Annotated in this window: 55 protein-coding genes and 1 pseudogene (2 of these 56 cut by a window edge); 22 read left to right on the plus strand and 34 right to left on the minus strand. The window is 72.7% G+C overall.

All coding sequences use genetic code 11. The features are described 5' to 3' along the window. Positions 1 to 70, minus strand: the 5' end (the start) of a protein-coding gene (locus ACGF4F_RS26915) for a zinc-binding dehydrogenase (RefSeq protein WP_357441640.1). 935 nt of this gene lie to the left of the window's left edge; only the first 70 of its 1,005 coding nucleotides appear in the window; it begins with the start codon at positions 68 to 70; the stop codon falls past the left edge of the window. Between the two features lie 277 nt (positions 71 to 347). Here ACGF4F_RS26915 and ACGF4F_RS26920 point away from each other — a divergent pair, with 277 nt between their 5' ends. Continuing rightward, complete coding sequence (locus ACGF4F_RS26920; protein WP_357441444.1) at positions 348 to 1,061, plus strand: spermidine synthase; 714 nt, start codon at positions 348 to 350, stop codon at positions 1,059 to 1,061. 63 nt (positions 1,062 to 1,124) lie between these two features. Here the strand turns inward: ACGF4F_RS26920 and ACGF4F_RS26925 are convergent, their stop codons facing one another. Beyond that, positions 1,125 to 1,811, minus strand: a complete 687-nt coding sequence (locus ACGF4F_RS26925) for a DJ-1/PfpI family protein (RefSeq protein ID WP_357441445.1) — start codon at positions 1,809 to 1,811, stop codon at positions 1,125 to 1,127. A 30-nt stretch (positions 1,812 to 1,841) separates the two neighbouring features. Then, positions 1,842 to 5,081, minus strand: a complete 3,240-nt coding sequence (locus tag ACGF4F_RS26930; protein ID WP_393081498.1) for a heavy metal translocating P-type ATPase — start codon at positions 5,079 to 5,081, stop codon at positions 1,842 to 1,844. Between the two features lie 217 nt (positions 5,082 to 5,298). Here ACGF4F_RS26930 and ACGF4F_RS26935 point away from each other — a divergent pair, with 217 nt between their 5' ends. The 3 genes from ACGF4F_RS26935 to ACGF4F_RS26945 all read left to right on the plus strand — a co-directional run bounded on the left by ACGF4F_RS26935 (position 5,299) and on the right by ACGF4F_RS26945 (position 9,904). Then, entirely contained in the window at positions 5,299 to 5,496 is a 198-nt protein-coding gene (locus ACGF4F_RS26935; RefSeq protein WP_357441447.1) for a cation transporter, read from the plus strand. Between the two features lie 19 nt (positions 5,497 to 5,515). Further along, positions 5,516 to 6,595, plus strand: coding sequence for a flavin-containing monooxygenase (locus tag ACGF4F_RS26940; protein WP_393081502.1), 1,080 nt, complete (start codon positions 5,516 to 5,518; stop codon positions 6,593 to 6,595). A 291-nt stretch (positions 6,596 to 6,886) separates the two neighbouring features. Continuing rightward, complete coding sequence (locus tag ACGF4F_RS26945) at positions 6,887 to 9,904, plus strand: BTAD domain-containing putative transcriptional regulator (RefSeq protein WP_393081505.1); 3,018 nt, start codon at positions 6,887 to 6,889, stop codon at positions 9,902 to 9,904. Between the two features lie 85 nt (positions 9,905 to 9,989). Here the strand turns inward: ACGF4F_RS26945 and ACGF4F_RS26950 are convergent, their stop codons facing one another. After that, positions 9,990 to 10,247, minus strand: coding sequence for a heavy-metal-associated domain-containing protein (locus ACGF4F_RS26950; RefSeq protein ID WP_357441452.1), 258 nt, complete (start codon positions 10,245 to 10,247; stop codon positions 9,990 to 9,992). Between the two features lie 139 nt (positions 10,248 to 10,386). Here ACGF4F_RS26950 and ACGF4F_RS26955 point away from each other — a divergent pair, with 139 nt between their 5' ends. The 4 genes from ACGF4F_RS26955 to ACGF4F_RS26970 are packed head-to-tail and all read left to right on the plus strand — an operon-like array spanning position 10,387 to position 14,407. After that, entirely contained in the window at positions 10,387 to 10,518 is a 132-nt protein-coding gene (locus tag ACGF4F_RS26955) for a hypothetical protein (protein WP_274534593.1), read from the plus strand. Positions 10,519 to 10,550: 32 nt separating this feature from the next. Continuing rightward, positions 10,551 to 11,336, plus strand: coding sequence for an ABC transporter ATP-binding protein (locus tag ACGF4F_RS26960; RefSeq protein WP_357441454.1), 786 nt, complete (start codon positions 10,551 to 10,553; stop codon positions 11,334 to 11,336). Position 11,337: 1 nt separating this feature from the next. Next, positions 11,338 to 13,866, plus strand: coding sequence for an FtsX-like permease family protein (locus ACGF4F_RS26965; protein ID WP_393081510.1), 2,529 nt, complete (start codon positions 11,338 to 11,340; stop codon positions 13,864 to 13,866). Positions 13,867 to 13,906: 40 nt separating this feature from the next. Next, a complete protein-coding gene (locus tag ACGF4F_RS26970) occupies positions 13,907 to 14,407 on the plus strand; it encodes a GNAT family N-acetyltransferase (RefSeq protein ID WP_357441457.1) in 501 nt (166 codons plus the stop codon). 99 nt (positions 14,408 to 14,506) lie between these two features. Here ACGF4F_RS26970 and ACGF4F_RS26975 read toward each other — a convergent pair whose 3' ends face one another. Beyond that, positions 14,507 to 15,541, minus strand: a complete 1,035-nt coding sequence (locus ACGF4F_RS26975; protein ID WP_357441458.1) for a hypothetical protein — start codon at positions 15,539 to 15,541, stop codon at positions 14,507 to 14,509. Between the two features lie 113 nt (positions 15,542 to 15,654). Here ACGF4F_RS26975 and ACGF4F_RS26980 point away from each other — a divergent pair, with 113 nt between their 5' ends. Then, positions 15,655 to 16,269, plus strand: a complete 615-nt coding sequence (locus ACGF4F_RS26980) for a TetR/AcrR family transcriptional regulator (protein WP_357441460.1) — start codon at positions 15,655 to 15,657, stop codon at positions 16,267 to 16,269. A gap of 86 nt (positions 16,270 to 16,355) precedes the next feature. On the opposite strand, the gene ACGF4F_RS26985 is transcribed toward ACGF4F_RS26980, so the two are convergent. Beyond that, complete coding sequence (locus ACGF4F_RS26985; RefSeq protein WP_357441462.1) at positions 16,356 to 17,492, minus strand: FAD-dependent monooxygenase; 1,137 nt, start codon at positions 17,490 to 17,492, stop codon at positions 16,356 to 16,358. Between the two features lie 65 nt (positions 17,493 to 17,557). Here ACGF4F_RS26985 and ACGF4F_RS26990 point away from each other — a divergent pair, with 65 nt between their 5' ends. Beyond that, positions 17,558 to 18,196, plus strand: a complete 639-nt coding sequence (locus ACGF4F_RS26990; RefSeq protein ID WP_357441464.1) for a TetR family transcriptional regulator — start codon at positions 17,558 to 17,560, stop codon at positions 18,194 to 18,196. Positions 18,197 to 18,200: 4 nt separating this feature from the next. On the opposite strand, the gene ACGF4F_RS26995 is transcribed toward ACGF4F_RS26990, so the two are convergent. After that, on the minus strand, positions 18,201 to 19,061 hold the full coding sequence (locus ACGF4F_RS26995) for an SDR family oxidoreductase (protein WP_357441465.1): 861 nt from the start codon (positions 19,059 to 19,061) through the stop codon (positions 18,201 to 18,203). 123 nt (positions 19,062 to 19,184) lie between these two features. Between ACGF4F_RS26995 and ACGF4F_RS27000 the strand changes: the two genes are divergently transcribed. Then, on the plus strand, positions 19,185 to 19,805 hold the full coding sequence (locus ACGF4F_RS27000; protein ID WP_357441467.1) for a TetR/AcrR family transcriptional regulator: 621 nt from the start codon (positions 19,185 to 19,187) through the stop codon (positions 19,803 to 19,805). Positions 19,806 to 19,862: 57 nt separating this feature from the next. Here the strand turns inward: ACGF4F_RS27000 and ACGF4F_RS27005 are convergent, their stop codons facing one another. Both ACGF4F_RS27005 and ACGF4F_RS27010 read right to left on the minus strand, forming a co-directional pair. Then, positions 19,863 to 20,573 (minus strand): DNA alkylation repair protein, encoded by a 711-nt coding sequence (locus tag ACGF4F_RS27005; protein WP_357441469.1) that lies wholly within the window; start codon positions 20,571 to 20,573, stop codon positions 19,863 to 19,865. A 104-nt stretch (positions 20,574 to 20,677) separates the two neighbouring features. Next, complete coding sequence (locus ACGF4F_RS27010) at positions 20,678 to 22,000, minus strand: radical SAM protein (RefSeq protein ID WP_357441470.1); 1,323 nt, start codon at positions 21,998 to 22,000, stop codon at positions 20,678 to 20,680. A 182-nt stretch (positions 22,001 to 22,182) separates the two neighbouring features. Between ACGF4F_RS27010 and sodN the strand changes: the two genes are divergently transcribed. Then, positions 22,183 to 22,587: a superoxide dismutase, Ni gene (sodN, locus tag ACGF4F_RS27015; RefSeq protein ID WP_148798036.1), complete on the plus strand. Its 405-nt coding sequence runs from the start codon at positions 22,183 to 22,185 to the stop codon at positions 22,585 to 22,587. Between the two features lie 105 nt (positions 22,588 to 22,692). Here sodN and ACGF4F_RS27020 read toward each other — a convergent pair whose 3' ends face one another. Next, on the minus strand, positions 22,693 to 23,115 hold the full coding sequence (locus tag ACGF4F_RS27020) for a DUF6223 family protein (RefSeq protein ID WP_357441472.1): 423 nt from the start codon (positions 23,113 to 23,115) through the stop codon (positions 22,693 to 22,695). 297 nt (positions 23,116 to 23,412) lie between these two features. On the opposite strand from ACGF4F_RS27020, the gene ACGF4F_RS27025 reads away from it, so the two are divergent. After that, positions 23,413 to 24,102, plus strand: coding sequence for a YdcF family protein (locus ACGF4F_RS27025; RefSeq protein ID WP_393081519.1), 690 nt, complete (start codon positions 23,413 to 23,415; stop codon positions 24,100 to 24,102). A 420-nt stretch (positions 24,103 to 24,522) separates the two neighbouring features. Here the strand turns inward: ACGF4F_RS27025 and ACGF4F_RS27030 are convergent, their stop codons facing one another. The 8 genes from ACGF4F_RS27030 to ACGF4F_RS27065 form a co-directional block, all read right to left on the minus strand. After that, positions 24,523 to 24,909, minus strand: a complete 387-nt coding sequence (locus tag ACGF4F_RS27030) for a hypothetical protein (protein ID WP_357441474.1) — start codon at positions 24,907 to 24,909, stop codon at positions 24,523 to 24,525. Positions 24,910 to 25,043: 134 nt separating this feature from the next. Next, positions 25,044 to 26,234: a helix-turn-helix domain-containing protein gene (locus tag ACGF4F_RS27035; RefSeq protein ID WP_393081523.1), complete on the minus strand. Its 1,191-nt coding sequence runs from the start codon at positions 26,232 to 26,234 to the stop codon at positions 25,044 to 25,046. Between the two features lie 120 nt (positions 26,235 to 26,354). After that, complete coding sequence (locus tag ACGF4F_RS27040; RefSeq protein WP_357441478.1) at positions 26,355 to 27,215, minus strand: aminoglycoside 6-adenylyltransferase; 861 nt, start codon at positions 27,213 to 27,215, stop codon at positions 26,355 to 26,357. Positions 27,216 to 27,281: 66 nt separating this feature from the next. Continuing rightward, complete coding sequence (locus tag ACGF4F_RS27045; RefSeq protein ID WP_357441480.1) at positions 27,282 to 29,099, minus strand: acyl-CoA dehydrogenase; 1,818 nt, start codon at positions 29,097 to 29,099, stop codon at positions 27,282 to 27,284. Between the two features lie 196 nt (positions 29,100 to 29,295). Next, entirely contained in the window at positions 29,296 to 31,122 is a 1,827-nt protein-coding gene (locus ACGF4F_RS27050) for a CocE/NonD family hydrolase (protein WP_357441482.1), read from the minus strand. 104 nt (positions 31,123 to 31,226) lie between these two features. Next, positions 31,227 to 32,399, minus strand: coding sequence for an alanine--tRNA ligase-related protein (locus ACGF4F_RS27055; RefSeq protein ID WP_357441484.1), 1,173 nt, complete (start codon positions 32,397 to 32,399; stop codon positions 31,227 to 31,229). A gap of 434 nt (positions 32,400 to 32,833) precedes the next feature. Next, complete coding sequence (locus tag ACGF4F_RS27060) at positions 32,834 to 33,007, minus strand: zinc ribbon domain-containing protein (RefSeq protein ID WP_357441486.1); 174 nt, start codon at positions 33,005 to 33,007, stop codon at positions 32,834 to 32,836. A gap of 18 nt (positions 33,008 to 33,025) precedes the next feature. Continuing rightward, complete coding sequence (locus tag ACGF4F_RS27065) at positions 33,026 to 33,211, minus strand: hypothetical protein (protein WP_393081530.1); 186 nt, start codon at positions 33,209 to 33,211, stop codon at positions 33,026 to 33,028. A 193-nt stretch (positions 33,212 to 33,404) separates the two neighbouring features. Between ACGF4F_RS27065 and ACGF4F_RS27070 the strand changes: the two genes are divergently transcribed. Beyond that, the gene (locus tag ACGF4F_RS27070) at positions 33,405 to 33,935 is read left to right on the plus strand and encodes a hypothetical protein (protein ID WP_357441489.1); all 531 of its coding nucleotides are present in this window, start codon (positions 33,405 to 33,407) and stop codon (positions 33,933 to 33,935) included. Between the two features lie 8 nt (positions 33,936 to 33,943). Here ACGF4F_RS27070 and ACGF4F_RS27075 read toward each other — a convergent pair whose 3' ends face one another. After that, positions 33,944 to 35,545, minus strand: a complete 1,602-nt coding sequence (locus ACGF4F_RS27075; RefSeq protein ID WP_357441490.1) for a glycosyltransferase — start codon at positions 35,543 to 35,545, stop codon at positions 33,944 to 33,946. Further along, positions 35,542 to 36,921, minus strand: a complete 1,380-nt coding sequence (locus ACGF4F_RS27080; protein ID WP_357441491.1) for a glycosyltransferase — start codon at positions 36,919 to 36,921, stop codon at positions 35,542 to 35,544. Before ACGF4F_RS27080 ends, ACGF4F_RS27075 begins: the two co-directional genes overlap by 4 nt. Before the next feature lie 327 nt (positions 36,922 to 37,248). On the opposite strand from ACGF4F_RS27080, the gene ACGF4F_RS27085 reads away from it, so the two are divergent. Both ACGF4F_RS27085 and ACGF4F_RS27090 read left to right on the plus strand, forming a co-directional pair. Continuing rightward, positions 37,249 to 38,313 (plus strand): glycosyltransferase family 2 protein, encoded by a 1,065-nt coding sequence (locus ACGF4F_RS27085; RefSeq protein WP_393081535.1) that lies wholly within the window; start codon positions 37,249 to 37,251, stop codon positions 38,311 to 38,313. 10 nt (positions 38,314 to 38,323) lie between these two features. Beyond that, positions 38,324 to 39,466: a glycosyltransferase gene (locus ACGF4F_RS27090; RefSeq protein ID WP_393081538.1), complete on the plus strand. Its 1,143-nt coding sequence runs from the start codon at positions 38,324 to 38,326 to the stop codon at positions 39,464 to 39,466. 18 nt (positions 39,467 to 39,484) lie between these two features. On the opposite strand, the gene ACGF4F_RS27095 is transcribed toward ACGF4F_RS27090, so the two are convergent. Beyond that, a complete protein-coding gene (locus tag ACGF4F_RS27095; protein WP_393081541.1) occupies positions 39,485 to 40,624 on the minus strand; it encodes a fatty acid desaturase family protein in 1,140 nt (379 codons plus the stop codon). A 15-nt stretch (positions 40,625 to 40,639) separates the two neighbouring features. Then, positions 40,640 to 41,722: a ferredoxin reductase gene (locus tag ACGF4F_RS27100; RefSeq protein ID WP_357441498.1), complete on the minus strand. Its 1,083-nt coding sequence runs from the start codon at positions 41,720 to 41,722 to the stop codon at positions 40,640 to 40,642. Between the two features lie 83 nt (positions 41,723 to 41,805). On the opposite strand from ACGF4F_RS27100, the gene ACGF4F_RS27105 reads away from it, so the two are divergent. The 4 genes from ACGF4F_RS27105 to ACGF4F_RS27120 all read left to right on the plus strand — a co-directional run bounded on the left by ACGF4F_RS27105 (position 41,806) and on the right by ACGF4F_RS27120 (position 44,737). Beyond that, positions 41,806 to 43,023: a helix-turn-helix domain-containing protein gene (locus ACGF4F_RS27105; RefSeq protein WP_357441499.1), complete on the plus strand. Its 1,218-nt coding sequence runs from the start codon at positions 41,806 to 41,808 to the stop codon at positions 43,021 to 43,023. Between the two features lie 50 nt (positions 43,024 to 43,073). Next, positions 43,074 to 43,517 carry an AraC family transcriptional regulator gene (locus ACGF4F_RS27110; RefSeq protein ID WP_357441500.1) on the plus strand — a complete coding sequence of 148 codons (444 nt, stop codon included), beginning with the start codon at positions 43,074 to 43,076 and terminating at the stop codon, positions 43,515 to 43,517. Between the two features lie 24 nt (positions 43,518 to 43,541). Further along, positions 43,542 to 43,973: a VOC family protein gene (locus ACGF4F_RS27115; protein WP_073837642.1), complete on the plus strand. Its 432-nt coding sequence runs from the start codon at positions 43,542 to 43,544 to the stop codon at positions 43,971 to 43,973. A 173-nt stretch (positions 43,974 to 44,146) separates the two neighbouring features. Then, positions 44,147 to 44,737, plus strand: coding sequence for a dihydrofolate reductase family protein (locus tag ACGF4F_RS27120; RefSeq protein ID WP_393081546.1), 591 nt, complete (start codon positions 44,147 to 44,149; stop codon positions 44,735 to 44,737). Positions 44,738 to 44,762: 25 nt separating this feature from the next. Here the strand turns inward: ACGF4F_RS27120 and ACGF4F_RS27125 are convergent, their stop codons facing one another. Next, positions 44,763 to 45,521, minus strand: a complete 759-nt coding sequence (locus tag ACGF4F_RS27125) for a hypothetical protein (RefSeq protein ID WP_357441504.1) — start codon at positions 45,519 to 45,521, stop codon at positions 44,763 to 44,765. A gap of 168 nt (positions 45,522 to 45,689) precedes the next feature. Between ACGF4F_RS27125 and ACGF4F_RS27130 the strand changes: the two genes are divergently transcribed. After that, a complete protein-coding gene (locus ACGF4F_RS27130) occupies positions 45,690 to 46,406 on the plus strand; it encodes a hypothetical protein (RefSeq protein ID WP_357441505.1) in 717 nt (238 codons plus the stop codon). Positions 46,407 to 46,643: 237 nt separating this feature from the next. Beyond that, positions 46,644 to 47,872: pseudogene (locus ACGF4F_RS27135) on the plus strand (IS110 family transposase). 41 nt (positions 47,873 to 47,913) lie between these two features. Here ACGF4F_RS27135 and ACGF4F_RS27140 read toward each other — a convergent pair. The 11 genes from ACGF4F_RS27140 to ACGF4F_RS27190 form a co-directional block, all read right to left on the minus strand. Further along, a complete protein-coding gene (locus ACGF4F_RS27140; RefSeq protein ID WP_357441506.1) occupies positions 47,914 to 48,465 on the minus strand; it encodes a GNAT family protein in 552 nt (183 codons plus the stop codon). Continuing rightward, positions 48,462 to 49,826, minus strand: a complete 1,365-nt coding sequence (locus ACGF4F_RS27145) for a methylaspartate mutase (RefSeq protein WP_393081551.1) — start codon at positions 49,824 to 49,826, stop codon at positions 48,462 to 48,464. Before ACGF4F_RS27145 ends, ACGF4F_RS27140 begins: the two co-directional genes overlap by 4 nt. Next, complete coding sequence (locus ACGF4F_RS27150; protein WP_357441508.1) at positions 49,823 to 50,290, minus strand: cobalamin-dependent protein; 468 nt, start codon at positions 50,288 to 50,290, stop codon at positions 49,823 to 49,825. The genes ACGF4F_RS27145 and ACGF4F_RS27150 overlap by 4 nt, the downstream gene beginning before the upstream one ends. After that, the gene (locus ACGF4F_RS27155) at positions 50,287 to 50,910 is read right to left on the minus strand and encodes a DsbA family protein (protein ID WP_393081554.1); all 624 of its coding nucleotides are present in this window, start codon (positions 50,908 to 50,910) and stop codon (positions 50,287 to 50,289) included. The genes ACGF4F_RS27150 and ACGF4F_RS27155 overlap by 4 nt, the downstream gene beginning before the upstream one ends. 20 nt (positions 50,911 to 50,930) lie before the next feature. Then, positions 50,931 to 51,746, minus strand: a complete 816-nt coding sequence (locus tag ACGF4F_RS27160) for an alpha/beta fold hydrolase (protein WP_393081557.1) — start codon at positions 51,744 to 51,746, stop codon at positions 50,931 to 50,933. Between the two features lie 78 nt (positions 51,747 to 51,824). Then, complete coding sequence (locus tag ACGF4F_RS27165; RefSeq protein ID WP_143194101.1) at positions 51,825 to 52,070, minus strand: acyl carrier protein; 246 nt, start codon at positions 52,068 to 52,070, stop codon at positions 51,825 to 51,827. 48 nt (positions 52,071 to 52,118) lie between these two features. Further along, complete coding sequence (locus ACGF4F_RS27170) at positions 52,119 to 52,601, minus strand: 3-hydroxyacyl-ACP dehydratase FabZ family protein (RefSeq protein WP_393081561.1); 483 nt, start codon at positions 52,599 to 52,601, stop codon at positions 52,119 to 52,121. After that, on the minus strand, positions 52,594 to 53,010 hold the full coding sequence (locus ACGF4F_RS27175; protein WP_393081564.1) for a 3-hydroxyacyl-ACP dehydratase FabZ family protein: 417 nt from the start codon (positions 53,008 to 53,010) through the stop codon (positions 52,594 to 52,596). Before ACGF4F_RS27175 ends, ACGF4F_RS27170 begins: the two co-directional genes overlap by 8 nt. Before the next feature lie 74 nt (positions 53,011 to 53,084). Beyond that, complete coding sequence (gene fabG / locus ACGF4F_RS27180; protein WP_393081567.1) at positions 53,085 to 53,822, minus strand: 3-oxoacyl-[acyl-carrier-protein] reductase; 738 nt, start codon at positions 53,820 to 53,822, stop codon at positions 53,085 to 53,087. 9 nt (positions 53,823 to 53,831) lie between these two features. Beyond that, on the minus strand, positions 53,832 to 54,065 hold the full coding sequence (locus tag ACGF4F_RS27185) for an MbtH family protein (RefSeq protein ID WP_357441519.1): 234 nt from the start codon (positions 54,063 to 54,065) through the stop codon (positions 53,832 to 53,834). Beyond that, positions 54,062 to 55,229, minus strand: the final stretch of a protein-coding gene (locus tag ACGF4F_RS27190) for an amino acid adenylation domain-containing protein (RefSeq protein ID WP_393081570.1). The gene runs 13,760 nt beyond the window's last position; 1,168 of the gene's 14,928 nt are visible here — the last part of the coding sequence; its start codon lies beyond the right edge, outside the window; it ends in the stop codon at positions 54,062 to 54,064. The genes ACGF4F_RS27185 and ACGF4F_RS27190 overlap by 4 nt, the downstream gene beginning before the upstream one ends.

The raw sequence follows: 55,229 nt of genomic DNA on the forward strand, positions 1-55,229 counted from the left end.
CCGGCTCGGGCACCGGGACCCGTTCCATCCGCAGGGCCCGCTCGGTCAGGTGCAGCCGTCCGGCCAGCATGTCCGCCACGCTCGGCTCCTTCCTTAGCCGTCCTCGATCCCGACGGCTCCAGGTCGCTGCGCGGCGACAGACCGGTATCCGGTCCGGAGCGCCGCCTGGCGGCGCGCAGGCCGCGTCCTGGCCGCCAGCCGAGCTGGAGTCGTCGTGGGCGTACCCGGGGTGGCCCGGGCGATGCCACCAGCGGCGGAAAAAGGGGGCCCGAGCCCGGCGGACGGCCGGGCCGGGCCGGACAGGCCGGTAACATCCGCCTCACGGAACCGGCGGAGAGGACCACCCGGTGGGCGCGCGATTCGAAGAACTGGCCTGGCGGGAGACGCCGATCGGTGAGTTGAGCCTGCGCCGGCGCCGCGAGCCCTCGCTCGACGTCGACGTGTACGAGGTGAAGCTCGACGACGAGTACCTGATGTCCAGCCTGTTCCCGGTCGCGGAGATCGAACTCGCCCGGCTCGGGTTGGCCACCCTGGCCGGGGACGCCTTGGACGTGGTGGTGGGCGGCCTCGGGCTCGGCTACACCGCGCGGACCGCGCTGGAGGACCCGCGGGTCCGGTCGCTGCTGGTGGTCGAGGCGATCGAGGACGTGATCGACTGGCATCGGCAGGACCTGCTGCCGTTCGCCGCCGGGCTGGCCGCCGACCCGCGTACCCGGTTCGTCCGGGCGGACTTCTTCGCGGCGGTGGACAGCGGGGCCGGCTTCGACCCGGAGTCGCCGGGCCGGCGGTTCCACGCGGTGCTGCTCGACGTGGACCACTCGCCGCGTCAGGTGCTGCACCCCAGCCACGCCGGCTTCTACACGGTGGACGGGCTGCGCCGGCTCGCCGCGCTGCTGCACCGCGACGGGGTCTTCGCGCTGTGGTCGAACGACCCGCCCGATCCGGCGTTCCAGCGGGTGCTCACCGAGGTGTTTCCGACCTCGGTGGCGCACGTCGTCCGTTTCCCCAACCCGCTGCAGCGCCGGGAGTCCGCGAACACCGTCTACGTGGCCCGGCACTGACCGGCCCAGGTCGTGCGGGCGGCTCCCGGCCGGCACGCCGGGAGCCACCCGCGGTGGGAGATCTCAGCCGAGCACCAGCGCGGGGTTCGCCCGCAGCGCGGCTACCACGGGGGCCGGCGCGGTCCTCGGCGACCCGGCGGCGTACGGGGGCTGCGGGTCGTACTCGATGCCGAGCTGGAGGGACTGGGCGACCCCGTCGCCGGCGATCCGGCCGGCCAGGGTGAGCGCCATGTCGACGCCGGCCGAGACGCCGGCCGCGGTGACGTACTTGCCGTCGACGACCACCCGCTCGGCGGTCGGCTCGGCGCCGAACGCGGGCAGCTGGTCCAGGGCCAGCCAGTGCGAGGTGGCCCGGCGGCCGGTGAGCAGCCCGGCCGCGGCCAGCAGCAGCGAGCCGGTGCACACCGAGGTGGTCCAGGTGGTGGTGGCGTCGACAGTGCGCAGCCAGTCGAGCAGCCGGGCGTCGGTCATCCGGGCGATCTGCCCGGGGCCGCCGGGGACCACCAGCACGTCCGGGCGGGTCACCTCGGCCAGGGTGGCGGTCGCCGCCAGGGCGAGACTGCCCACGTCGGTGGTGACCAGCCCGGCCGGCGACGGCTCCAGGTCGGTGCGCGGCGCCGGCCGTGCTGAGCTGGCGTCGTCGGAGGCGACGAAGACGGTACGGGCGCCGGGTAGCCGGCCGAGCACCTCGTACGGGCCGACGGCGTCCAGGGCGGTGAACCGGTCGAAGAGCAGGATGGCGATCTGCATGGGAGGTTTCCTTTCGGGCGGGACGGACGGTCAGCGGGCGTCGACGGTGAACGGGACGGTGATCACCTGGCCGTCGGCGCGGCGGAACTGGCCCCAGAGCCGGTAACGGCCCGGGCGGGGGAAGTCGACGTGCAGGTCGAGGTCCGGCCCGTAGGTCTGCCCGGGCAGGGCGAACACCGGCCGGCCGTCGGCGTCCTCGGTCTCGGCGTGCTCGTGGGCGAAGCTGTCGCCCGCCGCCGACATGACCACGACGTGCCCGGCGGCGGCGAGGTACGGCCGCAGCCCGGTCAGCGGCCGGCCGGTGGCCGCGTCGGCGAAGCGGTAGGTGAAGCGGCTGCCGCCGACCTTCGCGGTCCCGTCCAGCGTCACCTGCACGCCGTCGACGACCTGCTGCCGCCCGGACACCCTCGCCGGCTCGTGGATGACCTCGGCCGGGTCGCCGACCGCCACGTCGTGCCGCTGCACCACATCGGTCAGCTCGCCCTTGCGGCGGAACTCGGTGTGCACGATGTACCGGCCGGGGGTGGGGAAGGTGAGGGTGACGTCGAACTCACCCGGCCGGCCCGCCGGCTGCGGGTGGACGTGCGCGAAGCTGGCCAGGTCGTCGCGGACGGCGATCAGGTGCATCCACGCCTCGTGGCTGCGCCCCACGTCGCGGATCGGCCGGCCGGTTCCGGCGTCGGTGACCCGGACCCGCACGGTGGTGGGTCGGCCGGGCGCCACGTCGGCGGGCAGCCGGAGGTCGACCCGGAGCCCGGCGTCCGTGGCGGGCACCGGTTCGGTCTCGGCGGTCATCATGGTGCTCATCGCCGGCCGCATCGGCATGCCGGTGCCCTGCGTCCAGGCGAGCACCTCGTTCATGCCACGCGCGGCGGCGTCGGTACGGCTCAGCGCGGTGAAGCCGGCGCCGACGGCGAGCGCGAGCGCGGCCACCCCGGCCAGGTACGCCCACTCGCCGAGCCGGGCACCGAGCCGGGACTGCAGCGCGGCGGCGGTGTCCGGTCGGCGGAAGCGGCGCAGTCGCAGCGCGTTGGTGACCACGCTGACCGAGCTCATCGCCATCGCGGCGGCGGCGAGGGACGGGTCCAGCAGGATCCCCCAGGCCGGGTAGAGCACCCCGGCGGCCACCGGGATGAGCAGCACGTTGTAGCCGAACGCCCAGCCCAGCCCCTGCTTGATCGTGGTGACCGTACGCCGGGACAGGGCGATGGCCGAGACGATGCCGCGCAGGTCCCCGCCGACCAGGGTGATGTCGGAGGCGGCGATGGCCACGTCGGTGCCGGTGCCGATGGCGATGCCCAGGTCGGCGCGGGCCAGCGCCGGCGCGTCGTTGATGCCGTCGCCGACCATCGCCACCACCGCGCCCCGCTCCTGCAGGGCGGCGACCCGGGCGGCCTTCTCCTCGGGCCGGACGTCGGCGATCACCTGCGCGATGCCGACCTCGCGGGCGACCACCTCGGCGGTGACCCGGTTGTCGCCGGTCAGCATCCACACCTCCAGGCCCAGCGCCCGCAGCTGGTCGACCGCGTCGCGGGACTCGGGGCGCAGGGTGTCGGCCACCCCGATGACGCCGGCGAGCCGGCCGTCGAGGGCCACGAGCACCGGGGTGCCGCCGCGCGCCGCCACCGCGGCGGCCGCACCGGACAGCGGGTCGACGTCGACGTCGTGGGCCCGCATCAGGGCCGGGTTGCCGATGAGCACGTGCCGGCTGTCGACCCGCGCCTCGACGCCGTGCCCGGGCACCGCCTCGAAGGAGTCCGCCGCCGGTACGGCGAGGTCGCGGGCAAGGGCGTGCCGGACGATCGCCTCCCCGAGCGGGTGCTCGGAGCCGGTCTCGGCCGCGGCCGCGTACGCCAGCAGCTGGTCGACGTCGACGCCGTCGGCGGCGTGCACGGCGGTGACGTCGGGCCGGCCGCGGGTGAGCGTGCCGGTCTTGTCCAGCACCACCGTGGTGATCCGCCGGGCCTGCTCCAGCGCGTCGCCTCCGGAGATGAGGATGCCCAGTTCGGCGGCCTTGCCGGTGCCGACCATGATCGCGGTCGGGGTGGCCAGGCCGAGGGCGCACGGGCAGGCGATGATGAGCACCGCGATCGCGGTGCCGATGCCGAAGGTCAGCCGCCCGTCGTCGGGTCCGGCGACCGCCCAGACGCCGAAGGTGAGCAGGGCCAGCCCGATCACCGCCGGGACGAACCAGGCGGAGACCGTGTCGACCAGCCGTTGCATCGGCGCCTTGGCGCCCTGGGCCTCCTGGACCAGCCGGACGATCTGGGCGAGAGTGGTGTCCTGGCCCACGGCGGTGGCCCGCAGCACCACCGAGCCGGTCCGGTTGACGGTCGAGCCGATGACCACGTCCCCGACCGTCTTCGACACCGGCATGCTCTCGCCGGTCAGCATGCTCTCGTCCACCGTGGAGGCGCCCTCGGTGACCGTGCCGTCCACGGGCACCTGCTCGCCGGGGCGGACCCGGACCAGGTCGCCGACCACGACCTCGTCCACCGGCACCTCGGTCTCCACGCCGTCGCGCAGCACCCGGGCGGTGCGCGGGCGCAGCCCGAGCAGCGCGCCGATCGCCGCGCCGGTCTGCCGCCGCGCCCGGGCCTCCATCCAGCGGCCGGTCAGCACCAGCGCGATGACCACCACGGAGATCTCGAAGTAGACGTGCAGCGGCAGGCCGAGCCGTTCGGCCGCCGCCGGCCAGAGCGTGACGAAGGCGCTGTAGGCGTACGCGACGGTGGTGCCGAGGGCGACCAGGGTGTGCATGTTGACCCCGCCATGCCGGGCCGCCGCCCAGGCCGCCCGGTAGAACGGCCGGCCCGCCCCGAACTGCACCACGGTCGCGACGACCAGCAGCGCCGGCATCAGCCAGTCCATCGCGTCGATGGACAGCGGCAGGTACATCAGCACCATCATGGTCAGGCCGGTGGCCAGGGTGAGTTGCCAGATCCGCTTGAGGCGGGTGACCTCCCGCTCCTCGGCCCGCTCGGCGTCCTCCTCGGCCGCGTCGGGGAGCCCCAGCGCGCCGCCCGTTGAGCGGGGCTCGTCGGCGGGGACGGTGGCCGTGTAGCCGGCCCGCTGCACCGCCGCGGTCAGCGCCGGCGGGCTCACCCGGGCCGGGTCGTAGGCCACGGTCGCCGTCTCGGTCGCCAGGTTGACCTCGGCCCGCGCCACGCCCTCGACCCGGCTGAGCGCCCGCTCCACCCGCCTGACGCAGGACGCACAGGTCATCCCGCCGATGTCCAGCGTGCCGGAGACGACCGTCGGTGTCGTCATCGCACTGCTCCTCTCGTACCGGGCGCCGCAGGCGCCCTGGCTGGTTGCCGCCCGTCGTGCGGTCGGTGTCGCCACGCTCCCGGCCGCCGCTGTCCGCCCGCTGTCCGCGACCCGTCGGCCGGTCCGGGCGTGCGCGACAGGGCTTGGACAGCGCCCGCCGGCACGGTTCGAGCTGCCGGGCCGCCACAGGGCGGCCCACCGAACGAAGGAGCAACCCGTGCACCAGCTCGTGCTCTCCGTGCCGAAGATCAGCTGCGGCCGCTGCGTCGAGGCCATCCGGGAGGAGGTCGGCCTGGTCGCCGGCGTCCACGCCGTGGCGGTGGACCTGGCCACCCGCACCGTCCGGGTCGACGGCGACGCCGACCGGGCCGCCGTGGTGGCCGCCATCGGCGAAGCCGGCCACCAGGTCGCCTGACCGCAGGAGAGACGGACCGATGGACCTGGACACCGTGATCGTCGGCGGCGGGCAGGCCGGGCTGGCGCTCGGCCACCACCTGCGCCGCGCCGGCGTGCCCTTCGCGATCCTCGACGCGCATGGCCAGGTGGGCGACGCCTGGCGGCAGCGCTGGGACTCACTGACCCTGTTCACCCCGCGCCGGTTCTCCGCCCTGCCGGGCCTGCCGTTCCCCGGCGACCCGGACGGGCACCCCGGCAAGGACGAGGTCGCCGACTACCTCGCCGGCTACGCCGCGCACTTCGACCTGCCGGTCCGGCTCGGCTGCCGGGTCACCTCGGTCCGCCCCGGTACGGCGGGCGGCTTCACCGTCGACACGTCGACCGGGCCCCTACACGCCCAGCGCGTGGTGGTCGCCGCCGGGGCGTTCCACACGGCCTGGGTACCGGAGGTGAGCGGCCGGCTCGCGGCCGGCGTCACCCAGCTGCACAGCAGCGCGTACCGCAACCCGACGCAGCTGCCCGGCCGGGTCGTGGCGGTGGTCGGCGGCGGGAACACCGGGGTGCAGATCGCCGCCGAGCTCGCCGACCACGGCCGGCGGGTGGTGCTTTCCGCACCGGCCATCGGCCCGGTGCTGCCGCAACGCTGGCTCGGCCGGGACATCTTCTGGTGGTTCTCCCGGCTGGGCACCATGCGGCTGAGCGCCGAGAGCCGGCTCGGCGGGCGGATCGCGGCCCAGAACCCGATCATCGGCAGCGACGTGGCCGGGCTGCTGCGGCGGGTCGACCGGGTCGGCCGGGTGGTGGACGCCGCGGGGGACATGCTGCTGCTGGCCGACGGCGGGCGCCGGCGGGTGGACGCGGTGGTCTGGGCCACCGGCTTCCGCCCCCGCTACCCGTGGCTGGCGGTGCCGGTGACCGACCCGTCCGGCGCGCCCGTGCAGCGGCAGGGGGTGACCGACTGGCCCGGCCTGTACTTCCTCGGCCTGCCCTGGCAACGCGCCCGCGGCTCGGCCGTGCTCGGCTGGGTGGGCCGGGACGCCGAGGTGCTGGCCGCCCGGCTGGTGGCGGACCGGCGGCTGGCCCTGCCGCCCCGGCCGGCGCCAGCCGTCCCGGCCTGACCGTGCAACAACCCGACCGTCCCCCTCACCGCGCCGCATCCGGCTGTCCCGGGCCGACCGGCCGCCACCCGGCCGGCCAGCCGTCCGGGCCAACCCGACCGGCTTCCGGCTGTCCGGCCGGGTCGGCAGGCGGCTCCCCCACCCGGCGGGCACGCCCGGCGGCGGGCGGCGCATCGCCTTTCGGCCGATCGGCCGAGGGCCGGCCGGGACGTAGCATGGGGCCCGCCCGGGGGCAGCCACCCGGCGATCGGGGCGGGCCCCAGGGCCGACGCCGCAGCGGACGGGAGTGCGATGAGCGGGGACAGTGGGCCCACGGTGAGCTTCGGGGTGCTCGGCACCATGGAGCTCCGGGTGGCCGGCCGCGCCGCCGCTCCGCTCGCCCCGGCGGTCCGGGCCCTGCTGGCCCGGCTGGTGCTCGCCGCGGGTCGGGTGGTCTCCGCCGACGCGCTGGCCGACGCGCTCTGGGGCGACCAGCTCCCGGCCGACGCCACGAACGCGCTGCAGTTGCGGGTGTCCAAGCTGCGCCGGGCCCTGGCCGCCGCCGGGGCGGGCGGGGACCTGCTGGTCACCCGCGCCCCCGGCTACCAGCTCGCCGTCGCCCCCGATGCGGTTGACGCGTACCGCTTCGAACGGCTGCTGGAGCGGGCCCGCACCGCGACCACCGGCGACGGACCCGCCGCCGCCCTGGCCTGCTTCGACGAGGCGCTGGGGCTGTGGCGCGGGCCGGCCCTGGCCGACGTCGGCGACGCCGACTGGGCGCTGGCCGAGACCGCCCGCCTGGCCGAACTGCGCCTCGGCGCGGTGGAGGACCGGCTGGAACTGCTGCTGGACGCCGGGCGGCAGGCCGAGGCGGTCGCCGACCTGGAACGCCTGGTCGTCGCCCACCCGCTGCGCGAGCGGCTGCACCGGCTGCTGATGCTGGCGCTCTACCGGGGCGGGCGGCAGGCGGCGGCGATCACCGCGTACCACGCGCTGCGGCACCGCCTCGCCGACGAGCTGGGCATCGACCCGGCGCCCGAACTGCAGGCCCTCGCCGGGGCGATCCTGCGGCAGCAGGTGCCAGCCCCGGCCCCGGCGGCTCCGGCCGCCCCGTCCCTCGCCCGTGCGGCTGACCCGGCCGCCACGCCGCAGACCACGGCCCCGGCCGCGCGGATTCCCGCCCCCCGCGCAGCCGAGCGCGGCGACCTGCCCCGCCGGCTCTCCTCGGTCATCGGCCGGCAGGACGACGTGCAGCGCGTGCTGGACCGGCTGCGCGAGGCGCGGGTGGTGACCCTGACCGGCCCGGGCGGCGTCGGCAAGACCACCCTGGCGCTGGAGGCGGCACGCCACGCCGACGCCACCCTGGCCGACCGGCTGCACCTGGTCCGCCTGTCCGCCGTGGCCAGCGGGACCGACCTTCCCGAGGCGGTCGCCGGCCAGCTCGGCGTGGCCGCCGGCGGTCCGGGACCGGCCGCCACCGCGGCGCTCGTCGCCTGGCTCGGCGCCGGCCGGGCGCTGCTGGTGGTCGACAACTGCGAGCACGTCATCGACGAGGTGGCCGAGCTGGTCGAGCAACTGGTCGCCGCCTGCCCGGCGCTGACCGTGCTGACCACCAGCCGGGAGGCCCTCGCGGTACCCGGGGAGACCCAGCTCGCGGTGGCGCCGCTGGGCGTACCGGACGGGCCGGCCGATCTCGCGCGGCTCGGCGACAGCCCGGCCGTGGCCCTGTTCGTCGACCGGGCGCGGGCGGTCCGCCCCGGCTTCGTCCTCGACGAGGCGACCGCGCCGGTGATCGCGGACATCTGCCGCCAGCTCGACGGCATGCCGCTGGCCATCGAGCTGGCCGCCGCGCGAGTGAAGGCGCTGCCGCCGGCGGAGATCGCGGCCCGGCTGCACGACCGCTTCGCGCTGCTCACGACGGGGGCGCGGACCAGCGAGGCCCGGCACCGGACACTGCGGGCCACCCTCGACTGGAGCCACGACCTGCTGACCGAGGCCGAGCGGCGGCTGCTGCGCCGGCTGGCCGTGTTCCGGGGCGGCTGGGACCTGACCGCCGCCGAGCGGGTCTGCGCGTTCGACGGCCTGGCCACCGACGAGGTGCTCGACCTGCTCTTCCGGCTGGTCGACCGCTCCCTCGTGGTGCCGGACCCGACCACCGGGCGGTTCCGGCTGCTGGTCACCATCCGGGAGTACGCCGCCGCCCAGCTCGCCGAGGCCGGCGAGACCGCGGCGGCCCGCGACCGGCACCTCACCCACTTCACCGAGCTGGCCGAACGGTACGGGCCGCATGCCCGGACCGACGCCGACGCCTGGGCGCGCCTGACCGAGGAGCACGACAACTTCCGGGCCGCGGTCGACCGCTGCCTCGACCGGTCGGACGGGGTCGACGCCGGCCTGCGGCTGGCCGACGCGCTCTTCCTGTTCTGGAACTACGGACCCCGGTACGAGGGGATCCGAGCCCTGACCGCGCTGCTGGCCGCCGGCGGGGCCGCCCCGGCCGCCCGCGCCACCGCCCTGCAGCGGATCGGCCTGCTGGGCGTCTACTACCCCACCGCACAGACCCGGGCCGCCGCACGGGCGAGCCTGGCGGAGTTCGAGCAGCTGGGAGACCCGGCCAACACGGCGGTCTCCCGGCTCGTGGTGGCCTGGGAGGGCCAGTACGACGGCGACCCGGACGAATACCGGGCGATGGTCGCGCAGGCCCGCGGCGAGCGGGGCGACACCGACGACCCCTGGTGGCACGGGACGGTCTGCTACGTCGAGGCCCTGCTGGACCTGCGCACGGGCAACTTCGCGCGGTCCGCCGAGCAGTGGCGGTGCACCCTGGACCTCACCCGGCAGGCCGGGGACCGTCTCCTGCCCGCCGGGATCCTGGCGCACCTCGGCATCGCGCTGCGCGAGGCCGGCCGGCCCGACGAGGCGATCGCCGTCCTCGAGGAGGCGGCGACGGAGGCCCGGGTCAACCCCTCCCCGCACGCGCTGGCCTTCACCCTCGTGCAGCTGGCGCACACCCGGCTGGATCGCCGCGAGGTCGCGGGCGTGCCGGCGATGCTCGCCGAGGCGGCCGACACCGCCCGCCGCAGCGGCAACCCGCGCTGCCAGGCCTGGGCGGCCTGGGGCCGGGCCCGGATGGCGTACGCCGACGGCGACGCGGCCACCGCGTCGGACGAGTGCCGCCGGGCTGTGGAGCTGCTCAAGGAGCGTGAGTTCCCGTGGGCCCGGCGCCGGCTCTGGTCGTTGACGGCCGAGGCGGCGGCCGCCGACGGCCGGGAACCGGAGGCCGAGGCGGCCCGGCGGGCGGCGGCGGCCCTGGCACCGACGGCCCGCTGACGGAGGCGCCGGCCCCTGGCGGCGGGCCGTTGCGCACGGACGCCGGCTCGGGCGGTGACGGGGCGCTGACCACGGCGGCCGGGCGCTAGCCGGGACGGCGACACTCCGGGCCGGCGGGGCAGACCGCCAGGCCGGCGCGCTGCAGGGCGGCCGGGTCGACCTCGCCGCCCACGCGCAGCAGGCCGGCGTCGCCGTCGAAGTCCAGCGACACCACGCCGGGCAGGTCACTCACCCGCCGGCTGACCGCGCGTACGCAGCGCCGGCAGATGCCGGACGGCAGGGCCACCGTCACCACCCACGTCGGGTCCGCGGCGGGCGCCGCCGGGTCGTTCCGTTCCACCATGCCCGCCAGCCTGGCCGTGGCCGCTGGCGGCGGCCTGTCCATCCGCTGTCCGCCCCGGCGGAATCGACAGCCAGCGTCCGGACAGCGCGGCCGGCCAATCTCCTCCTGTCACCGATCCGCACCTGACCGAGGAGTCGCCATGAACCACCTGCTCGCCGCCGACCTGATCGAGCTGGAGCGCGCCGAGCTGGTCCGCCGGCTGCGCCGCGACCGGCACGTCGCCACCGTCCGCGCCATCCGCACCGAGGCGCGCCGCCGGGCCGCCCGCTGAGCCACCCACCCCCCACAAACAGGAGATCTACCATGACCACGAGCACTGTGATGTCGCCCCGCCCCACCTCGACCGCGGTCGCCGTGCAGGCCCGGGACGTCGTACGCACCTACGGTCGCGGCGCCGCCGCCGTCCGCGCCCTCGACGGCGCCACGGTGTCAATCCCGGCCGGCCGGTTCACCGCGATCATGGGCCCGTCCGGGTCCGGCAAGTCGACGCTCATGCACGCGCTGGCCGGCCTGGACACCGTCGACGCCGGGCAGATCCTGCTCGGCGGGACGGACCTCGGCCGGCTCAGCGAACGGCAGCGCACCCTGCTGCGCCGGGACCGGGTCGGCTTCGTCTTCCAGTCCTTCAACCTGGTGCCGACCCTGACCGCGCGGGAGAACATCCTCCTGCCGCTCACCCTGGCCGGCCGCCGACCCGACCCCGAGCGCCTGGCCCACCTGGTCGCCACGCTCGGTCTGGCCGACCGGCTACGGCACCGGCCCGGTGAGCTGTCCGGCGGGCAGCAGCAGCGGGTCGCGGTGGCCCGCGCGCTGATCACCCGTCCCGAGATCGTGTTCGCCGACGAGCCGACCGGCAACCTGGACTCGTCGGCGGCCGAGGCGCTGCTCGGCTTCCTGCGGCAGGCCGTCGACGACCTCGGGCAGAGCATCGTGATGGTCACCCACGACCCGCACGCCGCCGCGTACGCCGACCGGGTGGTGTTCCTCGCCGACGGCCGGATCGACGGCGAACTCGACGCACCGACCGTGCCGGCCATCCTGTCCCGCATGGCGCGCCTGGCCGCGCCCGCCACCACGGGAGCGAACTGACATGTGGCGCCTGACTCTGCGTACCACCCTGGCCCGCCGGGCCCGGCTGGCCCTGACGCTGCTCGCGGTCGTCCTCGGCGTCACGTTCGCCACCGGCGGCCTGGTCCTCACCGACACCTCCACCCGGCTGCTCGACGACCAGTTCCGCACCGCGACCGCCGGCGTCGACCTGACCGTGCGGGACGCGGTCGCCTTCGACTCCGCGATGGGCGTCGAGGTGGCCCGGGACCCGCTCCCGGCCGACCTACCGGCGCGGATCGCCGCGGTGTCCGGGGTGGCCACCGCCCAGCCGCTGGTCCGCGGCCAGGGCCTGCTGGAGGTGGCCGGCACGCCGGTCGTGCCGTCCGGGGCGTCCGTGCTGGCCTCCTGGGCGCCGGCCCCGGCGGGCTCGTTCACCATCCGCAGCGGCCGACCCCCGGCCGCCGACGACGAGGTGGTCCTCGACGAGGACACCGCGCGCGGTCACCGCGTCCGGCTCGGCGACACCGTCACCGTCCGGGCGACCGACACCGCACCGTTGCGGGTGGTCGGGCTGGCCGGGTTCGGTGACCGGGGCGGCCTGCCGAACAGCACGGTCGCCCTGGTCACCCTCCCGTCGGCACAGCGGCTGCTCCGGCTCGGCGCCGGCGTCTCCGAGGTGGCGGTCGTGGCCGCGCCCGGCGTCGCCCCCGACGAGCTGCGCAGCCGGATCACCGCCGCGCTCGGCGCCGACTACGAGGTCGCGGCGAGCCGCGACATCGCGGCGGCCGGCGCGGCGGCGGCCCGGGACCAGCTGAGCTGGCTGCAACTGGTGCTGCTCGCCCTGGCGGGCGCCGCCCTGCTGGTCGGCGCGTTCCTGATCGCCAACACGTTCTCCATCGTGGTCACCCAGCGGACCCGGGAACTCGCCCTGCTCCGGGCCGCCGGCGCGACGGGCGGGCAGGTGCTGCGCTCGGTGCTCGGCGAAGCGCTGCTGGTCGGGCTCACCGCCTCGGCGGCCGGGCTCGCCCTCGGTGTCGCCGCCGCCACCGGCATCCGGGGGCTGGCCCGGGCGTTCGGCGTACCGCTGCCGGCGGGCGGGCTGGTGCTGACCGGCCGTACCGTGCTGGTGGCCTTCGCGGTCGGCGTCCTCGTCACGGTCGGCTCGGCAGTCGGGCCGGCGCGGCGCGCGGCGGCGGTGGCGCCGGTGGCGGCGCTACGCGAAGCGGCCGCCGCCCGCACCGGCCGGGTCCGAGTCGTGGCCGGCGCGCTGGCCGCCGTCGCGGGCCTGGCCGCCACGGCGGCGGTGCTCGCCGCGGACGCGCCGGTCCCGCTGCTCGGCGTGGCCGCGCTGGGCGCCGTCGGCGGGCTCGCGCTGCTCGGGCCGGCCCTCACCCCCGCCCTGGTACGCCTCGTCGGCCGGCCGCTGGCCGCCGCCGGCGTGACCGGCCGGCTGGCCACCGACTCGGCGGCCCGCACCCCGCGGCGGACCGCGGCGACCGCCCTGGCGCTGGCCCTCGGGCTCGCGCTGATCAGCTTCATGGCCGTCCTCGGCACCTCGGTCAACAGCTCGGTCCGGCAGTCCTACGCCGAGGTGATCAGCGCCGACCATGTGGTGGAGAGCGCCCGCAACGAGATGCTCGGTGGCCTCTCCCCCGCCGTGTACGACCGGGTCAGCCGGCTGCCCGAGGTCGCTGTGGCGTCCCGGCTGCGCTACGGCCACTGGCGCGACGGGGACGCCACCAACGCGCTCACCGCCGTGGACCCGGCGACCCTGCCCCGGGTGACGAAGCTACGCTTCACCGCCGGCAACCTGGCGGCGCTGGACGGCGGCGGGATCGTGCTGGCCGAGCACGTGGCCCGGGACCGGGGCCTGGCCGTCGGGGACGACCTGCCGATGACGTTCTCCCGCACCGGCACCCACACCCTGCCCGTGGTCGGCCTGCTGCGCAACGGGGATGCCCGGGCATTGTCCACCGACTACCTCATCTCGCTGGACACCTTCGCCCGGCACTACAGCGAGGAGATGGACGCCAGCGTCCTCATCCGCACCGCCGACGGGACGGACCGGGCCGCCGCCGAGCGGGCGATCAAGGCCGCGCTGGCCGACACCCCGACCGCGCAGCTACGCGACCAGGCCGCCGCGGTCGCCGGCCGCACTGAGATGATCGACCAGGTGCTCGGCCTGGTGACGGTGCTGCTCATGCTGGCCGTGCTGATCGCCCTGCTGGGCATCACCAACACCCTCGCCCTGTCCATCACCGAGCGCACCGCGGAGATCGGGCTGCTGCGCGCGGTGGGGATGACCCGCCGGCAGCTGGGCTGGATGATCCGCGCCGAGGCGGTGCTGGTCGCCGCGCTGGCCAGCGTCCTGGGGATCGTGCTGGGGGCCGGCTTCGCCGCCGCCACGGTCCGCGCGCTGGGCCGGGACGCCCCGACCGTGCTGGCCGTGCCGACCGGCCGGCTGCTGCTCGTGCTGGCCGTCGCCCTGGTCGCCGGCCTGCTGGCCGGTCTGCTGCCGGCTCGCCGCGCCGCCCGGCTGGACGTCCTCGCCGCCATCGGCACGCCCTGACCCGTCCCGGGCCGCCACCGTTTCTCAAAAGGAGCAGAACATGCTCGACACCGTCACCATCCGCCCGGCCGGTCCCGCCGACGCCGCCACCGTGGACACCCTGGTCCGGGAGATCGCCGCCCACGAGGGCGACGCCGCGCACGTCACCGTCACCGTGGACGGATGGCGCATCCTGCTCGGCCGCAGCGACGTCACCGTGCTGCTCGCCGAGCGGGCCGGCGAGCCGCTCGGCTACGTCTCCGCGCTCCGCCGCGTGCACCTGTGGTCCGGGCGGGACATCCTCGCACTGGACGACCTGTGGGTCCGGGCATCCGCCCGGGACGCCGGGGTCGGTCGGGCGCTGATGCTCGCGCTGGCGCGTACCGCGGCGGACGACGGGCTCGTCATCCGCTGGGAGGTCAAGCCGGAGAACGCCGGGGCGCAGCGCTTCTACCGGCGGCTCGGCGCGGGGCTGTTCACCAAGGTGATCGCCGGTTGGCGCCCGGAGAGCTACCTGGCGCTGCTGTCGCCGGAGACCGACGAGGCAGCCACGCCGGCGTGATCGACTGGCGGGTCGGTGGTGGCCGGCACAGCGCGCCCGGCCCCACCGACGACGAGGAGACGGCGAGTCGCTGCGACCGCCCGCGGCAGCGCGCCGCTCTCATCGCCTTCCGTAATGCTCGGCGATGGTGGTGAACGCGGCTTTGGGTTCCCACGGCAGGTCGGGGTAGGTGTCTCCGTGGCGGTCGTCGAAGACCTTGACGATGCCGTAGCTGGCCAGATCGAGGTCGTCGCGGGGATCGCCGTCGGGGCGGTGCGGGTGGTCGTAGAGCGCGAAGAGGAACACGAAGGCGGTGTCGACGCCCTCGGCGTCGAAGACCTCCAGCAGCTCGCGTAGATAGGCCGCCTGGCCGGCCTCGTCGCGGACGTACTTCCCGTTGAGTCGGACCGGCCCGGTGTCCTGGTCGTACTCGACGATCTCCAGTCCTTGCGCGCCCCGGTCGCCCGCGCCCTGGTACGTGGCCGAGCCGAATTCGGTGATCGCGACCGGCTTTCCTTGAAATGCCGGGCTGCGCATGCCCTCGGCGAACATCTCGGCGAACGTCTCGGCGGTCGCGGCCGACCGGTAGACGTCCATGGACACGATGTCGAAGGGCGTCCAGTCGACGCGGTCAATTGGCACCGAGGCGTAGGTGAGTTTGCCACCGAACCGCTCGCGGACCAGGGCTACGGCTTTGCCAAGGAAGTCGTTGACCCGGACGCCGGCCTCGGCAATCAGTTCCCGCACGCGGTGCGGCTGGCTCAGCAGCCCGATCCGTTCCTCGGTGGTGTCGCCGGGCAGGAATCCCGGGTTCATCAGGCTCAGCTCGGCGCCGGTGACGAACACGACCTCACCGCCGCGCCGCCGCAGCTGCTCCGCCCGCTCGGCGCAGTCGGCGAACAGCGACAGCATCTCGTCGGCAGTCATCTCGAGCGGATACGGCGAGAACCAGACCTCCAGGCCCAGGTCGACGGCGAAGGTTGCGGCGGTCTCGATCCGCTCGGGATCGCCGCCGGTCACGCGGACGGCAGTGCAGTGCAGATCGTCCCGGATGATGCGTAGTTCGCGTTCGACCAGCTCCGGCTCGAAGCGCTGGCGGGAGTTCACGCCATGGCGGACGAATCCGGTGTCGTAGGTGATGCCTCTGGCACGCACGGGTGGGTCCCTTCCGTGGCATAATAAGGTACTAGCGGTACCGTATTTTGACTGAGGTCGCACGTCAAGTGGATGCTTGGAAGGAACGAGCAGTACCGATCGCGAGGAAGAGCATGCCGGACGACCCGATGACCCAGGCCCGTGCTGGGCAGACCCGACGACGGGGCGCGGCACTGGAGGAGGCGATCCTGCGCGCCGCGGCCGATGAACTCACCGAGTCCGGGTACGCGGGGCTGTCCATGGACCGGGTCGCCAAGCGGGCCGGCACCAACAAGAACGCCATCTACCGCCGCTGGCCAGACCGCCTCACTCTCGGCATCGCCGCCTACAAGCAGTTGGCCACGACGATCCAAGCCCCCGACACCGGTCAGCTGCGCGAGGATGCCCTGGAACTGCTGCGCCGAGCCAATCGGCACTGGAGCTCGCCACTCGGCGCCATCCTGCGGGAACTGCTGGCGGCAGCCGGCAGCGCGAAGAACCTGGCGGCGCAACTACCGGAGCAATCCGCCGACGCCATGACCGCCATGTGGCTGACGATCCTGGGACGCGCCGTCGCCCGCGGGGAGGCCTCCCCTGAATCCCTCCACCCCCGGGTCGCCACGGTGGCGATCGTCCTGCTCCGGAACGAGTTCGTCACCCGAGGCGTGCCGACCGCACCCGACGAGGTTCTCATCGACATCGTCGACGAGGTATACCTGCCACTCGTGCGGAAACGCGCCACGCCATAGTCCGCGCAGTCAAGGCGGATCAGGGGTGAGGTGTCAGCCGAAGCCGGGTGCCCGCGCAATGGCTGCCGCCGCGCGGGGAGCCGTCCCTACTCGAGTGACGGCGGGCGCCAGTCGGCGTAGCGGGCCATCGAGCGGAGAGCCAACCGCGGCGGGGTCACCCGCATGATGATGTTGCGGACGGCCACGGCGACCGGGCTGTGCAGTTGCTGGCCGAAGCGGCCGATCACGCGGGACGCCTTCGCCACCTGCTGGCTCCGTGGGCGGCGTTGCCGGTCGTAGGCAACCAGGCCGTCCGGCCGATCGGCGACGGCGGCGAGGACGACGGCGTCCTCGAGCGCCTGGTTGGCACCCTGGCCAAGGTTGGGTGTCATGGCGTGAGCGGCGTCGCCGAGCAGGACGACCCGGCCCTTGACGTACGTGGGGAGTGGCTCGTCGAGGCAGGCAAGTTCGTCGCGCAGGACGGTGTCGGTCGCGCCGATGAGGGCGGGGATCGGGTCGTGCCAACTGCCGAACCGGGCGTGCACCTGGGCCAGCTCGTCAACGTCCGGCTGCGTGGGCGCGGTGTTGACGGCGGCGAACCAGTACACCCGTCCGTCGGCGAGCGGCACCATCCCGAACTCGGCGCCACGGTCCCAAGTGATCGCGACGACGAGGTCCTCGTCCCAGGCCGGCGTCACTCCGCGCCATGCGGTCACGCCGACGCGCACCGGGCCGGCGGCATCCGGCCACAGCAGTGCCCGCACGGTGCTGTGGATCCCGTCCGCCCCGACCACCAGATCGGCTCGCATCCGGACGAGTCCGTCCCGGCTTCGATACGTGACGTCCCCGTCGGCGGTGACGGCACTGACCTCGGCGCCGGTCACGACGGTGCCCTCCGGCAAGGCGCCGAGCAGGATCTCGTGCAGGGTGGCGCGGTGGACACCGACCGCCGCGGTGCCGAGCAGGTGCTCCATCTCGTCAGCGCCGATGCGGGCAAGCCACCGGCCGTCGGGCCTGCGGGTGCCACCGGACATGCCGGCACGCCCCAGGTCCCGAACGGCCGCGCCGAGACCGAGGGCGTCGAGACAGCGCAGCCCGTTGGCCTGGAGCACCAGGCCGGCCCCGACCGGCCCGAAGGTGGCGACACGTTCGAGCACGGTCACGTGCCAGCCCTTGCGAAGCAGACCCACGGCCGTACTCAACCCGCCGATACCTGCACCGATCACCACGGCCGTCCGGTCCATCCGTGCACCGTCCTTCTACAGCTGTAGAAAGCCATACTACAGCCGTAGAAGGGAGACGCAACACCATGACGACCGACCGGTTCGCGGTCCTGACCGATGCCGCGATCGACGTACTCGCCGAACTCGGCATGCGCGGCCTCACCCACCGCGCCGTCGATGCTCGGGCCGGACTGCCCCAGGGCACCACGTCCGCCTACTTCCGCACCCGCAAGGCGCTCATCGAAGCGGTCGTACGCCGGCTCGCCGACCTCGACCGGGCGGACCTGGATGCCCGCGAACTGCCGGCCGTGGCCGACTCGGCGGCAGTCGCGTTGACCGACATCGACCGGACAGCCGCCGGCATCGCCGCCCTCCTCGACCAGTGGATGAGCACCGCACGCCATCGCACGCTGGCCCGCTACGCCTGCCTGCTCGAAGCCACGCACCATCCCGAGCTACGGACCATCCTGGAATACGGCGACGCCTCACGCGCGCAATCGAGGGCGATGCTGGCGGCCGCCGGCGCCCGGAATCCGGCGCAGGCCGGCGACCACCTCGTCGCCTGCATCGACGGCCTGCTGTTCGACCGTCTGATCGGTGCGGGCGCCCGCACCGCCCCACCACCCGGAACAGCCGCGAACCGAACGGACCTGGCCATCGCGATCGCGACATTGCTCCGGGCGTTCGCCGGCCAGCACCCCGAGGCGCAGCGATCCGGCGCGTAACCGGTCAACGCGCGGGGCCGGGCGTCGGGACGGCATGCTCCGCGGCCCGGCTGACCTGCTCCCAGCCCGCCCAGGTGTCCATTCGTCGACGCGAGATGTCGAACGCCAGGTCGTAGATCATGCTGCCGAGCAGGAGCCGCAGCGGCGGGTCGTCGCTGTCGACCAGCTTCAGCAGTGCCTCGGCGGCCAGCCGGGGCTCACTGTCGATCGAGCCGTCCGCCCACTGCCGCTCTAACTCGGCGCGGAGCGGGCCGTACGCCGCCAGCGGCTTGGTGGACGTCATGCTGGTGTACAGGTCGGTCCAATAGCCGCCGGGCTGCACGATGCTGACGGTGACGCCGAAGGCCGCCGCCTCCATCGCCAGGGCCTCGCTCATGCCTTCCAGCGCGAACTTGCTCGCGCTATACATCCCGGTGCTCGGGAAGCCGCCGAGAGCGGCGATGCTGGAAATCTGCACGATGTGGCCGGCCCGTTGGGCGCGTAGGTGCGGCAGCACGGCCTGGCAGACCCACAACGCGCCGAAGAAGTTGACCTCGAACTGGACCCGCGCCTCAGCCTCGGTGAACTCTTCGACCATGCCCATGGACATGGTGCCGGCGTTGTTGACGACGATGTCGAGCCGCCCGAAGTGCTCCACCGCGGTGGCCACGGCGGCGAAGACCGCCGCCCGGTCGGTCACGTCGAGCGCCAGGGTCAGCAGTTGGTCACCGTGGCGCTCGTCGAAGTCGCCCCGGTCGATGGTCCGGGCCACGGCGACCACCCGGTCACCACGTTCGAGCGCGGCCACAGTGAACGCCTGGCCCAGACCGCGGCTGGCGCCGCTGATGAACCAGGTACGCGGAGCAGGGCTGGATGAGGTGCGCATGGACGAGGCCTCCCTGATTCACACGAGACGAGACGGTCCGTCTCGCTATTCCTGGAACCGTAAGCGATCAGAACCTTCGGGTCAAGACGAGACGGTCCGTCTCACCTCCGGTACGTTGGCCGCATGACGACACAGCGCAAAGCCCCCGCCAACGCGGCCCGCCGGAAGGAGACCTCCCGGCGGGCCATCCTCACCGCGGCGTTCGACCTGGTGCAGGAGGTCGGATACGCCAAACTCAGCATCGAGGGCATCGCCGCGCGGGCCGGCGTCGGCAAGCAGACCATCTACCGCTGGTGGCCGTCCAAGGGCACGATCCTCTTCGACGCCTTCCTCATGCTCAGTGAGGGCAACGACGGCGAACCCGCGGCGCTGCCCGACACCGGCGACCTGGAGGCCGACCTGACAGCGGTGCTGCGCGCCACGGTCGCGGAGATGACCGACCCCCGCTACGACCAACCGATGCGCGCGCTGGCCACCGAGATCGCGCACGACCCCGAACTGGCCGCCGCCTACGCCGAACGGCTGGACGGGCCGTTGAAGGAACTCAAGCGTCAACGGCTGCGCAGCGCCCAGCAGGCTGGACAGCTCGCCGAAGACGTCGACCTCGACGTGGCCGTGGAGATGATCTGGGGGCCGGTGCTCAACCGATGGTTGCAGCGCAGCGGCCCTCTCACCGCCGAATACGCCAACCGCGTCGTCGCCACCGCCCTCAACGGCCTGCGCCCGCGCCAGCCCGGCCACTGAACCGACGTCCGGCAACACCCCCCGGCCGATCCGCTCGGCCGCTCGAGCATCGATCAGCTACACCAGGCCGGACAGGTATTCCCGACGTCGCTGCGGTTCGAACTTTTCGATCGCGTACCGCAGCATGACCCGTGGCATGGCCCGGTAACGCCGGGCCAGGAACTCCTCCTCCGCCGCCCGGTCCCGGTTGCCCACCTCGCGCAGCATCCAGCCCACCGCCTTGTGGACGAGGTCGTGTGGGTCGCGCAGGAGCCGGTCGCTGAGCCGGAAGGTCCAGTGGAAGTCGCCGGCTTTGATGAAGGCGAGCGTTGCCATGATGGCGATCCGCCGATCCCACACCAGGCTCGATTCGGCCAGCCGATCCAGCACGCTCCGGTCCTTGTCGATCAGCCAGGGGCCGACGATGTACGGCGCGGACGAGTCCACCAGGTCCCAGTTGTTGATGCGGCCGGTGTTTGCCAAGACGATGCTGAAGATCTCGCCCCGTTCCGCCTCGTCCCCCTTGGCGAACTTGCGCACCAGGATGAGAAGCGACGTCAGCCGCTCCTCATGCACGCCGCTCGTCAGCAGCACCGCTGTCTCGGCCGGGGACAGCTCCCGCCAATAGCGGCCAGCCACCCTGCGCTGATCCGGCACGGAGACGCCGATGGCCCGGTCGCCCTCGCCGTAGCCGCCCGGAACCATCTGCAGATACCGGCTCACTCCCTCGGCCCGATCCGGGTCGGCGAGGCTGGCGAGTTCGTGACGGACGTCGTCGATCGTGGCCATCACTGTGCAACCTATCGCGACCACTGCGTCCGGCCCCATCCCTGAGCAGGGGACGGCGGCCGCGACTGCCGGGCGGCGCTGGCCCGCGACCAGCCGATCGCGGACTAGGCCCGGTCGGCCTCGGGTTCGCCGGGGAGACTGTCCATGAACGAGCTGACCGAGAAGACCGCTCGCCCGGGGCCGGCCGGGCCGTAACCGGGCGGGCTGGACAGGCCGTTGGCCTCCATCACCGCCCGGTACACCTCCAGCAACCGGACGTGGTATTCCAGCGGCGCGCCCTGCGGGTTGGTCCGGCCGAGCGGCGTCGTCGGCTCCGGGCACCAGGTGGTGAACCGCGGCGTGATGCCGCGGGACATGAAGTACTGCAGGCCTTCGGCGGTGGAGTCGATCGCCTCGTCCACGGTCGTGAAGCCGTGCGGGGCGGCCATCTCGACGCCGGCCACGAAGTTCGGGATGACGTTGCGCGGGCCGAAGACCTCGGCGGAGTCGAGGATGCGGCGGTGCCACTCCTCGCGGCCGACGTAGCGCTCCTTGCCGGGGCAGTACAGCTCGAACAGCCGCTTGTCCCACACCTCGTAGTTGGGGTGGTAGATCTGGATCCCGTAGTCGCGGAAGCGCTGCACGTCGGCGCGGGGCAGGGCCTGGGCGACGACCTTGCCGATCCACCGGCCCGGGAAGCGTTCCTCGATCGCCTGGGCGTACCGGCCGTAGAAGTCCGCTTCGGCCAGTCCCCCGACGTGGGAGGTGATGCTGCCGCCGGTGAGGGTGTACGCCTGGGAGGCCTTCTCGGTGTCGTGCTTGTCGATGATCGCCAGGGCCTCGAGGACCTCGTCGACCGGCTTGACCCCGGTGTACGGGCGGCCGGCCGCCTTGTGCTGGCGCCAGTTGTGGTTGATGTCGCAGTACTGGCACTCCTCCTTGGCACCGAAGTACTGGCAGACCCGGAAGGCGGTCAGATAGATCAGGTAGCCCCACTGGATGGTCGGGGCGACCTCCATGACCGATTTGCCGTTGGCGAGGGTGTGCCGGTAGTAGTCCGGCATCGGCGGGAGCCCGACCTCGGCGATCGGCCGGTCGTCGAGGAACAGGCGCAGCCGTCCCTCGTCGTCGCTCTTGACCCGGTACGGCGAGCCGGGGTTGGTGCGGACCGAGACCACGGTGCGGCGTAGCCCGTACGGGCCGCCGGTGAGCACGATCTCCTCCGGCGGCCGGCGCAGTGCGGCAGTGCCCAGCTCGGGCAGCGTGCGGTGGTCGAAGGAGAAGATGAAGTACGACTTCGGTTTGACGTCGCCGTGCTCGTTGTCGGTCAGGGCCGAGTCGTCGAAGGCCAGACCGCCGCGCAGCAGGTCCTCCTTGATGACCGCCTCGCGCGGCACGTGCGGGAAACGGCTCATCAGATCTTCGACGAGATCGGTACGCGATGCCATGCACTCTCCTGAGCAGGGTTTCCGAACGGCCCCAACGGTCACAGCATCCTTCAAGGTATCTCCCCCGCCCGCGCCGGGTCTGCCGAAGGTGACGTGACGAACGTCCTGCTGATCTTGCGTTGACCTGAAGTGGGGTGGAGGTTTTAGCGTTCAGCGGTACCACTCGGAGAAAGGGAGCCCCCATGCGACTGTCACGCTTGTTCACTCCGCGCACCGTGGTGAGCGCTCACTGCGACCTGCCGTGCGGGGTCTACGACCCGGCGCAGGCGCGCATCGAGGCCGAGTCGATCAAGGCGATCGCCGAGAAGTACCAGGCGAACGAGGACCCGGAGTTCCGTACCCGGGCTCTGATCATCAAGGAGCAGCGGGCCGAGCTCGTCAAGCACCACCTGTGGGTGCTGTGGACCGACTACTTCAAGGCGCCGCACTTCGAGAAGTACCCGCAGCTGCACAGCCTGTTCAACGAGGCGACCAAGCTGGCCGGTGCCGGCGGCGCGAAGGGTTCCCCGGACCCGGCCGTGGCCGAGCAGCTGCTCGCGAAGATCGAGGAGATCTCGAAGATCTTCTGGGAGACGAAGCAGAGCTGACCGCCGCTGACCCGCCCGGCGTCACGACGGCAGAACGCGTGCACGCGGGCCGCCGGGCTGGTCAGCACCGGACGGTGCGGGCGGTCGGCGAACCGGTGTTGCGGGTCAGCCGATGCGGCGGGAGCGGGCCAGAGTCAACCCACCGAGGGCCACGCCGATCAGCCCCACCACCAGGGCCACGACGCCCCCGCCAAGCCCGTTGCCGGTGCCGAGACCACCGTCGGCGGTGACCACGACCACCCCACCGATGGCCATGCCGGTCAGCCCCAACGCCAGGGCCCCGATGGCCCCGCGTCGCCCGCTGCCGCCGCCGATCCGACCGGCGGAGCGGGCCATGGCCAGCCCACCGAGGACCACGCCGGTCAACGCCAGCACGGCAGCCACGATGGCCCCGATCCGCCCGGGGCTCAGGGTGTAAGCACTGACGGCGGCCGGCTGGAGCGAGATGTGCGCGGCCGCCGGTTCGGCAAGCCCAACTGCCCCGAGCAGGGCGGCGTTGGCGGCGGCAAGCAGGTGGCGGACGGACATCGAGGATCCCTTCGCTCGCATGACGGGTACAGGCGGCAGCGTATGTACCGGCATGGCCACGGGTCGTCGTGCCAGCGTTGCGATGACCTACGACCAGGGTTGTAGGTCGCTCGCGGCGTCGTACGACCGTTGTCTCGCCCCGGCCCTGCACGTCAACGCGATCCCTCCGCCGCATGGGGAAGTGGTTGGGCCCATGGCTTCGATGAGGGCTGGAAGGATCGCGGGCATGACCTCCGACGATCTGGCGTCCCTGCTCTTGCGCACCCGCCCGCACGACGATGCGGCCGGGGCAGTTCGGTGAATCCCCACCAGCCGGCCCCTCGGGTGGTGGCGGAAGAGGATCTGGCCGCCTTCACCGCCGGCCGCCTTCTGGAGGTCATGAAAGCCCTCACGGTGATCCTGACGCTGCCCCAGTCTGCTGCCGACCAGGTCGACGCGCTCGTGGTAGCCACGGGTCAGGGCGAAGAATGGCGTCTCACTCATGCGATCCGCAGCTGGGAGGCGAACCCGGCGCTCCGCCACCTCCTGGTGGCGAACGGGAACCCGGCTGAGGAGACCTACGTCGAGATCACCCTCGACTACCTACGGAGTCTCGGCCTTCGTCGCACCGATGGTGTCCACCTCCAAGCCGAGCCGGCCCCCAACACCGGCTTGCAGGCCGCATGGATCGTCAACCAGGTCCGAGCCCGCGGTATCACTAGCCTCGCGCTCGTTGTCTCCCCGTACCACCTGACCCGCGTCTACCTCACAGTTCTCAAAGCCTTCACCAGGGCCGGATCTCGCCTCCCCATGATCCCGCTCCCCGTGGCCGTCTCCCCTGACACACCCGTCCCGGAGACCGGGGCGACCGCCTACGACCTCGTACCCGGCGAGATCAAACGCATCCTCGACTACATGGACAACGGATGGGTCGCCACGCCGCAGGAAGTGCAGCAGTACCTACAGTGGCTTTGGAGCCACCACAAGGGCCTTCTCGTCACGAGCTAGTGGAACCTCTCGTCGCCCGGCCACAGGATGCTCCCGCAGCCAGCCGAGGAAGCGCCGATGCAACGTGCCGGCGGGCGCCCAGCTCAGATCCGCGGTGGCGCGGACGAGCTGCGCCCCCAGGTAGAGCGCCAGGGAGACAGGAGCATCTTCGAACTCCGCCCGCAACTCCCGCCGCCGGGTCGCGCACGGCCACGGCGCCCCGCAGCCACCGCAGGTCCAGATCGGCAGCACCGGCCCGTGCGTGGTTACCCGCCAACCCCCAGGAAACGTGCGGTGATAACCCGGGCCTGCCGGCTCGTCGCCCACTCCACCTGCCAGCACGGGTACGGAGTAAGCCGCGACCACCACGCCCGGCACCCCACACACATCCCGTCGAGACCGCGCACGTGCACGGCAGGATCACCTGCTCGTGGTCGTCGTTCACCTGGTCTCCCCCTGCGGCCAGTGGCCACGACCGATCGGAATCCGGTGGCGGGCACGGCAGGGCAGGTCGGCTCCGCAGCGACAGACCCGCCGCCACTTTCGCCAGGACCAGACTGGCCGGTGGCGCCGAGCGAGGGTCAGCGCGACGGCGAGCAGGTACTCCTCGTACGCGACGCGTTGTGTGTGCGGTGCCGAGGGGTCATCACACCTGGCACTGCTGGTGGAGCGGCGCCACCGCCGCTCCGGAACCGCCCGAGTGATCTCGTCGACCGGCATCCGATCCGCCTCGGCCAGGGCAAGGAGCCGCCGCTTCGCCGCCTCCCGCTCGGCCGCCTGGATCTGCTCGCCCGTGCTCTGCCTGGCGGTGTCGTCGCGACCGCCCATCCCCACCCCCGCTGGTAGGGGCGTGACGGTCAGCCCGCGAGGGAACGTGACGACGCCGCGCCCGGCCAAGGGAGGCAAGCGCCTCACCCGAACCGGACACTAGGGAGGATTGGTGATGGCGTAATTACCGCTGGTTATGACGCCAGGCTGATGCCCAACCGGCCGGCCAGCAACCGAAGTTCGTTCGGGACCGCCCGCCGCTTCGCCCGCTGCGCCATCGCGACGACGGCGTCCTGGGCGAGGGGGTTCAGCGCGAACGGCACCGGCGCGGCCTGCTCCGCCCGCACGAACGCCGCCAGCGCCTCGGCGTCCCGGCGGCGGGACTCGGCCAGCGCCCGGCCGAGGTCGAGCCAGTACGACATCTGGCGAATCGACGCCGTGAGGACCTGCGGCCGTACCGTCCGGGACAACTCGATCACCCGGCCGGGCTCACCCAGCTCCGCCGCGATGGACATCTCCCACAACCCCACGTTCGTCGGCCCGAACCAGCAGCCGTTGAACCCGGCACCATCCGACGGATCCCCGAGGCTCGCCGCCTCACGGGCCGCCTCGGAGAGATGGTCGCGGGCGACGTCCGGTCGCCCACTCACCGTCGAGGCCAGCGCAGCCGAGAGGTGCAGCTGACCGAGCATCTGCCGGACCCGCGCATCGGCGGCGGCGGCCTGAAGCTCAGCCAGCGACCGGTCGGCGGCCCTGGCGGCCAGCGCCGCAGACTCGATCGGCAGGCTCTGCGCGTACGCGAACCGGGACGCCCCCAGCCACGCCGGCTCCTCGACGTCCTCAGCGGCGGCCACCGCGACCCGCGCGGCGTTGAGCGCCAGGTGCCGGTATCCGAGGTGCCGCAGGCACGTCGAAGCCTGGTACGCCACCTGAGCGAGTACAGCCCCCCCGACCGCAGCGGCGTCCAACAGCAGGCCCGGGAGCAACCGGGCCATCGCCGGATAGTTGGAGCGGTTGCGGAGCTGATCACTGCGGGCTATGCCGGCGGCCAGCTCATCCCTGGTCCGGGTCAACGGCCTGCGCTCGCCATCCTCGATCTCGATGAGCGCGGACCAGATCGCCGGCACGCCCTCGGCGGCACGCTCCCGGGCCGGGTCGCCGGGTTCGGTTCCCTGACCGAGCAGGTCAGCCACCGTGACCTGCAGCGCGGCGGCGATGGCCACCAGGGTGGACCGACGGTCAATGGTCTTGCGACCGGACTCGACCTGCGAGATGTACGACTGGCTGACGCCCGCGAGCCCAGCGAGGACGGCTTGGCTCATCCCGCTACGGCGCATCCTCCAGTACCGGATCCGGGCACCGATCGTGTCGGTCTTCCTAGCCATACCTTCGCCTGCTTCCAGGGAGAGGACTGGAGACAGCGGAGCCGGTCCGCGTCCTGGCGCCCGCCATTCGGACGGTACACCGCACAGCTCTGGACCGCGTCACGGTCTACGCTGGGAAGATCACTCCCTGTCCCCACTCGCGCGGGCCAGTACTGCCCGCAGGTGCTTTCGGATCTCGTCATGGGCAACGGTCAGCTTGAGCCCGAGACGCTCGGCGCACTCGCGTTCAAGTCGTTCAAACATGTCGGCAGTCACCCACAGGGCACGGGCGACGTCGATGGCGTCGTAGCTGGCAAAAGTGCTGCGGAGATCGAGGAGCGTTCGCTTGTCTGCCCACCGCTCCAGGAAGCGCCCTTCATGCCACGTGTCGACCTGCGGATGCGATGCCTGCGTGTGCCACGCGAGCAGCCTGACCAGCAACGCCTTGAGATAGCAGTCGCAGCTCTGCTTGGCGACCCAAACCTCGCCGCGTTGCAGCTTTTTGGCGGTCCACAGCGCGTGATACCAGAAGTCGTGCGTCAGGTGCCCGAAGGCAGCGGCATCCGGCTGAGCCGACGGCATCGGTGCACCGCTTGGCGGGAGCATCTCGCCAAGGTTGAGCTTGTCGACCAGCACCCGGAACCCCCGGCCGAGCACTTGGGCGACCTCAGGGTGGGTAGCGATCTGCTGCGCCGCGTCTGCCGGCAGCAGCGCGAAGTCGACGTCCTGCCCAGTGTCGAAGAGCACCCGGCGCTCGATGAATCCGCCGACCGCAGTGGGTTCGGTAAAAGTCAGCAACGGTCGGCCGAAAGCTGCCAGCCAGCTGGCGTCGGCCACGTAGGCCATGGGATTGTCGACCATCAGGACGATGTCGATGTCGGACCACTGGTCCGCGGGAACCTCGACGCGGGCGTGAGACCCGACCACCAGCGCGGCATGGATGTCGTGTCGCTGCTGAGCCCACGCTGCGACAGCGGCCAGTAACCTCTCGATGTGCTCCACCACAGCAGCGTTCACGATCGCGGCCGGTAGTCACAACTGCTGTCCGTCGGCATCCTTCGCCGAAGGTCAGAACCAGTTCTCCCGCGTGTCCAGGGTGGTCCGGTCCAGGCTGTCCAGCAGGTCGAACTGCGGCCCGGTCCGCGGTAGCTCGTACCGGAAGAAGTACCGCGCCGCCTGCCGCTTCCCCGCCAGAAAGTCCCCCTCCGCCCCCTCCGGGCTTCCCAGCAGCTCGACGGCTAGCAATTGCTCCAACCACATCCACCCGATCACCACATGCCCGACCGCCTCCAGATAGAGCGAGGCGTTGGCCAGCGCCAGCTCCGGATCTCCGGTCCCCCACAACCGCCGCGTCACCACCGCGATCCGATCAACCGCCGCGCCGAGCTGCCCGGCCAGCTCGGCCGCCTCCCCCTCCGCCTTCCAGGCCCGCGTCACCGTCGCCCGCATCGTCTCCAGCAGCAGCTCCAGACCGGCACCGTCGCGCATGGTGACCTTCCGGCCGAGCAGGTCCAGCGCCTGGATGCCGTGGGTGCCCTCGTGGATCGCGTTGAGCCGGTTGTCCCGCCAGTGCTGCTCGACGTCGTAGTCCCGGGTGTAGCCGTAGCCGCCGTGCACCTGGATCGCCAGGTCGTTGGCGGCCAGGCACCATTGCGACGGCCAACTCTTGGCGATCGGGGTGAGCAGCTCCAGCAGCAGGTGGGCCCGGCTCCGGTCGGCCTCGGCGGGGGCGGTCTTCTCCTCGTCGAGCAGCCGGCCGCAGTAGAGGATCAGTGCGAGCGCGCCCTCCACGTAGCTCTTCTGCGCCAGCAGCATCCGCCGGACGTCGGCGTGCGCCACGATCGGCACCTGCGGCGCGGTCGGGTCCTTGTCGGCGACCGGCCGGCCCTGGGGGCGCTGGCGGGCGTACTGCACGGACTTGAGGTAGCCGGTGTAGCCGAGGGCGGTGGCACCGGCGCCGACGCCGATCCGCGCCTCGTTCATCATGTGGAACATCTGCGCGAGCCCCTGGTGCGGCTCGCCGATCAGGTAGCCGACCGCTCCGGGCCGCCCGTACGGCCGGTGCACCCCCTCGCCGAAATTGAGCAGCGTGTTCGTGGTGCCTCGGTAGCCCAGCTTGTGGTTGAGCCCGATCAGCACCACGTCGTTGCGCGGGCCGAGCGTGCCGTCGGCGTCGAGGAGCACCTTCGGCACGATGAACAGCGAGAGGCCCTTCACCCCGGGCGGCCCGCCGGGGATCCGCGCGAGGACCAGATGAACGACGTTCTCGGCGAGCTCGTGGTCCCCGCCGGAGATCCACATCTTGGTGCCGACCAGCCGGTACGTCCCGTCGTCCTGCGGCTCGGCGCGGGTGGTGAGGTCCGCGAGGGAGCTGCCGGCCTGCGGCTCGGACAGGCACATGGTGCCGAAGAACCGGCCCTCGACCATGGGCCGGACCCAGGTGTCGATCTGCTCGGCGCTGCCGTGGGTGAGCAGCAGGTTGGCGTTGCCGAGGGTGAGGAACGGGTACGCGGCGGTGCTGATGTTGGCGGCCTGGAACCAGGCGAAGCAGGCGGCGGCGACCGCGTTCGGCAGCTGCATCCCGCCGATGGAGGTGTCCATGGTGGCGGCCAGCAGCCCGGTCTGAGCGAAGACGTCCAGGGCGGCCTTGACCTGCGGGATGGTGTGCACCCGGCGCCCGTCGAAGGTCGGTTCGGTGGCGTCGGCGGCCTTGTTGTGGGTGGCGAACTGCTCGGCGGCGACCCGGGCGGAGAGGTCCAGCGCCGCGTCGAAGATGTCCCTGGTGTGCTCGGCGTAGCGGGGCCGCTCGGTCAGCCGGGTCACGTCCAGCCAGTCGTAGAGCAGGAACGCCAGGTCGCGACGGGACAGCAGGGTGGACGGCGACACGCGGCTCCTTCCGTCGTACCGTCGCGGCGCAGGCCGGTGACGGTCTCTCGGAGGTCATCCTGGCTGATCGGGGCGGCCGGCGCACGCTCCGTCGCCGCCGGGTGTGCCGTGGCTGGGCCAGGCGATGTCGTCGGGTAGCTGGGGGCGTACGCCACTGCCCGGCACCCGCACAGGCGGGTGCCGGGCAGCCGCTTGGTTAACCCTGCTTCGAAACGCCCAGCGGGAAGGTCGGGGTGCCGACGTTCGTGAGCGTGGTGGTGTTCGCCCGCACGTACGTGTCCAGGTAGGGCGAGCGGTCGCCCTGGGTCGGCGAGTCGAACCGCGGGTCCTGCACCTCGACGGCGAGCCGCGCGTCGGTGACGGTGATCGTCTCGCCCGAGGGCACGGCCCGCCAGCCCCTTGAGGCGATGGTCCCGATCTGGACCCCCAGCTGGTGCCCCGGCTCGAAGGTCCAGTCGGTCGCCTTCAGTTCGAACGAGGTCGACCCACTGTGGTCCAGCACCGCGACGTTCTCGTCGAACATCGTCGCCTTGCCGTCCGGTGCGACGTCCCACAGCCGTACCCAGACGTTGCCCTGACCCCTGGTCTTCAGCGTGACCTCCGGCGAGCCCGTGATCCGCACCTGCTCTGAGGCGGGCGTGGACCAGGACCAGTAGCTGCTGCCGGGTGCGTCAGCGCTGAGCAGAGCCGTCTGGTCAGTCGTCAGCGAGCCGGCCTCCGGCGCGTACTCGATGTCCCAGCCCGGGGCCTCTGCCGCCGTCATCGACCGGGCGGCCACCTGCGCGTTGCTGCCGTTGTCGACGTACTGCCCGGGCGACAGCCGCACCTTGTACGCGTCGTTGGTCACCGGCCAGGTCGGCTGGGCGCGCCAGTTGCCGAGGCTGTCCTCGATGGAGAAAGCCGGGTCGGTCACCGACGGTTCGATGCCGCGCAGGTGCTGGTCGTAGAACCGCATCACCTCGTCGAACCAGCCCGCCCGTCCCATCTTGAGCTGGCCCTTGCTGTTCGTCTCGTTGCCGCGCACGTGCTCCCACGGGCCGAGCCAACCGCGTTCCGGACCCTGGTGGTTGGCCAGGTACTTCTGCATCTCCTCGGGCTTGGTGTTGTCCTCGATGAAGCCCGACGTGACGAACAGCGGCGTCTGCGACCCGGCGGCGCGGGAGGCGAAGTCACGGTCACGCCAGAACGGCGCCTTCGGGTCGGGGTTCTGGGTGTTCGTGAGGTTGTTGGTCTCGCACTCGGGGTGGCTCTTCTCGTACGCCGCGTTCGCCTTGTAGTGCTCGCTGTCATCGGCCAGCGGCGGCATCGTCGCGATCGAGTAGTAGCTGCGCGGGGTGCTGGTCGCGTTGGAACGCGGCACCCCGTTGCTGAACAGGTAGTTGTACCTGTTCCACGTCGGTTCCTGGGAGACGATCGCCTGCAGCGGCTTGAGCTTGAGGGTGTTGGCCGCCAGCCCGGTGTTGGCGTCGTACGACTTGCCGTACATGCCCACCTTGCCGGTCGACCACGGCTGGCTCGCTGCCCACTCGACGGCCGCCTTGATGTCGGCCTGCTCCCCCGGGCCGAGGAAGTCCAGGCACCCGGTGCTGCCACCGAAGCCGCGCAGGTCGACCATCACGACGGTGTATCCGCGCTCCATGAGCCGGGCGCCGTCGATGAAGTCCTGGAAGCGCGCCGACGGCCCGACCCGGTCCCATCCCTCGGGGCTGGTCTGCCCGGCGTGCGAGAAGTACGGACCCACCGACAGGATCACCGGTGTCTTCGCGTCCGCCGGCAGGTTTGCCGGGCGCAGCACGTCGGCGTGCAGCTCGACGTCACTACCGTCCGAGGACGGGAAGTACGCCTCCGTCCACGCCGCCCCCACGGGAACCCGGGGGTTCTCCTCATGGGTGATCGGGGCATCAGATGTCGCAGCCGCCGGAGCGGCCTGTGCCGCCGTGGGTAAACCCGCGGTGAGGCTCGTGATGATGGCCAGTGCACCGGCCGCCGCGACGGGCGACACCACCTTCCTTCGAAGGTTCATCCTGCTCCACCTATCTCCGGACGACGTCGTCCGGTCAGCCATCGAGGCTAACGATCTTCGCCGGACTTGAACCCCGAGTTATCTTCCCGTGTCCTTTGTCCGGGTCAGCCGGTCTCGGTGAGCAGGCCGTCGACCAGGTCGCGGGGCAGCCCGTGGGTGTCGTGCAGCCAGTGGTAGTCGCGCTCGCTCAGCGGCCCGCGCCCGCGGAGCCGGTCGACCAGCGGGCGGCCCCGGCGCAGCAGCCCGCGGAAGCGCCGCTCCTCGTCGAGGAGCACCGCACGCAGCGGCTCCACCTCCGCCCGCTGCCGGAACCGGCGCAGCGTGTCCGCGTACGCCTCGACGGGCAGTTCGGTCAGGCCGCGCCCCGGGTCGTCGCGCCACAACACGGTGAGCGCCCGCCGGATGAGCCGGCGCAGCACGTACCCGCGCCCGGTGTTGCCCGGTCGTACGCCGTCGCCCAGCACCACCACGGTGGAGCGCAGGTGGTCGGCGACGATCCGCAGGTCCGGCCCGTCCAGCGGCCACCGGTCGCGGACGGCGTCGACCCATGGGCGCAGCCCGTCGCCCTCGAAGACCGACGGGTGGCCGCGCAGCACCATCTCCAGGCGTTCCAGTCCCATCCCGGTGTCGATGCTGGACATCGGCAGTGGCGTCAGCCGGCCGTCGTCGTGCCGGTGGTAGCGCATCTGGACGTGGTTCCAGACCTCCAGCCACCGGTCGTCGGTGGTGGGCGTGCCGATGGGTGGCCCGTCGCCGGTCCACACGAAGATCTCCGAGTCGGGCCCGCACGGGCCGGTCGGGCCGTTGTCCCACCAGTTGTCCGCGCCGGTCGCCTCGACCGGTACGCCCAGCTCCGTCCAGGTCGCCCAGGCCGTCTCGTCCGGCCCGACCTGCTCGTCGCCGCCGAAGACGGTCGCGTGCAGCCGTCCGGGATCGATGCCGAAGCCCCCGGTGAGCAGCTCATACCCCCAGCGGAGGCTGTTCGCGATGTCGTAGTCGCCGAGCGACCAGGAGCCGAGCATGTCGAAGACGGTCAGGTGGGTGCGGTCGCCGACCTCGTCCAGGTCGGTGGTGCGCAGGCAGCGCTGCACGTCGACCAGCCGCGTGCCGCCCGGGTGCGGCCGGCCCAGGAGGTACGGGGTGAGCGGGTGCATGCCGGAGGTGGTGAACAGCACCGGGTCGCCGGGCGGCGGAATCAGGGAACTCTCCGGCGCGTCCCGGTGATCTCGGCGGTGGTAGTGGTCGAGAAAGATGCGGACGATCTCGTCGGGTGTCATGGCATGGGCCTTCCGGGTCGGAGCGACCGGAAGGGTCCGCCGCGCGGGCGGTGGTGTGACACGACGACGCCGGCGGACCGTTTCCGGTCGCCGGCGAGAAAGAGTCGGTCAGGCGGCGGCAACCGGCGAGCGGGAAGCTCGCGCGGCCGCGACGGTGCTGCGCCTGATCTGCATGCCCCGACGGTAGCCCGTCAGTGGCGCCGCCGCCCACCCGATATTGCGGTGGGCGGCGGCGCTGTCCGGTCAGAAGGTCAGCCGGACCACCTGGGGTTCGTGGTCGGAGAGCTGCGTCGGGAACTCGCTGTCGACGTGCACCACGTCATAAACGCACGGCTGGGCGGCCAGCCAGGAGGAGAGCAGGACGTGGTCGAGGACCTGCGAGTTGCCCTCGTAAACTTGACATCCTCTTCCGCCTAAGGGCGGAAGATTCCCGTTTACAGCGCCGTACGTCTCCGGCGTTGGGTGGGTGGTCGACAGGACGCCAAGTGGCTCCTGTCCCGGACTGCCCGCCCGGTGAATGAGGACGGCGCCTCGGCGGCGTCCCTGATGTTGATCGCGGCGTTCACGTCAGCGTTGGCCTGGTGTCCGCAGGACCCGCACCGGAACATCGCTTGGCTTTTCCTGCTTCACGCCCATTTGGTTTCGTCACGAAGCACCAGGCGCCGGTCTTCACCAACGAACACCTGCAATACCTCGAACAAGTGATGCGGGAAGTTGCGGCCGGCCACCGAGGCGTACTGGACGCTCCAGCCGGTGAGGCTGACGCTGGCGGAGGAGCGGTTGTAGATCTCGACGACGTGGTTCTGGTACACGGCGCGGTGTTGCCGCCGCCACCATACCCACATAAGGATGCGCTTATCATTTCATTGCAACTCAGTCGATCTTGCGAGAGCCCCACCCGCGTCAACAGGGCGTGAACAGCAACTGACGCGCCGGCGGGCCGACGGGCCGGGGGCAGCTCTGCGATGATCGGTCGATTCCAATCCGCGGCCGAGGAGGGTATCGATGCGACGGGTGCTCGCGCTGCTCGTGGCCGCGGTCGTCGCCGCCGGCTGTTCCCTCGGCGAGGTGCTGGCCGACTACGGCGACCCGGTGGACCTGCGCGCGGCGGACGTGGTGGGCACCTGGCGCAGCGGCTCAAAGCGCGTCATCACCTTCGACGACCACGGCGGCTTCACCGCGGAGTGGCTGCCCTACGACGTGTTCGACGAGTTCCTGCCTGTCGACGTCGGCCGGGACGCGAACATCACCGGCTCGGGCACCTGGGCGGTGCGGGCGTCCTTCGCGAATCCGGAGGGGCCCAGCTCTACGGTGGCGTTGACGGTCGAGGAACTGGCCGGCACGAGGCACGGCAAGGGGTCGTTCGAGCTCTCCGCCCTACGCCAGGGCGACCACGTCCGTCTCCTCTTCTTCTACGTCGGCCCGGGCGGTAACAGCTGGACCTCGTACGAGAAGTGCGACGACTGCCCGCCGGGCGTGGCCCCCGCGCCGTCCAGCCGGGCGAGCCGGGAGGCGGTTGCCCGGCAGCACCGCTGACGCACGCGCTACCTGGTCCGGTTCAGCACCCGGCGCAGCTGCGCGGCCACCCGGGCGGCGGTCACCGGCACCACCGAGATCATCAGCCGGCCGGACGCGTCGAGCACCGGCGTGACCACGTACAGCCGGGCGCCGCGCCGCCGCACCAGCGGCATCGTCACCCTCGCCCGAGGGGCGCGCACGGCGGCCGAGCCGGCCGCGCCGGTGGCCGTCGCCGCGCCCGCCGCCCGGCCCGGGTCGAAGCCGCCGACCTGGGCGGAGACCGCCCGCCGCTGCCCGGTCGACCCGGTGCCGGCGAGCAGGTCGGTGGCGCGGAACCGGATCCGCACCGTGGTGCCCCGCGCGCCCTGGTCGACCGTGGTGACCTCGCCCGGGATCTCCTCGGCGCTGACCGTCACCGGCTCCGCGCCCGCCGCGGCCAGGTCCGGCACCGGGCTGACCGCGGTGACGGTCAGCACCTTCTCGCCGCGCTCGTCGGTCTCCCAGGCCAGCGCCGTCGCGTCGAGCTTGGCGTACCAGTCGGGGATCGTGGTCACGTCGAAGCAGGCGTCCGGCAGGCTGCGGGCCGGGTCGCGGAAGCCGGGATAGGCGGCGTACCGCCGGTCGCCCTCGACGACGGTCGCCGGCACGCCGGCACGCGCGTCCTGCCGGATCACCGCGAGCAGGTCGTCGAGCGCCCCGTCGCGGGTCAGCGCCAGGCGGATCCGGGTCTCGGCGTTGAGCTGGGCGGCGATCCCCTCGGTGAGGTGGGCGCGGACCAGCCGGCCGATGCCGTCGTGCACGAGCTGCTGGGTCTCCCGGTCGAGGCCGAGGAGGTCGTCCTCCAGCAGCTTGGCGATCTCGTGGTCGAATCGGCGGGCGAGGACGGCGTCGCGCTGCCGGCCGGCCGGGATCAGCTCGGCGACGAAGGTGGTGGTCGCCTCGACCGTGCGCAGCCGGTCGGCGTGCCGGCTCAGGTAGGTGATGTTGGTGGCGCTGTGCCGGCGGACCGCGTAGTAGAAGTCGTAGTCGGCCAGCACCGAGATGCGCCGGGCCCGGTAGCAGGCCTCCAGCGTGAACGGCAGGTCGCTGCCGAGCGGCAGGTCCTCCCGGTAGCGGATGCCGTACTTCTCCAGCAGCTCCCGCCGGAACAGCTTCGTGTTGGCCAGCGAGCGCGGCAGCGGCGAGTCGAACAGGTCCACGTCGACCTGGGTACGGGCGAAGATGTCCTGGTAGATGTGGCGGCTGTTGACCCCCACCACCCGGCCCAGCACGACGTCGGATTCCCACGCGTCGGCCGCCTCGACCAGCCGGCGCAGGGCGTCGGGGCCGAGGTGGTCGTCGGCGCCGACGAAGAAGACGTACCGGCCGGTGGCCGCGTCCAGGCCCCGGTTGAACGGGGCGGCGGGGCCGCCGGAGTTGGCCTGGTGGATGACGGTGAACAGGCCGGGGTGGCGGGCGGCGTACCGGTCCAGTTCGGCGCCGCTGGCGTCGGTCGACCCGTCGTCCACCGCGACGATTTGCAGCCGGTCCGGGCCGATCGTCTGCGCCACCAGCGAGTCCAGGCAGCGGGTCAGGTAAGGCATGGTGTTGTAGACCGCCACCACCACGCTCACGTCGGGGGCGTTCACCGCGCCTGCGCCTGCACGGTCGACTCCTCGGGGGACAGCAGCCGCCGGTAGAGGGCGTCCAGCTTTTGCGCCTGCGCCTCCCAGGTCCAGCCGGGCAGCGGCGAGTCCGGCGCCGCGTAGGGGGCCCGGTAGCGGTCCGGGTCGGCGAGCACGGCGCGGACGGCGCGGACCAGGTCGGCGCTGTCGCGGGCTCGGAACACCTCGCCCTGGCCGGTGGCCCGGACCGTGTCGGCCATCGTCCGCACGTCGCTGACCACGATCGGCAGCTGGGCGTGCGAGTACTCGAAGAACTTGGTGATCAGGGCGATCTCGTGGTTCGGCCAGTGGTGCAGCGGGATCAGCCCCACGTCGGCGCCGCTCAGGAACGCCACCAACTGCCGGTGCGGCACGTACGGCACCGGGTGCACCCGGTCGGCCACGCCGAGCCGGGCGGCCCGGGCCGCGAGCTGGCGCACGTACGCCGCCGTGGGATCGCCCACGACCAGCGCCAGGTGCACGCCGGGCAGCCGGGGCAGCGCGTCGACCACGGTGTCCAGGCCGCGCTGCACGGCCATCGCGCCACTGTAGACCAGCAGCGGGGTGTCCCGGTCGACACCGCAGAGCCGCCGCAGGTCAGGGGCGGGCTCGGTGTCGCCGGCCGGCTCGTCGGCGGTCGCCGGCGCGTTGAGCAGCACGGTCGGGCGCTCGGTCAGACCGTGGTCGCGCTGCAGCAGCTCGGCGAGCGTGTCCGAGACGGTGACCACCGCGTCGGCGTGCCCGACGTACTCCCGCACGTACGCCAGGTGGGCGGGGAGCCAGCGGGCGTTGTCCCGCCGGGGCTTGGCGCCGGGGAGCCACTCGTGCGCGTCCCAGACCAGCTTCACCGGGCGGCCGGCGGCCCGGGCGCGCAGCACGGCGCGGGCGGCCACCCCGAGCATCCGGAAGTCGTGCGCGTGGATCAGGTCGGGCCGCAGCTCGTCGATGACCGGGCCGAAGAGCCGCTCGTACCCCCAGAGCCCGGGCTCCAGCCGCCGCCAGGCCCGATCGCCCTGCAGCGTCCGCCAGAGCAGGACCTGGCCGTGTTCGACCGGCCGGCGGGCCAGCCGGGCGGCGCGCAGAGGGAGCCCGCCGCGGCTGACCAGCCGCTGGCGCAGCCCCCGGGGTCCCGCCGGGTCGCCGGTCGGCCCGCCCATCGGCAGCACCCGGACGTGCGCCCGGCCGAGCCGCCAGTCCCGCTCGTCGTCAGTCCGGGCGCAGCCGAGCAGGGTCACGTCCCACCCCGCGTCGGCCGCCGACCGGGCGGCCTTCTGCACCCGGGAGTCTCCCTCTACGGCGTTGTCGACGAGCATGACCACCCGGCCCCGGGGGACGGACGGCGCTGCGGCGTCGAGCTGCATGAACGATCGCTCCCATTCTCCGTCCGGCCGGTGCCCGGCGAGTGTACGGCAGGTTCGACGCCCGGCGAGGCGACGGGCCGGGGCCGGTCGAATTGCGATGCGGCCGGCCGCCGTACCGGCCAATCCGTAGGGCTCTCACCTGGGAAGACACCAAAGATAGTCCGTTTCGGAAGCCGATTGGCACTCGTTGTTAACCCGGTGCACAGGTAGCGCCAATTAGCGTGCTCAGGACCATTCGGGGCGCACCAGTCCCGCGAATTCACCGACCCCGCCTGGTTCGACGGCGGCGAATACATCCCGAAGTCACGTACGAGTGGGCAGGTATTCATGACCCGTACACCTGACGTCAGCGTGGTCATTCCCACCTGCGACCGGCCGGACCTGGTGCTCCGCGCCGTCCGCAGCGCACTGGCCCAGACCGTCGACACCATCGAGGTCATCGTCGTGGTCGACGGCGCCGACGAGGCGACCCTGAAGGCCCTCGCCGCGGTGCCGGACGACCGGCTACGGGTGGTGCCGCTGGCCGAGCGCGGCGGCGCCCCGAACGCCCGCAACGTCGGGGCCCAGGAGGCCCGGGCGGAGTGGACCGCCTTCCTGGACGACGACGACGAGTGGCTGCCGGAGAAGCTCGCGGTGCAGCTGGCGGCGGCCCGCAGCGCCGAGGCGCCCCTGCCGGTCGTGGCCAGCCGGCTGCTCAACCGGACCCCGCGGGCCGAGTTCGTGCTGCCCCGCCGGCTGCCCGAACCGGGCGAGCCGATCAGCGAGTACCTCACCGTGCGGCGCGGGCTGTTCCACGGCGACGGGTTCATCCAGACCTCGACCATCATGGCGCCGACCGAGCTGCTGCGCCGGGTCCCGTTCACCGTGGGCCTGCGCCGGCAGCAGGAGCTGGACTGGACCCTGCGGGCGGTCAGCCACCCGGACGTCGACCTCGTCATGACCGAGGAGGCGCTGGTCGTCTGGCACCAGGACGAGGACCGGCCGCGGATCAGCCTGCAGTCACCCTGGGCGGCCCAGTTCGAGTGGCTCCAGGAGATCCGCCCGCTGCTCACCCCGCGGGCGTACGCGGCCCTGGCGATGAGCGTGATCAGCTCGATGGCGGCGACCACCCGCAGCTTCCGGGTGTTCCGGCTGCTGCTCGCCGAGGCCCGCCGGCACGGCCGCCCGAGCCTCATCGACTACGTGACCTACCTGCAGATCTGGCTGATCCCGCCGGACCTGCGGCACCAGCTGCGCGACCGGGTGCTCAACCGTCGCCGCACCGCGCAGCCGGCACCGCAGAGCCCGGACAGCGGCGTGCCCGGCCCTCGCGCCGGCCACGCCGAGCCGACGCCGTCGGAGGTCGGCGAACCGGAGCCGGTGGCCGGGTCCGGTGGCGGCGGACGGCAGTAGGGTCGCGGTCATGTCCCAGTCCACGGCGGTGATCTGGCGCAGTCACCTGCTGCCCGGATCGGAGACCTTCGTCCGCAACCAGGGTGACGCGCTGACCCGCTGGGCGACCCACTACCTGGGCGCGGTCAAGGTGGCTTCCCCACTGGCCCGGGACGGCGACGCCATCGCGTTTCCGGACGACCCGCGCGGCCGGGCCGAACTGCTGCGGCTCAAGCTCACCGGCCGGTCGGCCCGGCTCGACGCGGCGCTGGCACGACTCGCGCCGGATCTGGTGCACGCCCACTTCGGCGGCGACGGCTGGCTGGTCAGCGGCAGCACGCGGCGGCTCGGCGTACCCCTGGTGGTGACCCTGCACGGGCAGGACGTGACCCGGCAGCCCGCGCTGCCCGGGGCGCGCGGCGCCCGCAACCGGCGCCACCTGCGCCAGGCGTTCGACCGGGCGGCGCTGGTCATCGCGGTGTCGGAGTTCATCCGCGACCGGGCGGTCGCCCTCGGCGCCGACCCGGCGAAGGTCCGGGTGCACCACATCGGCGTGCCGATCCCGCCCCCGCCAGCGGCGACGCCGAAGCGGTGGGACGTCATCTTCGTCGGCCGGTTCGTGGCCAAGAAGGGCGTCGACGACCTGGTGGAGGCGGTGGGGATGCTGCCCGCCGCGCGCCGGCCCCGGCTGCTCCTCGTGGGCAGCGGACCGCTCGAGGCGCCGGTCCGGCGCCGGGCCGCCGAACTCGGTCTGAACGCCACCTTCCTCGGCGCGCAGAGCCCCGACGTGGTCCGCCGTCACCTCGCCGAGTCGCGGATCCTGGCGGCGCCGTCGCGGACCGCCCCGGACGGCGACTGCGAGGGGCTGCCCACCACCATCCTGGAGGCGGGCAGCGCCGGCCTGCCGGCGGTGGCGACCTACCACAGCGGCATCCCGGAGGCGGTGCGGCACGGCGAGACCGGGCTGCTCAGCGCCGAACGGGACCGGGCCGCGCTCGCCGCGCACCTCGACACGCTGCTCGGCGACGAGGTGCTGCGGTCCCGCCTCGGCGCCGCCGCCCGCACGCACGTCGAGGCGCACTTCGACCTGCACCGGCAGACCCGGCTGCTGGAGGAGCTGTACGACGAGGCGCGCTCCGGCCGTCCCGCCGGCGCTACGCGGGTCAGGTCGTGAGGCCGTCAGACTGATTCGTCAGGCGCTGGCGGAGACGAGCGACGCCGGCACCACGGGCTCGACACTCTTGCGGCGCCGGTTGGGGAACGACAGCCGGATGACCTTCCACCACGCGGAGGCCACCTGCTTGGGCATCGACCCGGTGGTGTACTTCAGCCCGTACCGGTCGAACAGCGCCCGGACCTGGGGGGCGATCTCTCCGTAGCGGTTGCTCGGCAGGTCGGGGAAGAGGTGGTGCTCGATCTGGTGCGACAGGTTGCCGGTCATGATGTGCAGCAGCCGGCTGCCGCTGATGTTGGCCGAGCCGAGCATCTGCCGCAGGTACCACTCGCCCTTCGTCTCGCCCTCGATGGAGGTCTTCTCGAAGGTCTCCACCCCACTGGGGAAGTGGCCGCACATGATCACCGAGTGGCTCCACACGTTGCGGATCAGGTTCGCGGTGAACGTGGCGGCCAAAGTGCTCAGGAACGACGGGCCGGACAGCAGCGGGTGCACCACGTAGTCCTTGAGCACCTGGCGGCGGATCTTGCGGCCGACCGCCCGGGCCCGGGCCCGGAACTCCGAGGTCTTGTGCCCGCCGTCGCTCAGATTCTTCCCCAGCTCCAGGTCGTACGCGGCGATGCCGTACTCGAAGAAGCAGGCGTTGATGAGGTTGTAGAACGGCTGGCCCAGGTGGCCCTTGCTCCACGGCTGGTCCTCGTCGACCCGCATGATGCCGTAGCCGAGGTCGTTGTCCTTGCCCAGCACGTTGGTGTACCGGTGGTGCAGCTCGTTGTGCGAATGCTTCCACTGCTCGGCCGGGGTGACGTGGTCCCACTCCCAGGTGGTCGAGTGGATCTTGGGGTCGCGCATCCAGTCCCACTGGCCGTGCAGGACGTTGTGGCCGATCTCCATGTTCTCCAGGATCTTGGCCACCGCCAGGCCTGCGGTACCGACGATCCAGGCCGGCGGGAACAGCGAGAAGAGCAGCACGGCGCGGCTGCTCATCTCCAGCGTCCGCTGGGTCTTGACCACCCGCCGGATGTAGCGGGCGTCCCGCTCCCCCCGGTCGGCGATCACCCGGTCCCGGATGGCGTCCAGCTCCTTGCCGAGGATCTCGATGTCCTCGGCGGTGAGGTGGGCGATCGGGTTGACGGCCTTCTTCTGGATCGCGGTCACGTCGGGGGCCTCCTGTCAGAGTTCGATGTCGCAGGTACCGGCGGCCGCCGACACGCAGGTCTGGATGAGCACGCCGTCCCCGGGGACGGCGGTGGTGAGGTCGCCGTTGCGCAGGTCCCGGACCGCGCCCTGCCGCAGCGGCACCACGCAGCCGAAGCAGATCCCCATCCGGCAGCCCGATGGCATGAGCACCCCCGCGTTCTCACCGGCGTCCAGGATCGGGGTGGCCCCGTCCGCCTCGACCGTCACGCCGGCGCCGGTGAAGGTCACCGCCCCGCCCTGCCCAGGGGCGATCACCGTGGGCCGGAACCGCTCGGTGTGCAACCGGTCGGCCACACCGCGGTCGGCCCAGTGCCGCTCGACGGCGTCGAGCAGGCCGACCGGGCCGCAGGCCCAGGTCTGCCGCTCGGCGTGGTCGGGCACGAGCTCGTCCAGCTCGGGTATGCCGAGCAGCCCGTCGGTCTCGGTGTGCCGCTCGATGAGCCGCAGCGCGCCGGTGGCGGCGAGCGCCCGCAGTTCGGCGCCGAAGATGACGTCGTCCCGGCGGGGCGCCGAGTGCACCAGCACGACGTCGGCCCAGGCTGGCAGGCCGGCGCGGAGCATCGCCATGACCGGGGTGATGCCACTGCCGGCGGTGAGGAAGAGAACCCGCTCGGGGGTCGCCGCGGGCAGCACGAAGTCGCCCTGCGCCTGGTCGAGCTGGACGATCGTGCCGGGCCTAACCCGGCGGACGAGATGGTTGCTGACCTTGCCGTCCGGGATCGCCTTCACGGTGACCGTGATCCGGCGATCGGCGCCGCCCGGCACCGAGGTGAGCGAGTACGCCCGCCACTGACGCACCCCGTCGACGTCCACCCCGAGGCGCACGTACTGTCCGGGCAGGTGGCCACGCCAGCCCCGACCCGGCTGGATGACCACGGTCGCCGCGTCCGGGGTCTCGGGACGCACCTCGACGATCCGGCCGCGCAGGGCGGCGCCGGCCCGCAGCGGCGCGACCAGGTCGAGGTAGTCCGCCGGCAGCAGCGGGGTGGTGACCGTCTCGGCCAGCCGCAGCAGCCGGTGCCGGAAGCTGGCCTTCGGGCGGGCGATTGTGGTCATGTGACCAGGGTGGCTACCCGATCGCATAACATCTTGTCCGACAAAGGTGAATTGACCACGGGTTTTTGTGCGGGGTGAACAAGATGTCGGACGAGGCGCGCCACGCCACCCACCTCGAACTGGACGAACGGGTCGCCTCCCGACTCCGCGACCGTCTGCCCGTGGTGGCCGAGCGGACGGTCAGCGCGATCACCGCCGAGGTGACCGCCTACTCCGGCGCCCTCACCGGCACGATGCGGGCGAAGATCGAGAACGCGGTACGCATCGCGCTGGGCACGTTCCTGCAGCTCATCGAGGGGGCGCAGGCCGCCGACCCGAGCACCCCACTCGCCCCCGCGCTGGAAGCCGCGTACGCGCTGGGCAGCGGCGAGGCCCGCTCCGGGCGGAGCATGGACGCGCTGCTGGCCGCGTACCGGGTGGGCGCCCGGGTGGCCTGGCGGGAGGTGTCCGCCACCACCGTACGCAGCGGGCTGGCCGCCGAGACGGTGGCCGAGTTCGCCGAGCTGATGTTCGCGTACATCGACGAGCTGTCGGCGGCCAGCGTGGCTGGGCACGCCGACGAGCTGGCCAGCGCCGGCCGGGCCCGCCGCCGCAACCTGGAACGCCTCACCCAGCAACTCCTGGCCGGGGAGCCGGAGGAGATCCTGCGCCGCAGCGCCGAGCGGGCCGACTGGCCGCTGCCACAGACCCTCACCGTCGTCCTGCTGCCCCGCCGCGACCTGCGCGCGGTGCTCGCCCTGCTCAGCCCGCACACCCTGGAGAGCGGCGAGGACCTGCCCGGGATGGACCCGGCCGAGGAACTGGCCGTGCTGCTGGTGCCGGACATGCACGGCGGCCGACGCCGCCAGCTCGCCCGGCTGCTGCCCGGCCACCGGGCGGTGCTCGGGCCGGCCCGGCCCTGGCACCGGGTCGCCGCCTCCTACCAGCGGGCCACCCGGGCGCTCGCCCTCGGCCTCGGCGAGCCGGACGCCGGCCCGGTCGACACCGAACAGCACCTGGCCGAACTGCTGCTCAGCATGGACCCGGAGGGGCTGGCGGACCTGCGCGCCCAGGCACTGCGCCCGCTGGCCGCGCTGCCCCCGGCCACCGCGCACCGGCTCGCCGAGACGCTGCGCTCCTGGCTGCTGCACCAGGGCCGGCGCGACGACGTGGCAGCCGACCTGTTCGTGCACCCGCAGACCGTCCGCTACCGGATGGGCAAGCTGCGCGAGCTGTACGGCGAGCGACTCCACCACCCGGCCACCGTCCTCGACCTCATGCTGGCCCTGGCTGTGCCGCCGACCCCGCCCGCGGTCGACTGAGGGGGCGGACCCGGCGCCCTCGGCCGTCGGACCGCCTACCCTCGGTCCTGATGAGCAACGCGCCCCGTCGGGCCCCGGCCGACCTGCTGGTCCACCTGCGCCGCGCGCGCGATCACATGGACCGGCACTACGCCGAGCCGCTGGACCTGGCGGCGGTCGCCGCGGTGGCCGGGGTAAGCAAGTACCACTTCCACCGGCTCTTCACCGTCACGTACGGTCTGTCCCCCGCCGCGCACCTGTCCCAGCGACGGATCGAACGGGCCCAGGACCTGCTGCGCAGCACCAACCTCACGGTCACCGAGGTGTGCCACGCCGTCGGCTTCACCAGCCTCGGCTCGTTCAGCAGCCGGTTCCGTGATCTGGTCGGGGAGGCGCCGAGCGAGTTCCAGCGCCGCTGGGCGGAGACCGGGGCACCGCACATCCCGGGATGCTTCCTGCTGATGTGGGGGCTCACCGAGCGACGCCGCTCCGCAAGCGAGGAGAAGGCCGGCTGACCAGCCAGTTTCTAGCCTGGTCGCATGATTACCAACATCTCGATCATCAGCGTGCTGGTCAAGGACATCGACGTGGCCAAGGCGTTCTACCTCGACGTGCTCGGGTTCGTCGAGCACACCGACATCACCGTCGGTGACGGCTCCTACCGCTGGTGCACGATCACGCATCCGAACCAGCCGGAGTTGCAGGTGCAACTGACCCTGCCCGGGCCGCCGTACTCGCCGGAGGTGGCGGCCACCCTGCGGCGCGCTCAGGACGAGGGCAGCCTGTTCGGCCTCGGGCTGGACGTGGACGACTGCCGCAAGACCCACGAGGAGCTGCGCGCCAAGGGCGTCGAGTTCATCCAGGAGCCGGCCGAGCGACCGTACGGGGTGGAGGCGGTCGCCCGCGACAACTCCGGCAACTGGCTGGTCCTGGTGGAACGCCACCGCTTCGACCCCGCCGCCCTGACGTGACCCAGGTAGCTTGCCGACCGCTACGAACTTGATGACGTGAACGATTCACCTTGATCGCACCGCCCTGGCGACGGCATCCGCGATCCATCCACGTCATCAAGTTCGTAGGCGCGTGCAGGGTACGGTTCCACCACATGCCGGTGCCCACACGCCACCACGCAGAAAGGGCTGGAATGGCGAGAGTGTTGCTGGATGTCACCATGTCGCTGGACGGCTTCATGGCCGGCCCTGACGTCAGCGTTGCCCACCCGATGGGCGTGGGTGGGCTCCGCCTACACGAGTGGATCTTCAACGCCTCGTCCCACGAGGTAGACGCGGAAATCCTCCGCGGGATGCAGGCGGGCACGGGCGCGGTGGTGCTCGGCCGGCGGACGTTCGACGTCGGCATCGACGTCTGGAACGACACCCCGTTCCCGGCGCCCTGCTTCGTGCTGACCCACGCCCCCCTGGCCAAGCGGGTCGAGAAGAGCGGCACCTTCACCTTCATCACCGACGTCCGGGACGCCTGCGCCCGGGCCACCGCCGCCGCCGGCGACCGCGACGTACGCCTCATGGGCGCGGAGGTCGGCCAGCAGTTCCTGGCCGCAGGCCTGGTCGACGAGATCCGCGTCCAGCTCGCCCCCGTGCTGCTCGGCACCGGCCGCCGCCTGTTCGAGCACCTCGGCGACGCGCCCATCGAGCTGGAGCGGCTCGCCACGGTGGACTCGCCGTACGTCACCCACCTGCGCTACCGGGTCCGGCGCGACGCCGCCCCGCAGCCCTGACGAGCCGTTCCCGGCCCGGTGAGGGTCAGTCTGGGATGTTCCAGGCGGACGCGGTGAAGGTGACCGAACCGTCCTGGGGGGTGGCGGTCACCGAGAGGACCACCATCTTCCAGGTGTTAGCCGAGGAACGCGCGTCGTCGTACGAGGTGGTGATGCAGTAGACCTGGCCACGCCGCAGCGGCTGCTCCTCGCCCGCGATGGGGCTGGTGCGGATCTGGTCCGCGCACTCGCTCGGCTTCACGGTCGTCGAACTCACCTCGCTGGCGTCGACGCCGGACGTGAGGTTGAGGTACGGGGATCCCGAACCGCACGGCCGGTGGAACTCCAACTCCGCGACGCCCGCCGCGGTCTGCACACGCGGCTCGTCCAGGTCGATGTAGACCGTGTCGCTACAGCTGGAACCGACGGGCACCCGCAGGGTCTCCCCCGTGTACTTGTCCTCGTACCGGGTGCGGTCGTTCAGCTCGGGCACGGCACCGGACTCGGTGGGCGCCGGCGCATCGGCCGTCTGGTCCGCGCTGGGCGAGTCCGACGTCGTCGGCTGGCTCGGCGCGGCCCCCGCGCCGGGTGGCGACGCCACGGCGGAAAGCTTGTCGAGCGCCTCGTTCGCCCGGTCCGCGGCCCGCCAGGACAGCAGCATCGAGATGACGGCGAGCACCAGCGCCACCCCGGCGGCCGCCATGGCCACCAGGCCGGCACCGGAGTGGGGCCGGCCCGGGCCGCCGCTGGTCGACGGGCCCGCAGCGCCGTCGTTCGGCGCGGCGAAGGAATCCGGTGTGCTCATCGCCTATCCGTATCCTTTGGATCATCCACTGTGGTCGCCCGACACCGTATCGCACGGGAGCATCCGATAGGTTGTGCGAGATCCGGAGGTCGAACGTCCCTTGTACCTTGTCATGGTCCGGCAGAATGTCGCCGCGCAACGGCGCTTCGTTGACTCAGGTGGCGAGCGGTGAGCACATCGTCCCAACACGATCCGGCCGGTTCCGGCGCGGTGTCCGACGGTCGACGCCGGGGTGACCGCGCGACCACGGTCGGCACGATCATCGGTGCGGCGGGGCTGTTGGTGTCGATCCTGGCGTGGCAGTGGCCCAGGGACCCTGCGACCGATGCCACGCCGGCCCCACCGAGCGCCAACACCAGCCCGCCGGCCGAGACGATGGCCAGCCCGCCGAACGGCCCGACGAGCACGCCGCAGCCGACGCCGAGCGCCCCCGCCGGGCCGGGGGTATTCCTGACCGACGACCTCACCCCCGAGGCCGGCGGCGACAAGCTGGTAGAGATCCCACGCGCGGTCCGGGGTCGCCCCGACTACAACAGCCACGCCATCGCGATCCGGTGCCCGAGCAACGCCAGCGACGAGCCGGTCACGGAGGTGACCTACCTGCTCTCCCGGCACTACCAGCAGTTCGACGCGACCGTGCACCCCTATTACCCGCCCGACTCTGACGTCCAAGCGGCCACCTATGTCACCGCGATCCGTGGCGATCGGCAGCGGGACGGGAGCCTGACCACCATCGAGGCCGGCGCGCAGCAGCGGTCGCGGCCAGGTGCACCCCGCACGCTCACCGCCGTCGTGGAGAAGGCCGAAAAGCTGACCATACGGGTGGACTGTGGCGAACCGGCCGGGGTCGTGATGCTGACCGACGCCCGGCTGACCCCCGCCTAATGGGAGCTGTCGGGTGAGCCGTTGGCAGACTCGACAGCGGTAGCCGCGGGCGGGTGAGCACTCTCCCCGCCTGGACTTGGTGAGTCCTGGGGTCAGAACGTGCCCCCGCCCGTGGTCGGGAGAGGAACCGCTGATGGGGTGTCGTGCCCGCTGACGTTGCGTGAGCACTGGTCCATTAGGCCGCCGGGCTCTTCCGCGGGCTGCCGACGGTGTCCCTGTGGTAGAGCGGAGGCGGGTGTGCTGTTCGTCGGTGACGACTGGGCAGAAGATCATCACGATGTGGAGGTGCAGGACCAGCACGGTCGGACGCTGCGGACCGTCCGGCTGCCTGAGGGTGTGGAGGGTATGGCCCGTTTCCATGACCTCGTGGCCGGGTTCCTGCCCGAGGATGCCACGCCGGCGCAGGTGCTGGTGTGTATCGAGACCGATCGCGGGCCGTGGGTCCGTGCCCTGGTCGCGGCCGGCTACCAGGTGTATGGGGTCAACCCGAAGCAGGCCGCCCGGCATCGGGAGCTCGTGTCGATCTCCGGTGCCAAGAGCGACAAGGCCGACGCGCACACCCTCGCAGACATGGTGCGGACCCGCCGGCACCATCTGCGGCAGGTCGCTGCGGACTCCGACATCGCCGAGGCGGTCAAGGTCGTCGCCCGGGCACACCAGACATTGATCTGGGAGCGCACCCGGCACACGCTGCGGCTGCGGCGGCACTGCGGGAGTACTTCCCCGCCGCGCTGCAGGCATACGAGGCGCTGGCACTCACCGGCTCGGACACCCTGGCGCTACTGGCCAAGGCACCGACCCCGGCCACAGCAGCCAAGCTCACCGTGGCGCAGATCGGTGCCGCGCTTAAACGAGCCCGCCGACGCGACATCCCCGCCAAAGCGGCAGCGATCCAGCAGGCACTGCGCACCGCGCACCTGGGCCGGCCCGAGATCGTCACCGGCGCGTACGCGGCAACCGTCCGCGCCACGGTGGCGGTCCTGCAGACTCTCAACGCCGAGATCCGCACCATGGAAGGCCAGGTCGAGGCGCATTTTGGCCAGCACCCGGACGCTGAGATCTACCTCAGCCAGCCCGGCATCGGCGCGATTCTCGGCGCCCGGGTGCTCGCAGAGTTCGGTGACGCTCCCGGCCGTTACACCGACGCCAGATCACGCAAAAACTACGCCGGCACCGCCCCGATCACCCGCCAATCCGGCAAGACCAAAACCATCCACGCCCGATTCGTCCACAACGACCGGCTCGTCGACGCCCTGCACATGCAGGCGGGCGCCGCGATCCTGCACGACACCGCCGTGCGCACCTACTACGACGAACTCCGCGCCCGCGACGTCAGCCACCCCGCCGCCCTACGCCAGATCGGCAACCGCCTCGTCGGCATCCTCCACGGCTGCCTCAAGACCCACACCCACTACGACCAGGCCACCGCCTGGTCACACCGAACCGTCGTACGCGCTGCTGCTTGACACCTCAGCTCCTGGGCTGTCTGACCCGGCCGCGCCGTCGGTCAGTCCGCGGCGGGTTCGCCGAGCGCGAAGACGACGACGCTCCGCTGGCCGCCGTCCCCCTCCGGCTCGATGCGAGTACCGGTCCGCTGGAACCCGCACTTCTCCGCCACCCGGATCGAGGCCGCGTTCTCCTCGTCCGCCTCCAGGATCACCTGCTCCAGAGCGAGGTCGGACAGCGCCCAACGGGCCAGCAGCCGGACCGCCCGGGGCGCGACACCCCGCCCCCGGCACTGCGGGAACACCCCGTACGCCACGGTGGCCACCGCGTCGCTGCGGAACTGCAGGTTGATGCTCCCGACCGGTTCGTCGGTCGCCGCGTCCGCGATCACCAGCGGGGCGGCCTTCCCGCTGCGCCACATCTCCCCGCCCCGCGCCACGAAGTCGCGGCGCGCCTGCGCATCCATCGGCTCGTCGTCCAGCCAGCGGCGGATCTCCGGATCGTGGCTGGCCGCGGCGATCGCCTCGACGTCGGACTCCCGCCGTGGCCGCAGGGCGACCGTGCCGTCAGTCAGCGGCGCGGCGGGCGGCACGATCGGTGTGGAACGGGTCATGGACGGTCATGGTACGACCGTTCCTGAGCCCGCTGACGGATGAACTCCGTGGCCGGCAGGGCCGTGGTGGGCCCGGGCCCGACCACCGGCGGCGGGACCGAGTCGTATCGGCCAGCCACGTACGACAGCGCGGCGAGCAGCCCGTCGCTGGTCATCTCCACCGGCCGCCCGGCGGCCGACCGGTCGACGGTCACCGGCATCCGGCCGGCCCGGGACCACGCCAGTCGGCCCCGGTCGCTGATGTAGCCGCGGGCCTGTCCGGCGTTGTCCGGGTGCAGGCAGTACGGGATGTCGAGGTAGCCGCGGGCGAAGGCACGGCGGAGGGCGACGCCCACGTCCTCGCTGAGCTCCAGCACCGCCTCGATCAGGGTCCGCGCCTCGGCGTAGATGCCGGTGTCCGGTACCTCGGCCGGGGCCGGCTGCTCGACGGCGGCGACCCGGGCGGCGTGCTCCAGCGCGGCCACGTTCTCCTCGACCGTCGGGATGCGGTGCGCCTCGGCCGGGGTCTTCACGATCAGGCGGGCCGCTCCGCCGCGTACCGCCAGCCGGGCGGCGGTGCCGAGCAGCCGCAACGCCCCCTCGGTGGTCCGTGGATAGACCCCCATGTAGGTGTAGAGCACCACGTGACTGTCCAGGTCGGGCAGCAGTTCGTCGATCAGCCGGCGCAGCGCGGCCAGCGCCTCCTCGTCCTGCTCGGGCGAGGTCTGCTGGGCGTAGCTCAGCGAGACGCTGCGCAGCCCGTGCTGCCGGAAGAACATGCCCTCCAGCACGGCCACGGCAAGCAACAGGCTGGGCGGGCAGAGCTGCCCGAGCAGGCAGCCACCGAAGCTCTCCAGGTGCGGTTCGACGCCGAGGTCCCGCAGCCGGGTGTAGCCGGCGCAGCAGCGCGCCCAGCTGTCGACCGCGTCCCGAAGCGGCACCCGGCTGTAGGGCAGGCAGTACGAGACGGGGCCGCCCTCGGTCGCGTCCACGCCGGTCCGCAGCAGGGCGGCGAAGATCTGCTCGGGCCGTGCCGAGCCGTGCCGCACCTGCACCGGCACGTCGTGCCGGTGCGCGGCGGCGAGCACCCAGCGGGTCACCTCCGGGGGGTGGTCGACGATCGGATACCCGTTCAGGGGTGATCCGTCGGCCAGCGCGCGCCGGGCAGCCGCGTGGTCACCGACCCGGGTGTAGCTGTCCAGCGTGACGGTGGCCGCGGTCGCCGCCCGGGCCCGCGCCACCGCGTCCAGCCCGGCGCGCATGGTGGCCGGGTCGCCGAAGCCCATTCGGGGCTGCACGACCAGCTCGCCCCGCGCCCGGGCGGCGGCGACGGCCGCGGCGAACGGACCGCGCGGCATCCCGGCGGCGCTCCGCTCGGTCATGCCGGCCGGTCCGCCGCGACGAGTTCGAGCCGGCCGAGGTACTCCAGGAAGCGGTCCCGGTCGGCTCCGTCGTCGAAGACGGCCGTGTAGCCGGCGGCGAACAGCTCGGCGACCTGTGCCCCGGTCAGGCTGCCGTCGACGCCCAGCTTGCCGCCGATGACGATCGGCACGTCGGCCAGGGCCGGGTCGGCGCGCAGCACGGCGGCCAGCCGTTTGCCGTCGGTGCAGCCGTGCCCGTTGACGCTGGAGACCACCACCAGGTCGGGGTTGTTCCGGCGGCACTCGGCGGCGAACAGCTCCTCCGGCACGCAGGCACCCAGGTTGATCACCCGGTGCCCGGCCTCCTCGAGCAGCAGTTGCAGGTAGACCAGGTTCCAGGTGTGCGCGTCGGAGGAGACCGTGCCGAGCAGCACGGTGCGGCCGCCGCCGGTCGCGGCCGGCTGGACCGGGGCCAGCACGGTCACCGGCGTACCCCTGCGGCGTGCAGGGCGTCGAGGAAGCCGTCCAGCCGCTCCAGGCCCCAGAACCGGTGCCGGCCCACGATGAAGTACGGCACCGCGAAGATGTCGTCGTCGTACGCGCCGGCCAGGGCCTGCACCGCCGCCTCGCGCAGGCTCGGGTCGGCCGCGGCGCCGATCGCCGCGGCCGGATCGATCCCCGCCTCGGTGGCCAGGCCGGCCAGCACGCCCGGGTCGCTGATGTTCTCGCCCTGCTCCCACCGGGCGCGGGCCGCCGCCTGGTAGAACTCCCAGGCGCGCCCCTGCTGGCGGGCGTACAGCCAGGCCAGGTGGGGCACCGCCCAGTCGACGTCCATGTCGGCCGGCCACACCATCCGGTACCCGAGCCGGTGCACCAGCCGGTTGGTGTCGGTCAGCAGGTACTCGTGCTTCGCCCGGCTGATCGGGGTGTCCAGGAAGCTCGAGTCCGCCTCGGCCAACGCGGCGCGCAGCCCGTCCTCCGGCACCCAGTGCGGCACGAAGGTGATGGCGTCCGGCGCTTCCGGCCAGCGTTCCGTGAGCTGGCGTACGGCGAGCCAGCTGCGCGGGCTGCGGAACGAGAAGTAGAGCCGGGGAGGCTTACGCATGTCAGGGGGTCTCCTCGGGGTCAGGCGACGGTCGGGGTGGGCAGCGCCGCGAGGAACCGCCGGATCTCCGCGGTCACCGCGGCGGCCTGCTCCAGGTGGCAGAAGTGACCGCCGTCGGACCTGGTGTGCACGGACGCCACCGGCATCGCCCGGCGCAGCGCCTCGGTGCGGGCGCCGGCGAGGGCCGGGTCGAGCGCGCCGGTGACCACCAGGGTGGGCACCGTGACGGTGTCGAGTCCGAGATCGGTGGTCGTGATGAACTGGCGGAGCAGGGCGACGAAGCCGAGCGGGCCGACCCGGTCGAGGGCCTTCGCGACCATGGTGTCGACCAGGTCCGGGTCCAGGGTGTGCCGCCGCCGGCCCAGCCGGAGCCGGAGTCCTTCGCCGATCACGGCGCGGAACCGGGCGAGTTCCCGGTCGAAGAGCTGCCAGCTGACCGGGTCGTCGAGGGGCCGGAAGTACGGGGCGAGCAGCACGACACCGTCCGCCGCGGGCAGTTCGGCTGCGGCGAGGAGTTCCAGCACCGCGTTCGCCCCGAACGAATGGCCCACCAGCAGGGCGGGCGGTTCGGGGAGCAGGGCCAGGGCGTGCCGCAGCAGCGTTGCGGGGCTGGTGCGGTGCACCCAGTCGTACTCGGCGCCGGCGCGCCAGGGCAGGTCGAGGGCGTAGGGGGTGAAGGGGAGGTCAGCGCCCAGCGCGTCGAGGAACGGCTGCCAGGTGTGCCAGGAGTCCTCAATGCCGTGCGCGAGCACCAGCGCCGGGCCGCTGCCCGGACCGCGGTGCACGGCAAGGCGTTCGCCATGGCACTCGGCCTCGACGACGGGATACCAGGTCACGGCGTACCTCCGAGCCTCGCCCGCCGCGGGACCACCAGGCGGTGGCTGCCCGCGGCGGGACCGGGGCGGTCACGTGGGTCAGTCCTGCCAGCCGGCGTACTGCTTGACGACGTCGTAGACGGCGCGCAGGTTCTCCATCTTGGGCAGCTCGGTCTGCGGAATCTCGATCTTGTACATCTTCTCCAGCCGGGCCAGGATCTCGATCGCCCGCAGCGAGTCCGCCTCGTGGTCGTCGACGAAGTGGCTGGTCTCGGTGATCTCCTCGGGCTCCACCTCGAGCACCTCGGCGACGATCTCGCGCAACTCGTTCATTCGGTTGCTCATGACCTGGGTCATCGTGCTGCCTTCCCTTCTCTGGTGTGACTGGATGGCTCAGCCGGTCGGCCCGGCGGCCAGTTCGGTGTCCGGCCGGGCGACCGCGAGCATCGAGCCGACGACGGCGATCCGCCGCTCACCGACCCAGGTCTCGCCGCGCATGACCGCGCTGTTGGGTTTGAGCGACTCCACCACCACCTCGTGGCGCAGGACGTCGCCCGGGTACGCGGCGCCGAGGAACTCGAAGTCCCGGGCCGCGCCGAAGACGAGGGTGCCCTCCGGCGTCTCGCCGGTGGCCCGGGCGGAGAGCAGCCAGAGCACCGCCCCGGCCTGCCCGAGCGACTCCACGATCAGCGCCGCCGGATAGGCGTACGCGGACTGCGGCAGTCCCTCGGCGAGACCGGCGAAGCACGGCTCGGTGCCGGTGACCGCCTTGGTCGCCACGATGCGCCGCCCGGGTTCCACCTCGAGGACCCGGTCCACCTGCAGGATCGGGTGCCGGTGCGGCAGGATCGCGGTGAGGTCGGCGTACTCAAGCATCGGTCGCCCCCGACCGCACGCGCAGCTCCAGGGTGACCTTGGCGCTGGCCGCGCCGTCGCCGCGGCGGCAGTCGGCGACCACCCGGACCCGGCGCGGGTCGTTCGGGTCGTCGCGCAGCTGGCAGCTCACGGTGAGCAGGTCACCGGGCAGCAGTGGCGCCTTGAACCGCACCGACCGCACCGCGGCCAGCTCCACCCGGACGTCCGGGCCGCGGCTGGCCTCGACGGCCCGGCGGGCCGCCTGGTGGACCGTCTCCACGGTGAACACTCCCGGGTAGATGGGAAAGCCGGGGTAGTGGCCCGCCAGGTACGGGTCGGTGGCCACGATCCGCTTGGTCGCCGTGATGCCGTCGGCGTTCGGTTCCACCTGGTCGACCGCGTCCAGGGGTGCGGCGAAACTGCGGCTCATGGCCCTCCTCTCCGATTCGCTGTCCGTATTGCACCGGTGCCGGCTCGAGGCCGGCTTAAGGTCGGCTCGGGTCGTCAGAGCACGATCCCGCCGTCGACCTGCAGCACCTGGCCGGTGACGTACCCGGCCCGGTCGGAGGCCAGGAAGGACACCAGCTCCGCGACGTCGGCCGGCTGGCCGAGCCGGCGCAGCGGGATCATGCCGACCGCCTTCGCCTTGGCCTTCTCGGACAGCGCGGCGGTCATGTCCGTCTCGATGAACCCGGGCGCCACCACGTTCACCCGCACCCCGTACGGGCCCAGCTCCTTGGCCAGGGCGCGGCTCATCGCGTTGATCCCGCCCTTGCTGGCCGAGTAGTTGGCCTGGGTGGCGTTGCCGTACACCCCGGCCACCGAGGACATGTTGATGACGGTGCCGCGCTTGCGCTTCATGAAGCCGAACACCACGGTCCGGCAGAAGTTGAAGGTGCCGGTGAGGTTGGTGTCCAGCACCGCCGCCCAGTCGGCGAACGGCATCAGCACCAACGGCTTGTCCCGGACGATGCCGGCGCTGTTGACCAGCACCTCCACCGGTCCGAGCTCCGCCTCGGCGGCGGCGACGAACGCGGTCACCGCGTCCGGGTCGGCCACGTCGCAGGGGGCGTGGAAGCAGCGCGCCCCCCGCTGCTTGATGGCGTCGGCCGTCTCCGCCGCCGCCTCTTCGCCGCTGCGGTAGCAGAACGCCACGTCGTACCCGTCCTCGGCCAGTCGCAGCGCCACCGCGCGGCCGATGCCGCGCGAGCCGCCGGTGACCAGCGCGGTGCGCTGCTCCATCCGGTCCTCCTAACGGGCCGCGGCGGCGCCGTCGGCGGCCATCGCGGCGATCAGGCTCTTCGGGCGCATGTCGGTCCACTCGCGCTCGACGTAGTCGAGGCAGGCCTGCCGGCTGTCGTCGCCGAAGGCGGTGTGCCAGCCGTCGGGCACCGGCACGAACGACGGCCACAGCGAGTGCTGCCCCTCGTCGTTGACCAGCACCACGTACCGGCCCTCCTCGTTCTCGAACGGGTTGCTGCTCATCGCGTTTCTCCCTCTCGCTCGGTGTCGATCGCGCTCAGCCGCTCGGCCAGCACCCGGCCGATGGCGGCCAGGGGTTCCGGCTGGGTCATGTCGTTGTGCTGGCAGTCGACGTCGTGCGTCTGCACGCCGCCGGACAGGTGTGGCCGCCAGGCGGCCCGCGGGTCCGCCCCGGGTGCCCGGTCGCGGGTGGCGACGAACAGCAGCGCGTCGAGGTCGACGTGCCCCGGGCGGTGCTCCCGGGCCAGCCGGGAGTTGTTGGCGAACACCTCGTACAGGGCGGTGATGTGCCGGGCCTCCAGCCGGCCGAGCACCCCCTCGTTGCGGCTGAGCAGCTCGGCGACCTGCTCCTCGTCGACCTGCTCGGCGGCGGCGTCGGCCGGGTAGCCGGCCAGCTGCAGCATCCCGGCCAGGAACTCGGTCCGGTTGAGGATGCCCGGCTCGGCCCGCTCCGCCTCGGTCTTCGGGAACGAGTCCAGCAGCGCCAGCAGCGCCACCTGCTCGCCGTCGGCCCGCAGCCGGGCGGCGATCTCGTGCGCGATCAGCCCGCCGAACGACCAGCCCAGCAGGTGGTACGGGCCGGCCGGCTGGACCTCCCGGATCCGGGCCAGGTAGTCCTCGGCGATCTGCCCGACGCTGCCCGGCAGTTCGGCGCGCTCGGCCAGGCCCCGCGACTGCAGACCGTAGATCGGCCGGTCGGTGAGGTGCCCCATCAGGCCGGAGTAGGACCAGCTGAAGCCACTGGCCGGGTGGATGCAGAACAGCGGCGGCCGGGCGCCGTGCCGGCGCAGCGGCAGCAGCACGTCGAAGGCGCTGCGGCCGTCGTCGTCGGCGGTGTCGAGCCGGTCGGCCAGCTCGGCCACCGTCGGCGCCTCGAACAGCGTACGTAGGGCCAGGTCCACCTCGAAGGTGGCGCGGACCCGGCTGATCAGCCGGGTGGCCAGCAGCGAGTGCCCGCCCAGGTCGAAGAAGGCGTCGTCGATGCCCACCTCGGGTACGCCGAGCACCTCGGCGAACAGCCCGCACAGCACCCGCTCCCGGTGGCTGCGCGGGGCGCGCCGCTGCGCGCCGGCGCCCGTGTCGGCCGCGTCCGGCACCGGCAGGGCACCCCGGTTCAGCTTGCCGTTCGGGGTCAGCGGCAGCTCGGCCAGCACCACCACGGCCGCC

It is taken from the genome of Micromonospora sp. NPDC047740 (assembly GCF_043204735.1).
Lineage (GTDB): Bacteria > Actinomycetota > Actinomycetes > Mycobacteriales > Micromonosporaceae > Micromonospora.

Bases quoted from the DNA above. Each gene is read 5' to 3' on its own strand.
- ACGF4F_RS27050 (WP_357441482.1), bottom strand. From the start codon at position 31,122: ATGAACCTTCGAAGGAAGGTGGTGTCGCCCGTCGCGGCGGCCGGTGCA.
- ACGF4F_RS27140 (WP_357441506.1), bottom strand. From the start codon at position 48,465: ATGACCCGTTCCACACCGATCGTGCCGCCCGCCGCGCCGCTGACTGAC.
- ACGF4F_RS26965 (WP_393081510.1), top strand. From the start codon at position 11,338: ATGTGGCGCCTGACTCTGCGTACCACCCTGGCCCGCCGGGCCCGGCTG.
- ACGF4F_RS27110 (WP_357441500.1), top strand. From the start codon at position 43,074: ATGAGCAACGCGCCCCGTCGGGCCCCGGCCGACCTGCTGGTCCACCTG.
- fabG (WP_393081567.1), bottom strand. From the start codon at position 53,822: ATGGAGCAGCGCACCGCGCTGGTCACCGGCGGCTCGCGCGGCATCGGC.
- ACGF4F_RS26970 (WP_357441457.1), top strand. From the start codon at position 13,907: ATGCTCGACACCGTCACCATCCGCCCGGCCGGTCCCGCCGACGCCGCC.
- ACGF4F_RS26955 (WP_274534593.1), top strand. From the start codon at position 10,387: ATGAACCACCTGCTCGCCGCCGACCTGATCGAGCTGGAGCGCGCCGAG.
- ACGF4F_RS27085 (WP_393081535.1), top strand. From the start codon at position 37,249: ATGACCCGTACACCTGACGTCAGCGTGGTCATTCCCACCTGCGACCGG.
- ACGF4F_RS27055 (WP_357441484.1), bottom strand. From the start codon at position 32,399: ATGACACCCGACGAGATCGTCCGCATCTTTCTCGACCACTACCACCGC.
- ACGF4F_RS27090 (WP_393081538.1), top strand. From the start codon at position 38,324: ATGTCCCAGTCCACGGCGGTGATCTGGCGCAGTCACCTGCTGCCCGGA.
- ACGF4F_RS27035 (WP_393081523.1), bottom strand. From the start codon at position 26,234: ATGGCTAGGAAGACCGACACGATCGGTGCCCGGATCCGGTACTGGAGG.
- ACGF4F_RS27155 (WP_393081554.1), bottom strand. From the start codon at position 50,910: ATGCGTAAGCCTCCCCGGCTCTACTTCTCGTTCCGCAGCCCGCGCAGC.
- ACGF4F_RS26985 (WP_357441462.1), bottom strand. From the start codon at position 17,492: ATGGACCGGACGGCCGTGGTGATCGGTGCAGGTATCGGCGGGTTGAGT.
- ACGF4F_RS27100 (WP_357441498.1), bottom strand. From the start codon at position 41,722: ATGACCACAATCGCCCGCCCGAAGGCCAGCTTCCGGCACCGGCTGCTG.
- ACGF4F_RS27060 (WP_357441486.1), bottom strand. From the start codon at position 33,007: ATGTTCCGGTGCGGGTCCTGCGGACACCAGGCCAACGCTGACGTGAAC.
- ACGF4F_RS27105 (WP_357441499.1), top strand. From the start codon at position 41,806: ATGTCGGACGAGGCGCGCCACGCCACCCACCTCGAACTGGACGAACGG.
- ACGF4F_RS27010 (WP_357441470.1), bottom strand. From the start codon at position 22,000: ATGGCATCGCGTACCGATCTCGTCGAAGATCTGATGAGCCGTTTCCCG.
- ACGF4F_RS27185 (WP_357441519.1), bottom strand. From the start codon at position 54,065: ATGAGCAGCAACCCGTTCGAGAACGAGGAGGGCCGGTACGTGGTGCTG.
- ACGF4F_RS26980 (WP_357441460.1), top strand. From the start codon at position 15,655: ATGCCGGACGACCCGATGACCCAGGCCCGTGCTGGGCAGACCCGACGA.
- ACGF4F_RS27115 (WP_073837642.1), top strand. From the start codon at position 43,542: ATGATTACCAACATCTCGATCATCAGCGTGCTGGTCAAGGACATCGAC.
- ACGF4F_RS27070 (WP_357441489.1), top strand. From the start codon at position 33,405: ATGCGACGGGTGCTCGCGCTGCTCGTGGCCGCGGTCGTCGCCGCCGGC.
- ACGF4F_RS27030 (WP_357441474.1), bottom strand. From the start codon at position 24,909: ATGGGCGGTCGCGACGACACCGCCAGGCAGAGCACGGGCGAGCAGATC.
- ACGF4F_RS27080 (WP_357441491.1), bottom strand. From the start codon at position 36,921: ATGCAGCTCGACGCCGCAGCGCCGTCCGTCCCCCGGGGCCGGGTGGTC.
- ACGF4F_RS27165 (WP_143194101.1), bottom strand. From the start codon at position 52,070: ATGAGCAACCGAATGAACGAGTTGCGCGAGATCGTCGCCGAGGTGCTC.
- ACGF4F_RS27020 (WP_357441472.1), bottom strand. From the start codon at position 23,115: ATGTCCGTCCGCCACCTGCTTGCCGCCGCCAACGCCGCCCTGCTCGGG.
- ACGF4F_RS27120 (WP_393081546.1), top strand. From the start codon at position 44,147: ATGGCGAGAGTGTTGCTGGATGTCACCATGTCGCTGGACGGCTTCATG.
- ACGF4F_RS27145 (WP_393081551.1), bottom strand. From the start codon at position 49,826: ATGACCGAGCGGAGCGCCGCCGGGATGCCGCGCGGTCCGTTCGCCGCG.
- ACGF4F_RS26940 (WP_393081502.1), top strand. From the start codon at position 5,516: ATGGACCTGGACACCGTGATCGTCGGCGGCGGGCAGGCCGGGCTGGCG.
- ACGF4F_RS26945 (WP_393081505.1), top strand. From the start codon at position 6,887: ATGAGCGGGGACAGTGGGCCCACGGTGAGCTTCGGGGTGCTCGGCACC.
- ACGF4F_RS27175 (WP_393081564.1), bottom strand. From the start codon at position 53,010: ATGAGCCGCAGTTTCGCCGCACCCCTGGACGCGGTCGACCAGGTGGAA.
- ACGF4F_RS26925 (WP_357441445.1), bottom strand. From the start codon at position 1,811: ATGCAGATCGCCATCCTGCTCTTCGACCGGTTCACCGCCCTGGACGCC.
- ACGF4F_RS27000 (WP_357441467.1), top strand. From the start codon at position 19,185: ATGACGACACAGCGCAAAGCCCCCGCCAACGCGGCCCGCCGGAAGGAG.
- sodN (WP_148798036.1), top strand. From the start codon at position 22,183: ATGCGACTGTCACGCTTGTTCACTCCGCGCACCGTGGTGAGCGCTCAC.
- ACGF4F_RS26990 (WP_357441464.1), top strand. From the start codon at position 17,558: ATGACGACCGACCGGTTCGCGGTCCTGACCGATGCCGCGATCGACGTA.
- ACGF4F_RS26950 (WP_357441452.1), bottom strand. From the start codon at position 10,247: ATGGTGGAACGGAACGACCCGGCGGCGCCCGCCGCGGACCCGACGTGG.
- ACGF4F_RS26960 (WP_357441454.1), top strand. From the start codon at position 10,551: ATGACCACGAGCACTGTGATGTCGCCCCGCCCCACCTCGACCGCGGTC.
- ACGF4F_RS26995 (WP_357441465.1), bottom strand. From the start codon at position 19,061: ATGCGCACCTCATCCAGCCCTGCTCCGCGTACCTGGTTCATCAGCGGC.
- ACGF4F_RS27005 (WP_357441469.1), bottom strand. From the start codon at position 20,573: ATGGCCACGATCGACGACGTCCGTCACGAACTCGCCAGCCTCGCCGAC.
- ACGF4F_RS27170 (WP_393081561.1), bottom strand. From the start codon at position 52,601: ATGCTTGAGTACGCCGACCTCACCGCGATCCTGCCGCACCGGCACCCG.
- ACGF4F_RS26930 (WP_393081498.1), bottom strand. From the start codon at position 5,081: ATGACGACACCGACGGTCGTCTCCGGCACGCTGGACATCGGCGGGATG.
- ACGF4F_RS27125 (WP_357441504.1), bottom strand. From the start codon at position 45,521: ATGAGCACACCGGATTCCTTCGCCGCGCCGAACGACGGCGCTGCGGGC.